Genomic DNA, 57,671 nt, shown 5'->3' on the forward strand with positions numbered 1-57,671 from the left:
GTCAAGGCCGACTCCGCCGTCACATTCCAGGTCGCCGGCGCCAACGGCGTCCCGACCGGTGCGCTGGCAGCGGTGTTCAACCTGACCGTCACCTCGCCGAAGTCCTTCGGCTTCATCACCGCCTACCCGTCCGGTTCGGCCCGGCCCAACGCGTCGAACCTGAACTTCTCCACCGGGCAGACCGTCCCCAACCTGGCCAACGTGCCGGTCGGCTCCGACGGGCGGGTGGCGCTGTTCAACCGCTCCTCCGGCTCCGCCCAGCTCATCGCCGACCTCGCCGGGTACTTCCTGCCCTAACGCTGGTCATGCCGGGTTTTCTGTTGCCCTGAGGCTTCCGGATCGGCCTATACTTTCAGCGGCGGCTTGAACAATCGGCTGCCGCCGCCCTAGGTGATTGACCCGATGAAAGGCCCGCCATGAGCATCATTCCCGAAGAACTGTCCTACACCGCGGAACACGAGTGGATTTCGGCCCCCAACGCCGACGGCGTTGTGCGCGTCGGCATTACCGATTTTGCCCAGGACGCCCTCGGGGATGTCGTCTACGCGCAGATGCCTGAGGTGGGAACCACCATCAAGGCCAACGACGTCGTCGGCGAGGTTGAATCCACCAAGAGCGTCAGCGACATCTACGCTCCGGTGTCGGGCGAGGTCGTGGCCCGCAACGAGGCACTGGACACCGACTCCGCCCTCATCAACTCGGATCCGTACGGCGAGGGCTGGCTTATTGAAATTAAGCTCGCCGAAGCCGACGCGATCGAGTCGCTTCTCAGTGCATCCGAGTATGAACAGCAGGTAGGCTAAAGAGGGAAGGTCGTTCGGTCGGGTCTCCGGGGAGTGTTGTTGGGAAAACAAGCCAAAGCCGGGCCCGCCGAATGGCTCATCCCCGGGACTGCGAGGCTTTCCCGGACAGCATGCGTTGTTTGCAGGGGGGACACCTGCAACGAATGAGGAGGACTCAATGTTTGGGCACGAACGGAACGACACCGGTGACGGTTACGGCACGGGTGGAGTGAAAGCTTCGGAGACCACGTCGATCAACCTCACCCCGGTGCGCGATGAACCCAACTTCACCCCGAAGCTCTCCGTTGAGGAACGGGCCGCAGTCGAGGCCCTTCCCTTCGGCTCAGCCCTGCTCGTGGCGCACAGCGGACCCAACGCCGGCGCGCGGTTCCTGCTGGATTCGGACGTCACGACGGCGGGCCGTCATCCGGACGCCGACATCTTCCTCGACGACGTCACCGTGTCCCGCAGGCACGTTGAGTTCCGGCGCACCCCGCGCAGCTTCGAGGTAGTGGACACCGGGAGCCTGAACGGCACCTACGTGAACCACGACCGCGTCGACGCCGTGGAACTGAAGTCGGGCAATGAGGTACAGATCGGCAAGTTCCGCCTCACCTTCTACCTGAGCCCTGCCCGCGCAGCAGGCAACGTCTGATTCCGGGGCAGCTGCCTGTGGCCACGGCACATGCGGACCGGCGCGGACCCCAGGTTCTGAACATCGGGGAAGTCCTGGCTCAATTGAGCGACGACTTCCCCAGCATGACGGCGTCAAAAATCCGGTTCCTTGAAGAAAAGGGACTCATCAACCCGCAACGGACGCCTGCCGGCTACCGGCAGTATTCCGAGAACGACGTCGAGCGCCTGCGCTTCGTCCTGGCCCTCCAACGGGACCAGTACCTGCCCTTGAAGGTGATCAAGGACTATCTCGACGCGATCGACCGCGGCGAACGGCCGGAGAACCTGCCTGCCGGCGTCACGGTCTCACCGCGGATCGTCTCCGACGAGCTCGCCACCGAGATCCAGGGCCGGGCCCGCCGGCTCAGCGAAGAGCAGCTCCGGGCTGAGTCCGGGGCGAGCGTCCCGCTCCTGGAATCGCTCCTGAGCTACGGCCTGATCGGGCACGTCAACGGGAAGTTCGACGAACACGCCCTGCAGGTTGCCCGGGCATGCGTCCAGCTGGAGAGCCATGGCCTGGAGCCGCGCCACCTGCGCCCGTTCCAGGCGGCTGCCGACCGCGAATTCGGTCTCGTCGAGCGTGCCGTGGCCACTTTGACCTCACGCAAGGACGCCGCTTCCCACGCCCGCGCCGCGGAAGCGGCGCGGGAAATCAGCGACCTCTGCCTGTCACTTCACCAGGCGCTGGTCCAGGACCGCATCTCAAGGATGGATATCTGATGATTGAGGTGGAGATTGTGGGAGTACGGATTGAGTTGCCGTCCAACCAGCCGCTCGTCCTGCTCAAGGAAATCCATGGTGAGCGCCACGTGCCGATCTGGATCGGGACGCCGGAGGCCAGCGCCATCGCCCTCGCCCAGCAGGGGGTTGTCCCGCCCCGGCCGATGACGCACGACCTCCTGGTGGACGTGGTCGAAGCCCTGGGCCACACGATCGTCAGCGTGAACATCGTGGCCGTGGAGGACAACATCTTCTATGGCCAGCTGCAGTTCGAGAACGGAACCACCGTGAGTTCCCGGGCCTCGGACGCCTTGGCGCTTGCCCTGCGCGCCAAGTGCCGCATCTGGTGCGCTGACGCCGTCATGGACGAGGCCGGCGTGCGGATAACCGAACACGACGAGGGTGAGGACACGCATCCTGGCCCCGCCGTGGATGAAGAAGGCGAAATGCGGCGCTTCCGCGAGTTCCTCGACGACGTCGAACCGGAGGATTTCGCAGGCTGAACGGCGCCCGCGGCGCGGGCCGCAACATTACAGCGCAGAGTGAAACTTTCGACACGCCCGCGGAATACCCCTAACGTCTTTGACCTTGGGCCCCGGCAGGCCTAACGTCGGAGGTACAAGTTCCCATTGCATACGGTAGCCGCGCAAGTCACACTGGAAAGTGCACCTCCGGCTGAATTACACGGATGACATCATCAGTCTGTGTCATGCAGCTATTCAAATCATTGCTGCCGATGCATCTTATTCAGGGGGAACTCACGACAAGGAGGGTCCACGTGAGTCCGAAAGGCGAAGCAGGCGAGCTCAAGCAGTCCGCAACGGCTGGCGTTGCCGTGCCCGCTAGCGGCGCCCAGGGCTTGCTGTTCACCGAGGATCTTCCCGTTCTGGACGAAGACGCGGGCTATCGCGGCCCTACCGCCTGCAAGGCTGCCGGCATCACCTACCGGCAGTTGGACTACTGGGCCCGCACCGGACTCGTCGAGCCCGCGGTCCGCGGCGCGGCCGGCTCCGGCTCCCAGCGGCTGTACGGTTTCCGCGACATCCTTGTCCTCAAGGTCGTCAAACGGCTCCTGGACACCGGAGTTTCCCTGCAGCAGATCCGCACCGCCGTCGAGCACCTCCGGGAACGCGGCGTCGAGGACCTGGCCCAGATCACGCTCATGAGTGACGGCGCCAGCGTCTACGAGTGCACCTCGGCGGACGAAGTGATTGACCTCGTCCAGGGCGGCCAGGGGGTGTTCGGCATCGCCGTCGGCCGTGTCTGGCGCGAAGTTGAGGGAAGCCTCGCCGCCCTTCCCAGCGAACACGCCGCGGACCAGTCCTTTCCCGACGACGAGCTAAGCAAACGCCGCGCTGCCCGCAAAACCGGCTAGTACAACCACATGACTAGTACAACCCCATGACTGGTACAACCCCATGACTGGATGACTGAGGCCGCCTTCCCATCGGAAGGCGGCCTCAGTCATGTGCCGTGGCGGCAGTTGCCTAGCGCAGGCTGCGGTTGCGGACGCTGCCTGCGGCGGCCAGGCCGTTGGGGTTGACGAGGTTCTGCAGCAGGGTGTCGAAGAGACCCGCCGCGTTCTTGGCCGAGTCGCCGGGCCAGTGGTGCACGGCGTGGGCGGCGCCCTGGATCTGCTGCCAGTTGGCCTGCTCCGGGATGTGCGGGCTCAGCAGCAACTGGCCGAACATGGACTCCATCTCGGAGAGCCGGAACGCGTGCTCGGCCGAGCCGCTGCGCACCCGGTTGGCCACGATGCCGGCCGGCGTCAGCTTGGGGGCAAACTCCTGGCGGAACAGCTGGATGGCGCGCAGCGTGCGCTCGGTGCCGGCCACCGAGAACAGCCCGGGTTCGGCGACGAGGGCCACCTTGTCGCTCGCGGACCACGCCATCCGGGTGAGGCCGTTCAGCGACGGCGGGCAGTCGATGAGGACCAAGTCGTAGGTCGCGGCGCCGGCCAGGACGGCGGAGAGCCGGCGGAGGTCGCGGCGGCCGAGGTCGGGCCGGTCGTAGATGCCGGTGTAGGCCGAGCCCACGGCCACGTCAAGGACAGGGGCTGCGGCGTTGGCCCGTGCCTGTTCCACCCAGCCGCTGGAAACCACGTTGTCCGCAAGGTGCGCGCGCCGCGGCGACCTCAGCATGCGGCCGATGTCCAGCTGGTCCTCCGGGCTGACGCCCAGTGCGGTGCTGGCGTCAGCGTGCGGGTCAAGGTCGACGACGAGGGTGGGGATGCCTGCGGCCAGAGCCGCCGACGCCAGTCCGGTGGTCACGGATGTCTTGCCGACACCGCCTTTGAGGCTGCTGATGCTCACTACTTGCACTTGAAAAACCAATACCTAACGCCGGTTGCCGAGACGGGGTGGTGCCGGCTCCCGCGTACTCCGGAGCCGGGGCGTGCATGCGCCACGCACCCACTCATCATATGTTGATGCTCCGCCTAAACCCGTTTCATCGGGTGCCCGGGGCGGCAGAACCTGACGGAACCCACCGGGGCCCGGTAACAAACGCCTCCGCCGGAACCCCTGCCCATCTTCGTGTCCGTGACGGATAATGCTGTGACGGTGGCCACAATGATTTGTGTTTGTCGACGCAGGTCCTAGACACTGTGAGCACTTACCGATATGCCCGCGATGATGCAGGAGAAGCATGTTTTCTAAGATTCTGGTGGCCAACCGCGGCGAAATCGCGATTCGCGCTTTCCGCGCGGGCTACGAGCTGGGTGCCAAGACTGTCGCTGTGTTCCCCAACGAGGACCGCAACTCGATCCACCGCCAGAAGGCCGACGAGGCGTATCTGATCGGCCAGGAGGGGCACCCCGTCCGGGCGTACCTCGACGTCGACGAAGTGGTGCGGGTGGCCAAGGAGGCGGGGGCGGACGCCATCTACCCCGGCTACGGCTTCCTCTCCGAGAACCCGCGCCTGGCGCGGGCCGCGAAGGAGGCAGGCATCACGTTCGTCGGCCCGCCGGCGGAAGTCCTGGAACTTGCAGGCAACAAGGTCGCCGCCCTCGAAGCCGCCCGCAAGGCCGGCGTCCCGGTGCTCAAGTCCAGTGCGCCGTCGAAAGACCTCGACGAACTGATCGCAGCCGCGGATGAGATCGGCTTCCCGGTCTTCGCCAAGGCCGTGGCAGGCGGCGGCGGGCGCGGCATGCGCCGCGTGGACACCCGCGAAGCCCTCCCGGAGGCCCTGCAGGCCGCCATGCGCGAGGCCGACGCCGCGTTCGGTGACCCCACTATGTTCCTCGAGCAGGCCGTCCTGCGCCCCCGCCACATCGAGGTCCAGATCCTGGCCGATGCCGAGGGCAACGTCATGCACCTCTTCGAGCGCGACTGTTCCATCCAGCGCCGGCACCAGAAGGTCGTGGAGATCGCCCCGGCGCCGAACCTCGACGACGGCATCCGGCAGGCCCTGTACCGGGACGCCGTAAAGTTCGCCAAGGCGCTGAACTACGTCAACGCCGGCACGGTCGAATTCCTTGTCGACACGGTGGGCGAGCGGGCCGGCCAGCACGTGTTCATTGAAATGAACCCGCGCATCCAGGTGGAGCACACGGTCACCGAGGAGGTCACCGACGTCGACCTCGTCCAGTCGCAGCTGCGCATCGCCTCCGGTGAGACCCTCGCGGACCTGGGCCTGTCCCAGGAGACCGTCCAGCTCAAGGGCGCTGCCCTGCAGTGCCGCATCACCACGGAGGACCCGGCCAACGGCTTCCGCCCCGACGTCGGCAAGATCACCGGGTACCGCTCTGCCGGCGGCGCCGGTGTCAGGCTCGACGGCGGTACCGTCTACTCCGGTGCGGAGATCAGCCCGCACTTCGACTCGATGCTGGTCAAGCTCACCTGCCGCGGCCGCGACTACCCGACGGCCGTTGCCCGGGCCCGCCGCGCCCTTGCCGAGTTCCGGATCCGCGGCGTGTCCACCAACATTTCCTTCCTGCAGGCCGTCCTGGACGACCCGGACTTCGTCGCCGGGGACGTCGCGACCTCGTTCATCGACGAACGGCCCCAGCTGCTGAAGGCCCGAGTCTCGGCGGACCGCGGCACCAAGCTGCTGACCTGGCTCGCCGACGTCACTGTCAACAAGCCCAACGGCGAGCTGACCGTCCACACCGACCCGGCGGACAAGCTCCCGGCCCTCGACGACGCCGCGGCCCGTCCCGGCTCCCGGCAGCGGCTCCTGGAGCTCGGCCCGGAAGGCTTCGCCAAGGCCCTGCGCGCGCAGGAGGCCGTCGCCGTCACGGACACCACCTTCCGCGACGCCCACCAGTCCCTGCTCGCCACCCGGGTGCGGACCCGCGACCTCGTGGCGGCCGGACCCGCCGTCTCGAAGCTCCTCCCGGAGCTGCTGTCGGTCGAGGCGTGGGGAGGCGCCACGTACGACGTCGCCCTGCGGTTCCTCGGTGAAGACCCCTGGGACCGGCTCGCCGCCCTGCGCAAGGCCCTGCCGAACCTGTGCCTGCAGATGCTGCTCCGCGGCCGCAACACGGTGGGCTACACGCCCTATCCCGAAGAAGTCACGGTGGCGTTTGTCAACGAGGCCGCGGCCACCGGCATCGACATCTTCCGGATCTTCGACGCGCTCAATGACGTGAACCAGATGGCCCCGGCCATCCGCGCGGTCCGGAACACCGGGACCGCTGTCGCCGAGGTCGCCCTCTGCTACACCGCGGACATGCTGGACCCGGACGAGACGCTCTACACCCTGGACTACTACCTGGAGCTGGCGCAGAAGATCGTCGACGCCGGGGCGCACATCCTCGCGATCAAGGACATGGCCGGCCTGCTCCGCCCCGCCGCCGCAGCCCGCCTCGTGTCGGCCCTGCGCGAGCGGTTCGACCTCCCGGTCCACCTGCACACCCACGACACCGCGGGCGGCCAGTTGGCCACCCTCCTGGCGGCAGTGGACGCCGGCGTCGACGCCGTGGATGTGGCCTCGGCCTCGCTGGCCGGAACCACGAGCCAGGTCTCGGCCTCGGCCCTCGTTGCCGCGCTGGCCCACACGCCGCGCGACACCGGGCTCAACCTGGCCAGCGTCTGCTCCCTCGAACCGTACTGGGAAGCCGTGCGACGGGTGTACGCGCCGTTCGAGTCCGGCCTGCCGGGCCCCACGGGCCGGGTCTACCAGCACGAGATCCCCGGCGGACAGCTGTCCAACCTGCGCCAGCAGGCCATGGCGCTGGGCCTCGGCGAGCGGTTCGAAGCGATCGAGGACATGTACACCGCAGCGGACCGCATCCTCGGCCGCCTGGTGAAGGTGACGCCGTCCTCCAAGGTGGTGGGCGACCTCGCCCTGCACCTCGTGGGCCTCAACGCCGATCCGGCCGACTTCAACGAGAACCCGCAGAAGTACGACGTCCCGGACTCCGTGATCGGCTTCCTTTCCGGCGAACTGGGCGACCCGCCCGGCGGCTGGCCCGAGCCCTTCCGCACCAAGGCCCTGCAGGGTCGCACCGTGAAGGTCCGGGACGTGGAGCTCAGCGCTGAGGACAGCGCCGCGCTGCAGGGGGACTCGAAGACCCGCCAGCGCACCCTGAACCGCCTGCTCTTCGCCGGTCCCACCAAGGACTACCAGAAGAGCGTCGAGGCCTACGGCAACCTTTCGGTGCTGGACACCCGCGACTACCTCTTCGGCCTGCAGCGCGGGGCGGAGCACGAGATCGAACTCGAAAAGGGCGTGCGCCTGATCGCCTCGCTTGAGGCCGTCTCCGAGCCGGACGAGAAGGGTATGCGCACCGTCATGTGCACGCTCAACGGCCAGTCCCGTCCGGTGGTGGTCCGCGACCGTTCCGTGGTGAGCAACGTCAAGGCCGCCGAACGCGCCGACGCCTCCCAGCCGGGCCAGGTGGCCGCGCCGTTCGCCGGTGCCGTCACCCTGACCGTCAAGGCCGGGGACACGGTCAAGGCCGGCGACACCGTGGCCACGATCGAGGCCATGAAGATGGAAGCCTCCATCACGACGCCGGTGGCCGGCACCGTGGCACGCCTCGCCGTCGGCGCCGTGGAGCAGGTCCAGGGCGGGGATCTGCTGCTGGTCGTCGAATAGCAGCAGCGGCTAACCCCCGCCAACAGCAACGCGGAGTCACTTCCAGCCCATCGGATGGTCTCGGATGGGCGCGAAGTGACTCCGCGTTGATGTTTAAGTGGTGCTTAGGCGAGGGTGGGACGCTTGGCGTTGTACATTTCCTCGATCACGTTCTCGAAGTCCTTGATTACCTGGGCCCGCTTGACCTTCATGGACGGGGTCAGGTGGCCTGAGGCCTCGGTGAAGTCCGCCGCGACAATCCGGAAGGACTTGATCGCCTCGGCCTGCGACACCGACTGGTTGGCCCGGTTGATGAGCTCCTGGACCGCGGCCTTGACGGCCGGGTTGCCGGCGGCCTCGGCCAGCGGCATCGTGGCCGGCAGCCCGTGGCGGCCCAGCCAGCCGGGGAGGGCCTCTTCGTCCAGCGTGACCAGGGCGCCGATGAACGGGCGGTTGTCTCCCACCACCAGGACCTGCGAGACGAGGGCGTCCGCCCTGATCTGGTCTTCCAGCAGGGCCGGAACCACGTTCTTGCCGCCGGCAGTGACGATGATCTCCTTCTTGCGCCCGGTGATGGTCAGGAAGCCCTGCTCGTCGAGCTGGCCGATGTCTCCCGTGCGGAACCAGCCGTCGACAAAGGCTTCGGCGGACAGATCATCGCGCTTGTAGTAGCCGCGCATCACGCAGACGCCCTTGGCGAGGATCTCGCCGTCGTCTGCGATCCTGACGGCGTTGCCGGGAATCGGGGCGCCGACGGTGCCGATCCTGATCAGCTCCGGTGTGTTCACGGTGACGGGCGCCGTCGTTTCGGTCAGGCCGTAGCCTTCCAGGATCTGCAGTCCGATGCCCTGGAAGAAGTGTCCCAGCCGTTCGCCCAGCGGGCCGCCGCCGGACACGGCGTGCGAGACCTCTCCGCCCATGGCGGCCCGGAGCTTGCTGTAGACGAGCTTGTCGAACAGTGAGTGCTTGAGCTTCAGGACGAGCCCCACCTTGCCGGCCTGCCGGGCGCGGGAGTATTCGATCGCGGTGTCCGCGGCGCGGTGGAAGATGGCGCCCTTGCCGCCGTCCTCGGCCTTGGTCAGGGCGGAGTTGTAGACCTTTTCGAAGACGCGCGGGACGGCGAGGATGAAGGTCGGCTTGTAGCTTTGCAGGTCCGGCAGCAGGTTCTTGATGTCCGGGGTGTGCGCCACCGTGACACCGGCGGCGACGGCCAGGACTGAGATGAACCGGGCGAACACGTGGGCCAGCGGCAGGAACATGATGGTCCTGGCCTGCTCATGGACGATCGTGCCCAGAGACGTGGCCAGGGCGTTCTCGGACAGCTCCACGAAGTTGCCGTGGGTCAGCTCGCAGCCCTTGGGCCGGCCGGTGGTGCCCGAGGTGTAGATGATCGTGGCGACGTCCGTCAGGGACGCCTGGCTGCGGCGCGCCTCGAGCTCGGCGTCACTGATTCCGGTTCCCGCGGCACGGACCTCATCCAGGCCGTCGCCCGCCAGCTGCCATACGTGCTGCAGCGCGGTCAGCCCTTCGGACGTGGCGGCCTGCCGGATGATGTCCTCGTGGTGTGCCGATTCGCCGAAGGCCGCCACGGCGCCGGAATCACCGAGGTTCCAGGCCACCTGTGAGGGCGAGGAGGTCTCGTAGATCGGGACGGAGACTGCGCCGGCGAACCAGATGGCGAAGTCGATCAATGCCCATTCGTAGCGGGTGCGGGACATGATGCCCACCCGGTCGCCGGCCGCCACGCCGCTGGCCATGAGCCCCTTGGCGAGGGCGGAGGCGTCGGCAAGGAAATCCGCGGCACGGACGTCCTGCCACTGGCCCGCTGCGTCGAGCCGCGAAAAAAGTGCCGGGTTGGAGGCCTTGGCCGCCTGGCGCACGACGAGGTCGGTGACGTTCGTGTCCGGATCGACATTCACCAGGGGCGGGACAATGATTTCTCGCACGATAGCTCCTTTGGTATCCATAGGCCGCAGCGGGTAGGCCTAAGCCTAGTATGCGGGCCCGCGAAGGTGTGTTCTGCGACACCTACTGGCGAGTAACTTTACGGACGGGCCCGCCGTTCCGCCAGTCAGGGCCGCCGTCCACGCCGCCGCCTACGCCGCAGGCAGGATGGTGCGGCCGGTTTCCCGGGGGCCGGCACGTCCCGGCGAATAGAATGGGAAATCATGCAGACACCAACACCCGGCCGGCTGCCCGGCCTGCGCCCCAGGACCGCCGTGTGGCGGAGCCGGACCCTGGCCGGAGCGGCGGCCAGTGCGGCCGGCCAGGATTTCCGTTCACACCTGAGGCTCGGCCGGAAGGGCCTTGCGATCGGCGTCGACATCGGCGGAACCAAAGTGGCTGCCGGCGTCGTCGATGCCGAAGGCCGGATCCTTAGCCAGGCCAAGCGCTCCACCCCGGGCAACGACCCGCGTGCCGTGGAGCAGGTGATCGTAGAGCTCGTCGAGGAACTGGGTGCCGGGCACAGGATCTGGTCGGTTGGCATCGGCGCGGCCGGCTGGATGGACCTCGACGGCGCTACAGTGCTGTTCAGCCCGCATCTGGCGTGGCGCAATGAACCGCTGCGCGACAACCTGCAGCGGCTGCTGCGCCGGCCCGTTTTGCTGACCAACGACGCCGACGCCGCCGCCTGGGCGGAATGGCGCTTCGGCGCCGGGCAGGGACAGAGCCGGCTGGTCTGCATCACCCTGGGCACCGGGATCGGCGGCGCCATGGTGATGGACGGCCGGCTCGAACGCGGCCGGTTCGGGGTGGCGGGGGAGTTCGGCCACCAGATCATCATGCCCGGCGGCCACCGGTGCGAGTGCGGCAACCGGGGCTGCTGGGAGCAGTACGCCTCCGGCAATGCGCTCGGCCGCGAAGCCCGGGAGCTCGCCGCCGCCAACTCCCCGGTGGCCCAGGAGCTGCTCAAGGCCGTGGACGGTGACGTGAGCCGCATTACGGGCGTGATCGTCACGGAGCTGGCCAAAGCGGGGGACCCGACCTCCCGGGAGCTCATCGAGGACGTCGGGGAATGGCTCGGCCTCGGCCTGGCGAACCTGGCCGCCGCCCTGGACCCGGGAAAGTTCGTGATCGGCGGCGGACTGTGCGACGCGGGCGAGCTCCTCGTCGCGCCGGCCCGAAAGGCGTTCGCACGCAACCTCACCGGCCGTGGCTTCCGGCCCGCGGCGGAAATCGAGCTCGCCGCCCTGGGGCCCAACGCCGGGCTTATCGGCGCAGCCGACCTTTCCCGGGTCAGCAGCCGGATGCACACCTAACCTCGCGACCCCTCCGGTGCCCGTCCTCTAACGGTCCGGCACCGGAAGACAACCGGCAGAGCTAGACGCGCGCCCCGTCGTCGTGCTCGTCCTTCTCGCCCGGCAGCTTCATGATCAGGAACACCACCGAAGCTGCGAAAATGACCACGATGCCGAGGATCGCCAGCAGCGGAGCCGACCGCCAGAACATCGCCGCAAGCACGAGCGCGATCGGACCGCCCACGGCGCCAATCCAGGCCAGGACCGTCAGGGGATCGGCGCCGGCCAGGCTCGGCGGCTCTTCCGGGACAAACGCGCCGTCGTCGTCCTCCGGCTCATAGTCGCGGGGGCCGGACGCGGCGGCCGGCTCCCCGGCGCCGCCTGCCGTCTGCCGGCCCGGGAAAAGCCGTTCCGCGGCTGAGAGTTCGATGGGCGCCGTCCCGGCGAGCCCCAGCGGATCGAAGTCGCGGAATGTCCTCGCTATACCGGCGCCGCTCCCGCTGGCGTCTGCCACGGGTTCTCCGGGTGCCGGCTTGCTGTCTGTCCCGTCGCCGCCGGCCGGACTGCCGTCGCCGGCCGCCGTGTCTTCGCCGTGGGGCCCGTCCGCGCTGTCCGTCCCGTATTCGCCGACCCCTTCAAGCCTGGCGACAAGGTCCAGCCAGACGGCGTCGTCGTCAGGGGTTCCCGGGTCCGGGACGCTGGGGTCAGGCTTAGTCATGGGAGGTGTCCTTCCGGACGGCACCGGCAGCATCCGGACGGCCCGGCAGCGCCACGGACCGGACGAACTCGGCCGTGCCCCGGAAGATCTCGGCGGCGTCGTTGTCCATCGTGGCCACGTGGTAGCTGTTGTCGAGCGGTAGCACTTCGAGCGGGGCGTTGGTCAAGCCGCGGCGCAGGGCGGCCATGCTGGTTTCGGACACCACGTGGTCCACCGCCGAACGGTAGACCCGCACGGGTGCCGTGATCCGGGGAAGGAGCCGCACGGTGTCCTTGAACATCTTGTTGAGTTCGTGCGCGGCGGCCACCGGGGTCCGCGGGTAGGCGCCCTCGTCCGTGTCGGGTTTGAGGATGTCGTTGGCGATTGCCGGGGTGCTCTTCAGGACGAACTTCAGGACGCCGGCCAGCGGGGCCCGGGGGTCATCGATCACCAGGCCGGGGTTGACCGCCACCACCCCCGCCACCGGGCGGGTCGCGGCGATCCGCAGGGCCAGGGTGCCGCCCATCGACAGCCCGGCCACGACCACGACGTCACACTCCGCCGCCAGTTCCAGGTAGGCCGCGTCCAGGGCTTCGTGCCAGTCCTGCCAGCGGGTCCGCGCCAGCTCCTGCCAGCTCGTCCCGTGCCCCGGCAGCAGCGGCAGCCGGACGGCGAACCCGGCGCCGGCCAGCGACTGCGCCCACTCCCGCACGCTGTGCGGGCTGCCGGTGAAGCCATGGGACACCACAACGCCGGTCCGGGGACCGGCGCCCGTGAACGGGCTGCTGAAGGGCGATGGGTCCGGAACAATGCTCATGGGGTCTCCGAGGGGGCTGCGGGCGGCGTTGTGGAGCGGACATGCTCAAGGAAAAAGCTGACTGATTGTTCAAAGACTAGCGGGGCGTCGGCGTCGAGGGTGGCAACATGTCCGCTGTGCGGGAGCCGCAACACCTTGAGGTTCCGCGATCCCAGGCGCCGGCGCAGCAGTACCAGGGACGACGGCGGCACGACGGCGTCGGTGTCCGACTTGAAGACCAGCACCGGTGCCTGGACAGCCGGCAGCTCCCGCAGCGTTGCGGAGAACAGCCGGCGCAACTGGTGGACGGCCGCCAGCGGCGTCAGCGAGTAGTCGCCGTCGTCGGTGACGGCGGCGGTGGAACTCTCCTCTTGTATGGGCGTGGTGGTCCGTTGGAGATACTTGAGCAGCCCGACGTACCTGACCCTGCGGTCGTAGAAGCTCAGGCCGGGATTAACCACCGCGACCCCGGCCACATTGTGGCGCGCCGCGGTGCGCAGGGCGATCGTTCCGCCCATGGACAGGCCGGCGACGTAGCAGTCCGCGGTACGGGCGGCCAGGTCCAGGTAAGCCGTTTCGAAGCCGGAGTACCAGTCCTGCCAACCCTGCCGGGCGAGGTCGCGCCAGTGGGTGCCGTGACCGGGAAGCAGCGGAACCGACACCGCGAAGCCGAGGCCGGCGAGGTGCCGGGCCCACGGCAGGACGCTGAGCGGACTGCCCGTGAAGCCATGGCAGACTGCCACACCGGTCCGCGCGTTGGCGCCGTGCCCGGGGTAGCTGAAAGCGGCGGGCGCCGGGGAAGTACTGCTTTCAGTCATGAGCCCATCGTGTCACCCTTGGCGACAAAACTCACTAGAGTAAGGTGTCCATTGAAGTCCTGGCCGGACCCGATCCGGGCGGCCGGCCAGCCGCCTTCCGGAGAGGTCACCGAGTGTTTTATTGGTTCATGAAGACGTTTGTCCTGGGACCGGTGTTGAAGTTGTTGTTCCGGCCCTGGGTCAAGGGTCTCGACAATGTCCCGGCCGAAGGCGCCGCGATCCTGGCCTCGAACCACCTCTCCTTTTCCGATTCGATCTTCATGCCGGTCATGGTGCCGCGCCCGGTGGTGTTCCTGGCGAAGTCCGAGTACTTCACCGGCACCGGCATCAAGGGCAGGCTGACGGCCGCCTTCTTCCGGCTCACCAACCAGCTCCCCATGGACCGGTCCGGGGGAGCGGCGTCCGCGCAGTCCCTGGACGCCGGCATGGACGTGCTCCGGAACGGCTCGCTCCTGGGCATCTACCCGGAGGGGACACGCAGCCCCGACGCGCGCCTCTACCGCGGCAAGGTGGGCGTGGCCCGGCTCGCATTGCAGGCCCGCGTCCCGGTGATCCCCGTGGCGATGATCGGCACGGATAAAGTCCAGCCGATCGGCAAGAGAGTGCCCAACATCCGCCGCATCGGCATGATCTTCGGCGAACCCCTCGACTTCAGCCGCTACTACGGGATGGAGGATGACCGGCTGATCCAGCGGTCGGTGACCGACGAGATCATGTACGAACTCATGCGGCTCTCCGGCCAGGAGTACGTGGACGAGTACGCCGCCGCCGTGAAACTGCGCCTGGCCGGCAAGGCGCAGGACGCGGGGGAAGACGGCCCGGCAGCGTCCGGAACCGCCTAAGCGTCCCGCTCCGGGATGCCCTCGTTCCCATATGACGGAAACCCGGCGGTCAATGACAGGCGGGAGCGCCGAAGAGGCACGGTGCAACTATCCTTAGATGGTGACCGAGCTATCTGAGAAACCAGTTTCCCCGCTGACCAGCACCGCCCAGAGCGGAGCCGCCAACTATCCCGGACTGGACAACTGGCGGGAGCTCCCGGCCTCGCAGCAGCCCACGTGGTCGGACCCCGCAGTCTTCGAAGCGTCCGTCAAGGAACTTTCCGTCCTTCCGCCGCTCGTGTTTGCCGGCGAAGTGGACATCCTGCGTGACCGCCTGGCCGACGCCGCGCAGGGCAAGGCGTTCGTGCTCCAGGGCGGCGACTGCGCCGAGACGTTCGAAGCCGCGACAGCGGACAAGATCAGTGCCCGGGTCCGGACGATCCTGCAGATGGCCGTTGTCCTGACCTACGGCGCGGCCATGCCCGTGATCAAGATGGGCCGCATGGCGGGCCAGTTCGCCAAGCCGCGTTCCTCCAACGATGAAACCCGCGACGGCGTCACCCTCCCGGCGTACCGGGGCGACATTGTCAACGGCTACGACTTCACGCCCGAGTCCCGCGCACACGACGCCAGCCGGATGTTGAAGGCTTACCACACCTCGGCATCAACCCTGAACCTGATCCGGGCCTTCACCCAGGGCGGGTTCGCCGACCTTCGCCTGGTGCACCAGTGGAACAAGGGCTTCACCGAAAACCCCGCGCACGCCCGCTACGAGTCGCTCGCCCGTGACATCGACCGCGCCATCAAGTTCATGTCCTCCTGCGGCGCCGACTTCGAAGCGCTCAAGCGCGTGGAGTTTTACGCGAGCCACGAGGCCCTGCTGCTGGACTACGAGCGTGCCCTGACCCGCATCGATTCACGCACCGGGCTGCCCTATGACACCTCGGCACACTTCCTGTGGATCGGGGAGCGCACCCGTGAGCTCGACCACGCGCACGTCGACTTCCTCTCCCGCGTCCGCAACCCCATCGGCGTGAAGCTCGGCCCCTCCACCACTGGCGACGACGCCCTGCGCCTGATCGACAAGCTGGACCCGAACCGGGAGCCCGGCCGCCTGACCTTCATCACCCGGATGGGCGCCGGCAACATTCGCGAGAAGCTGCCCGCAGTCGTTGAGCGGGTCACCGCCTCCGGCGCGCAGGTCCTCTGGGTCACCGACCCCATGCACGGCAACACCGTCACCTCGCCCAACGGCTATAAGACCCGCAACTTCGACGACGTCATCGATGAAGTCCGCGGATTCTTCGAGGTCCACCACGCGCTCGGCACCGTCCCCGGCGGCCTGCACGTGGAAATGACCGGCGACGACGTCGCCGAATGCCTCGGCGGGGCCGACCCGATCGACCAGGAGGCATTCCTGGACCGCTACGAATCCGTCTGCGATCCGCGCCTGAACCACATGCAGTCGCTCGAAATGGCGTTCCTGGTAGCGGGAGCCCTCGCCAAGCGCTGAGCTGTAGAAGCACGAAGCTCCGCCCGGCTGGACCAGCCGGGCGGAGCCTTTTTTACGTGGTGCCGGGGTGTTCCGGGCCGGAAGCTTCTTGGCTCAGACCACCGTCAGCGTGATGACGGAGCCTTCCGGGACAGCCGTGTCCACCGGGTCCTGCGCGCGGACCGTTCCGAAGAATCCGCCCAGGATGTTGTCGATCTTGACCTGGAAGCCGAGGTCCTCAAGGGCTTTCCGGGCATCCGTGGCCTGCTTGCCGATGTAGCTCGGCACCTGCACCAGCTTCGGGCCCTTGGAGATCGTCAAGGTCACGGTTCCGCCCTTGGTCAGGTTGCCGGAGGCCGGATCCTGCGCCACTACTGCACCCTTCGGGACGTTGCGGTCATTAACCGGGTCCGGGGCCACAACGGCCTTCAGCCCGGCAGCCTCGAGGGCCTTGACCGCCGCGCCCTGCTCCTGGCCGCGGACATCGGGAACCGGGATGGGCTGCGGTCCCTTCGAGACCGTCAGCCCCACCGGCGTCCCGTGCCGGACGGGATTGCCGCTTCGCGGAGCCTGGGCAAGGACGGTGCCGGCAGGCGCTGTCTCATCGTATGTCTCGGTGACCGGGCCCAAGGCCATTTCGGCGGCGTTCAAGGCGGTCTTGGCCTCGTCCAGGGTCTTGCCGGTGAGGTTCGGCAGCGGAAACAGCTGCGGGCCCTTGGAAACGGCAAGGGAAACGGGCTGGAATTTCCGGATGACTTCGCCCGCATTCGGCTCGGAGCCGACCACGAGCCCGGGGGAGACGTCGTCGTCGAACACATCCTTCACGGTGGACTGGAATCCGGCGGTGCGCAGCAGGTCCTGCGCCTCCGCGACGGTCTTGTTCGCCACCGGAGGTATGGTGCCCGGCGATCCCGGTCCCATGCCGAAGAACCAGCCGGCGACGGCGGCGAGCAGCGCCGCGAGGACCAGCAGGACGAGCCAGAGCATGCCGCGGCGGCGGGCGTTGCCTTGGTGCAGGGTCTTGGTGGGCGTGGCCGCGGCGCGCTGGCGCGCCTTTTCCTCGTCCCGGTCGAGTTTGCGCTGGGTCCGCTTGCTGGGGGCGGCGGCGTCCGCCCCGCCGTTGAACCCGCTCCCGTCGAACCCGCTCCCGTCGAACCCTGCACCTCCTTGGTACGCGAGCTCGTCCGCCGCCTCGTCCGGGGTGGACAGCGGGCCGTAGGCCGGACGCTTCGGGGCGTTCGTCATCACCGTGGTCGGGTTCCCGCTGCTGCGCGAGATCATCTCGGTGGGCTGCTGCAGGCTGCCGTACACCTCGGTCGGCGATTCGGCGGGGAGGTCGGCAGGCGGCCGGGCGTGGGCGGTGTCCTGTGCGCCGGAGGCCGCGAACACCGCCGCCGCCGCGGCGGCCGAGGCTGGCGGCCGGGCCGGCGGTGCGGCCATGGCCGGGTGGACGGCAGCCGGTGGCTGCAGGTCGAGTTCGGCGTCGCTGAGGTTGGTCCTGATGTGCCGGAGTTCGGACAGCAGGGCGTTCCCGTCGACGGGGCGCTTGTCCGGATCCCGGTCCGTGCACCACTGGACGAGTTCGTCGATTTCGGCGGCCAGCCCCGGCACGTGGACGGAAGGGGCGTCCACGGTGGAGTTCACGTGCTGGTACGCCACCTGGATGGGCACGTCGCCGTCGAAGGGCTGCCGCCCGGTGATCATCTCGTAGAGCATGATGCCCACCGAGTAGATGTCGCTGCGGGCGTCGGCCTGCTTGCCGAGGACGAGTTCGGGGGAGAGGTACGCGACGGTCCCGATCAGGGCGCCGGTGCTCGTGGACGTCGAGATAGCCCGGGCCAGGCCGAAGTCACCGAGCTTGATCCGCCCGTCATCGGCGATCAGGACGTTTTCCGGCTTGATGTCGCGGTGGATCAGACCGGCGGCGTGCGCGGCGCCGAGTCCCTCGACCACCGGATCGATCAGCGCGAGGGCAAGCCGCGGGGACAGTGCGCCCTTGTCGTTGAGGACGTCCCGCAGCGTGTGGCCTTTGATGAACTCCATGACCAGATAGGCCAGGCGGCCGTCTTCGCCCTGGTCCAGGACGCCGACCACGTGCGGGTGCGACAACCGGGCGGCGGCTTTGGCTTCGCGGCCCAGCCGGTCCAGGAACTGCGGGTCGTCGGCCAGATGGGGGTGCAGCACCTTGAGGGCGACATCACGCTCCAGACGCTGGTCCGTGGCGAGGTACACGGTGGACATCCCGCCGCGGGCAAGCCTGAATTGAACCCGGTAGCGGTTATCCACCAGGTTCCCGACGAGAGCATCCGACACGTATTCCTGCACCATACAATCGTAGTCGCTGGAGCGAAACGGGCCCGGATCAACATGCGATCCGGGCCCGTAGCGTCAGGGTCCGCGAGGCGGGAGCCCGGCGTGTGCAGCCAGTTTAGCGGAACAGCGTCCGGTTGGCGTTGATGGCGGCAACGTAAGCCTTGGTGTCCTCGTACATGCCGTTCTGACTCACCGAGTACTGGCCCTGGTAGTAACCGGCGATCGCGTTGTCCAGATCGGAACTGGTGCGGACCAGCTGGCGGATGATCGCGATTCCCGCCGTGGCGTTGTCGTACGGATCCAGCAGGTTCAGCTTGCGGCCCACGAGCTCGGAGGCCCACTGGCCCGAGGACGGGATGACCTGCATGGTGCCGATCGCGTTGGCCGGGGAGACCGCGCGCTGGTCGAAGCCGGATTCCTGTAGGGCAAACGCCAGGGCCAGGCTCGAGTCCACGCCCATGCGCCGGGCCGTGTCCGCCACGATCGATTTCATTTGTTCGCGGGTGGGGACCGGGGAGGCGTTGAGCAGTGCCTTGTTCTGGTTGGCCGAGCTGACCACGGCGGCCGGGTAGGTGAAGCCGAGGAACGAGCTGGGCACCAGCGGCGCCGTGGTGGCCGGCGTGCTCGACGCCGGTGCGATCGTCGACGCGCCCGGGATGACAAGCTTCTGGCCCGGGTAGATGATGCTGGACATCGTCAGCCGGTTGGCGGACAGGACGTCCGAGAGCCGGACGCTGTTGCGTGCCGCGATGCCGGAGAGGGTGTCGCCGGCCTTGATCGTGTAGGACGCGGAACCGGCGGGCTTCGTCGCCGGCGCTGCCGGGGCGGGCGTGGCCGCAACGGGAGCCGTCGGCGCCGGAGTGCTGGAGCCGCCGCCGACCTTGACCTTCTGGCCGGGGTAGATGATCGAGCCCATGTTGAGCCCGTTCCACTTGAAGACTTCGGAAAGCCCCACTCCGTGGCGGGCGGCGATGCCGCTGAGGGTGTCGCCTGCCTTCACGACGTAGACGCTGCCGCCGGACGAGGCGGGCTTGACGGCCGGAGCGGAGGCAGTGGCGGACGGGGCGGGGGCCGCCGTCGAGCCGGTGAGCTTAATCTTCTGCCCGGGGTAAATGATGGTGTTTGCCTGCAGGTTGTTCAGCTTGAGCACGGCGTAGGTATCCAGGCCGAACCGGCCGGCAACGGCGCTGATGGTGTCGCCGCGGGCGATCGTGTACTGGGCCGGAACAGCCTGCTTGGCCGGCTGCAGGGCCCCGGGCAGGGTTGCCGGAACGGCAGCGGCGGGGATCACAGCCGCCTTGAGGGACGTGGCTACGTCCGCCTTCGCCTGGGCGCGCATGGCGGCGGCGAGGGTCGCCGGAATGGTGCGCGCCTTCGCTTCGGCCGCGGCGGGCTGGGCGATCGCCAGTGAGGAAAGCACGACGGCGGGCAGCGCAGCCGTCGTCGCAGCAATCAGCGGCAGGCTGGGCCTCGGGTGGTGCTGTGGCGAACGTGAGGTCGTCATTGGAAAGATCCTCTTCTCAGCGGCAACGCTGCGGTCTGGCCGGTACAACTGGTGTTACCAGTGTGACAAAAGTTATTGCTGTTACAAATGTGATCTATGTGAATGTCTCATGAATTGGCAATTAGCACAAGAACTGTTTGACATTTCCCAAACGCGACCTCGACGGAGTGTCGGCCGGACGGCTTCCCCGTTGCATGCCTGCGCTCCCGCGGCATGGCCCGCAGCTGAAGCGGTCCCTGTCATTTCGCCTGCCATTTCGCTTGCCATTCCTGGGGTGCCGACTAGGCGCCGGGGCGCCGGGCGTGGCAATCTTTATCCGTGAGTAATGTAGAAAGCCTCGTGGGCGAATGGCTGCCCCTGCCCGATGTTGCTGAGCTTCTGAACGTACCTATTACTAAGGTCCATGCACTGCTGGACGAGCGTGCGCTGGCGGCCATGAGGATCGGCGACCGGCGCATCCGGTCTGTGCCGGCGGCTTTCATCCAGGACGGCCACGCCGTGGAGAGCCTGAAAGGCACCATCGTGGTCCTTTCCGACGCGGGGTTCTCGGACGAGGAACTGATCAACTGGCTGTTCACTCCGGACGAATCCCTGCGCGGCCGGCCCATCGATGCCCTCCGCGAAGGCCGCAAGACCGAAATCCGCCGCCGGGCGCAGTCCCTGGCCTGGTAGCGGCCCCCGCCGGCTCTCACGGGGCCGGCACCAATGACGTAGGCATCCATCCGCCGGGTTGAGTGAACCGGCACAGCACGTACCCTTGCGGGCCGTGTGCAGCGCGCGCCGCTGTGCACGGCCCGCGGCGTATCCGGGTATCAGGCGGCGCGGCTGACGGCAGCCTCTGCGAGTTTGCGGAGCGCGGTCTTGGGCAGGTCCTCCAGCGGCAGGAGATCCAGGGCGGCAAACGCGGACTTCCCGAACTCCTCGATCAGTACCTCCGTGGCCTGCAGCGCACCGCAGTCCACGATGATCCGACGGATCTCTTCGATGTCGGGGTCGCTGAGATCGGGGTTGCCCAGCTTCGCGTCGATGAACTCCGACTCCGCCGGTGAGGCCTGGTCCAGGGCGAACGCCACGAGGACCGTGCGCTTGCCCTCACGGAGATCGTCCCCGGCGGGCTTGCCGGTGGTGACCGGGTCGCCAAAGACGCCCAGGACATCGTCCCGCAACTGGAACGCTTCGCCGAGCGGCAGGGCGAAGGCGGAATAGCCGCGCAGGAGCTCGTCGCCGGCGCCGGCCAGGGCACCGCCCAGCGCGAGCGGGTGTTCGGTGGAGTACTTGGCGGACTTGAACCGGATGATCGACTGGGCCCGGCTGACGGCGCCGGCACGGTCCCGCCTGGGTCCGGCGACCTCTTCCAGGATGTCGAGGTACTGCCCGGCCATCACTTCGGCGCGCATGAGGTTGAAGATGAGCCGTGCCGGGCTGCCCGAGGCCGCGCGATGCCCGATTTCGGTGAAGGATTCCTCGCTGAACGACAGGCAGAGGTCGCCGGTCAGGATCGCGGCGGCATGGCCAAACCGCTCGCTGTCCAGCGCCCAGCCCTGGGTCTCATGCAGCTGGCTGAACCTGCGGTGCACGCTGGGGCCGCCGCGCCGGGTGTCCGAACGGTCAATGATGTCGTCGTGAATCAGGGCGGCGGCCTGGAACAGTTCCAGCGCCGAGCCGGCCGTCACCACTTCCGCGGCTCCCGCTTCTCCGCCGGCACCGCGCCACCCCCAGTAGCACATGAGTGCCCGGAGCCGTTTGCCGCCCGTGACCAGGTTCGAGATCGAACCCATCAGCGGGTCAATGTCCTGGGAGATCGAGGACATGACAGCCTGGCGGCTGCTGAGGAAGTCCGTCAGCTTGCCGGCGACGGCGGCCACGTAAGCCGTCTGCTCAAGCCGCAGCTGTTCAGCGAGCGTCACTTGACGGACTCGGCAGCGACGTTGGCGCCGATCGTGAACGTGGACACGCCGGACGTTTCCACCACGGCGATGTTGACGGTCTCGTTGTCCCCGCGCAGGAAGTCCTTGGACGGCACGGTGCCCACGGTTTCCCCGGGCACCGCCTTGAAGCCCTGTGCTTCCAGGCCCTTGGTGTAGAAGGCCAGGACATTGGCGGAGGGTGCGGTGATGCTGCCGACCAGGGCCACCGTTGCCGGCACGGTGGTCTTGTCAAAACTGCTCGAAACCAGCTTCGCCCCGGGCATGAGCGGCAGGAGCGCCTGCGGGAAACCGGGAACCAGCGCGCCGACGGTGGCGGAGGTGCCGGGCTGGGCCGAAGGGCTCGGGGGAGCTGTGGTGGAGGACTGCGGTGCCGGTGCCGGTGCCGGTGCCGACGTCGACGACGACTCCGGGGCCGCTGTGCCGGCCGGCGTGCATGCGGCCAAGGCCAATAGCGCGCCCGCCGCCGCGATGGCCGCCGTGGCACGTTTGCGCTGTCCAAAAACCTTCACAGGGATTTTCCTCCTGGTATTGACGCGGAATCAGCCTCCAGTTTAGTCAGTCCCCGGGCATAGGATTGAAGCCGTGGGGCCGGACGCAGACAAACACGCAGAGATACGCGCAGACAGACACCCGGAGATGCAGGCAGACAAACGCGCGGGTGGCCAGGATGCGGCCGGCGGGACGGCACCCGCCGGGGCGCCGGCTCCCGGGCGCCTGAGCGAGGAATCACTGCGCGAACTCAGGCGCAGCAGCATCATGCACGTTGACATGGACGCCTTCTTCGTCTCGGTAGAGCTGCGCAGCCGGCCCGCGCTGAAGGGCAAACCCGTCATTGTGGGCTATCCGGCGGAGCGGTCCGTCGTGCTTTCGGCTTCCTATGAGGCCAGGGCGTTCGGCGTTAGGTCGGCCATGCCCATGGCGGTTGCGGCGCGGATGTGCCCTTCGGCTGTCATCATCGAACCCCGGCATAAGCTCTACTACGAGGTCTCCGGCCAGATCATGGCCATCTTTGGTTCCATTACGGATCTCGTGGAGCCGCTCAGCGTGGACGAGGCGTTCCTGGACGTCGGGGGAGCCATCAGACGGCTGGGTCCGCCGCTGGAGATCGGCGCGCTGATCCGGGAGCGCGTTGCCCGCGAACTGGGAATCACGGCGTCGGTGGGAATTGCCCCCAGTAAGTTTGTGGCCAAGATCGCCTCCACCCGGTGCAAACCGGACGGACTGCTGCTGATCGGGCCGGAGGAAACCGTTCCGTACCTGCACAGCCTTCCCGTCAGCGCGCTCTGGGGAATCGGCAGCAAGACGGTCGAGGTCCTCGCCCGGAAGGGTATCCGGACCGTGGCGGATGTCGCCGCCTCGCCGTTGCCCTCGCTGCGGAAGCTGCTGGGTGCCACGGGAGAACACGTCTACCGGCTTTCGTGGGGCATTGATCCGCGCCCCGTGACACCGGTGCGGCCGGAAAAGAGCATCGGTGCGGAAGAGACCTTCGCCACGGACACCGCCGACGACGCCCTGCTCCACCGGGAGCTGCTGCGGCTTTCGCACCGCACCGCGGAGCGTCTCCGCAGCTCCGGAATGCATGCCCGCACAGTAGCGCTGAAGCTGCGCTACGCCGACTTCTCCACAATCACGCGCAGCCGCACCGTGGGCACTCCGATCGACAGTGCCCAGCTCCTGTACGCAGTAGCCGTGCAGCTTTTGGAGTCGGTCGGCGATCGGCCCATGACTGTGCGGCTCGTGGGCATCCGGGCCGAGCAGCTCGAAGTTGCCGCAGACGCCCCGCTGCAGCTCAGCCTGGACCGCCGGGACGACAACTGGCGGGCCGCTGAACAGGCTCTGGACGCCGTGACCCGGAAATTCGGCAACAAATCGGTGCTGCCGGCCCGGCTCCTGGACCCCGGGCGCCCCACTGAATGAGCTCCGGTTCGCAGCAGCAGAAATTGCGGGCAATTCCGGCCCCGACAGGGCCTTAAGACTGTCTTTCAGAACGGGCCCCGACAATCTATCCTTATTAATACCTAGGTTTAGGACGACTGGATCGATGGTGTGGGGACTAACTTGTTTGGGGGCCAACTTGGGCACCGACCTGGCGAGCTGAAGACCGGCACGGGACTGTAGAGTTCCCCCTGTCACCAAAGGCGGTGGCGGGGAACCACTTCACAATCCCGGGCGTTAGGGGATTAGGGCAATGGCCACGTCAAGTCAGGACGTTGGCAGACTTGAGGAGGTCGTGATGCCGCTCTCGGAGCACGAACAGAAGTTGCTGGAGCAACTTGAGAAGCAGCTACATGAAGACGATCCCAAGTTCGCGAGTTCCATGGGATCGGTCCCCGGCCGATCTTGGTCCACCCGCCACCTTGTCATCGGCGTGCTGGGGACTCTTGCAGGAGTCCTGCTGTTGCTGGTCGGGGTGTCGATGCAAAACATCTTTGTCGGGGTGCTGGGCTTCGTGGTCATGGGTGCCGGCGTGTACTACGCCACCATGCGCAGTTCGGCCGTCCGCAAGGCCAGGGCCGGCGGCCGAAAACAGGGCAAGCCGCGGAGTTCTTTCATGAGCAATCTGGAGCAGCGCTGGGATGAACGGCACAAGGGCGAATCCTGAGCCCCGCATGATCGCTGTCTAAGCCCTCCACTTTCCGCCACCGGTCCGCCGGGGGTACGGCGCGAGACCCGCTACGGCGGGTCTTTTGCCGTTTAATGTCTCTTTTTCGGCACCGGCGCGGCAAAACGACGCCGGGCCGCGGAATTCCGGGTTGCCGCACCCCGCCAGGGCCCAACCGTGCGCCGGCGGCCGCCGCAAGCAGCCAAAAGCGCTCCACTTTCCCCCACCAGACCCTTTTCCTTGCAAATACAGCCAAGAAAAGGAATAAACATCCGCAAATTCGTCCAAACATCCCGGGCGTGTCGTTGACTGTGGAGCGATGTGGAGTAATGTGGAGGGCGTAAGAGGGTAGTGGCAGCACAGGGGACGTTGGACTTCCTAGAACAGACAGGCGGTGGGCCGTGTTTCTCGGCACACATTCGCCGCGTCTGGACGAAAAAGGTCGAATTATCCTCCCCGCCAAGTTCCGCGAGGAACTTGCCGGCGGGCTGGTTCTCACAAGGGGCCAGGAACGTTGCATCTACGTCTTCAGTGAGGCGGAATTCGGCCGGGTTCACGAGCAGATGCGGGAGGCTCCAATTTCCTCCAAGCAGGCACGTGACTACATCCGTGTTTTCCTCTCTGGAGCCTCGGACGAGGTACCTGACAAGCAGGGGCGCGTGACGATTCCGCCGGCGCTCCGGGAGTACGCAGGTCTTGGCCGGGAACTCGCCGTCATCGGCGCGGGATCCCGGGCGGAGATCTGGGACGCCCAGGCCTGGAATGAGTACCTGGCCGAAAAGGAAACCGCCTTCTCGGAAACCGACGACGCAATCCCGGGGATTCTCTGAACCCCACTGACCCATCAGCACAAAAACGTTCCTTGATCGAGATCTCCAGCCGCCCATCCGGTTGTTGTCCTGGCTCACTTCCCCGGAGCCAGGCCGGCGCAGGATAGGCGCGGATGGGGATCTGGACCAAGGATTGTTGCTTAAGAGCCACAACCCGCAACGCGCCAGCAGCATTCTCGCCACGGAAAGGACGACGGCATGACGGATCCCGACCAGGCGAAGCCCACGTCCGAACGCCATGTGCCGGTCCTCAAGGACCGGTGCATCAATTTGTTGGCCCCCGGCTTCGACGCCGCCCGGAACCGCGGCGAGACCCCCGTGGTCATCGACGCCACGCTCGGCATGGGCGGGCACTCCGAGGCGCTCCTCCAGCGCTTCCCGGACCTCCACCTGATCGGCATCGACCGCGACGAGGAGGCACTGGCCCTGGCGGGGGAGCGGCTGGCGCCGTTCGCGGACCGGACCGACCTGGTCCACGCCGTTTATGACGAGATCCCGGACGTCCTCGCGGATCTCGGATTCACTGAAGTCCACGGCGTGCTCATGGACCTGGGCGTCTCCTCACTGCAGCTGGACGAGCGGGACCGCGGGTTCGCCTACTCCTTCGACGCGCCCCTGGACATGCGGATGGACACCAGCCGCGGCCAGACTGCCGCGGACGTCGTCAACACCTACAGCGAAGAAGACCTTGTCCGGATCATCCGGAAGTGGGGCGAGGAGAAATTCGCCGGCCGCATCGCGAACAGGATCGTCGCAGCGCGGGCCGAAAAGCCCTTCACCACCACCGGTGAACTCGTCGAGCAGATCCGCTCCGTGGTGCCGGCCGGCGCCGCCAAGACCGGCGGGCACCCGGCGAAGCGCACCTTCCAGGCGCTTCGGATCGAGGTCAACGAGGAACTGGACGTCCTGGAGCGCGCCATCCCCGCAGCCATCGGGGCCATCGCCCTGGGCGGCCGGGTGGTCGTCATGTCGTACCACTCGCTGGAGGACAAGATCGTCAAGGGCTTCTTCCAGGCCGGATCGAAGTCTTCGGCCCCGCTGGGCTTCCCGGTGGAACTCGAAGAGCACAAAGCCGAACTCAAGACCCTGACGAAGGGCACCGAGGTGCCCACCGCCGCTGAAATCGCCGAAAACCCCCGCGCAGCTTCCGCCCGGTTGCGCGCCGTCGAACGCATCAAAGCCAGGAGAACAGCATGAGCAACGCCGCCGTCAACAGCTACCCCGTTGTTCAGGGCGCCACCGCCCGCGCCCTGCCCGGCATCCGCCGCGATAACGACCAGTCACGCAAGTCACGGACCCCGCTGTCCCTGGTCCGTTCCGCACCGCGCAAACGCCGTGCTCCGTTCGTGGTGCTCTGCTTCGGCCTCCTGGCCATCGCCCTGATGGCCGTGCTGGTCCTGAATATCTCCGTCTCCTCGGCGCAGTATCAGCTGGTTCAGCTCCGCAGCGCGCAGACCACGCTGACCAAGCAGAACCAGGACCTCACCCAGCAGGTGCAGAGCTTCGACGCCCCGCAGAACCTCGCGGCCAAGGCCACGGAGCTGGGCATGGTGGCGTCCGTCGCCAAGGGACAGATCGACCTCTCCACGTTGAGCGTCACGGGCAAGGCCAAGCCGGCCGTCAAGGGCGATGCGCCCGGCGCCGTCATCGCCGCCCCGGACCTGGCCGGGCAGACCACCGTCATCCCGCGGGCTTCGGAGAATGAACCGCTCGCCCAGCGCCAGACGGCCGACACCAAGGCCGCCGACGCGAAGCCTGCCGACGCGAAGCCTGCTGACACCAAGCCGGCAGCTCCGGCCGTGGAACTCCACGGCGGATCCGTTCCGGCCCCCGCACAGAAGGTTCCCGGACAGTAACGAGCACTGACCACCAGCAAGGCAAGCAGCAAGGACTCACCGTGGCGCAAAACACCGGCAAGGCCAGCAAGGCGAAAGCCCCAAACGCCACCCGGCGGCTTCGCCTGGGACTGGGCATCATGCTGACCCTTCTGCTGGTGGTGGGCGGCAAGCTGTTCATGGTCCAGGGCCTGGACGTCGGGGGCATGGCCGAGGCCGCCCTCAACAACCGGCTCACGCCGATCGAGCTGCCCGCCGAACGCGGCAGCATCCTCGATTCCTCGGGCACGGTACTGGCCAGCAGCGTGATCCGCTACAACGTCGTGGTGGACCAGACTGTCAACACCAAGACCGATTCGTTCCGCCGGCTCCAGACCGTCAATGGCAAGGACGAACTGGTCAAAGTCACCCGGGACCAAGGCATCTCCGAACTCGCCGCCGTGCTCGGCATGGACCGTGACGCCCTCCGCGAGGCCCTCACGGGTACCCAGCGCTACTACATCGTGGCGAAGGATGTGAAGCCCGACATCGAGGACCGGGTGTCCAAGCTCCAGATCCCCGGCATTGTCACCGAGGGCACCAGCAAGCGGGTCTATCCCAACGGATCAGTGGCCGGCGGGATCGTCGGCTTCCTCCAGGACGGCACTACCGGCCTGGCCGGGCTCGAGCAGACCCAGGACGACATCCTTAAGGGCACCCCGGGCAAGCGCCTCTTCGAAATCGGTGCCGACGGGCTCCGCATCCCCGTCGGTGTGGACCAGCTGACTCCGGCGGTGAACGGCAAGGACATCAAGCTCACGCTTAACTCCGACCTTCAGTACTTCTCCCAGCAGGCGATCCAAAGCCAAAAGGACAAACTCGGTGCCGAGTGGGGCGTGATCGTGATCTCCGATGTCAAGACCGGCAACATCATTGCCATGGCGGACACCGACGCCCCGGATCCCAACGACCCCGGCAAGGTCCCCGCGGAGGACCGCGGCGTGCGCGCCGTCACGGCCGCCTACGAGCCCGGATCAGTGGAGAAGATGATCACCGCTGCTGCGGTCATCCAGGAGGGCAAGTCCAGCCCGCTGGACACGTTCACCATTCCGCCGACCTACACGGTGGACGGCCAGACCTTCAGCGACGCCTTCGAACACGGCACCGAAGACAGGACGCTGGCCGGGATCGTCGGCTACTCCATGAACACCGGCACGGTTATGGTGGGGCAGCGGCTGAGCAAGGAGCAGCGCTATGACTGGCTGCGGAAGTTCGGCATCGGGGAGGCGCCCGACATCGGCCTTCCGGCGGAGTCCAAAGGCATCCTGACCCCGGCCGACCAGTGGGACGGGCGCCAGCAATACACCGTCCTGTTCGGCCAGGGCGTCGCCCAATCCACCTTGCAGACCGTCCGCGCCTACCAGAGCATTGCCAACGACGGTGTGATGCTCCAACCCCGCCTGATCGACAGCTACATCAGCCCGGACGGAACCGAGGAGAAGGTCCCGGCCAAGGACCCGCGGCAGGTCGTCTCCAAGGAGACCGCCAAACAGGTGCGCGACATCCTGGAAAGCGCCGTGACCGAAGGCGAGATCAAGGAAGCCGCCATCGACGGGTACCGTGTGGGCGCCAAGACCGGCACCTCCGAATCACCCTGCGACGACGGCAAGTCCGGCTTCTGCGGCTACACCGCCTCCATGGTGGGAATGGCGCCCATGGACGATCCGCGGTTTATTGTGGAGGTGGTCCTGCAACGGCCCAAGGGAAGCATCTACGGAATCACCAACGGACCGGTGTTCCGTTCGGTGATGAGCCAGACGCTGCGCACGTTCAACGTCCAGCCCTCCACCGGCGAACCTGTCCGGCTGCCGCAGTACGCAAAGTAGCCAGTACGCCAAGCAACCAGCACACCAACCGCCCCCGTTCCACCGGCAGCCCCTGCCGCCCGGAGCACGTCCCCGTGCGCAGTGCCCGATTCACTAGCACGACAACGGAGATCGACTTGTCAGAGCCCACCGTCCCCGACGCTTCCGCGCCGTCCGGCCACGCCTCCACCCCGGGCTTCCGGCCTACTGCGGTCACCGCAGTGCCACTGGCCACCATCGGCGAGTCGATCGGCGTCGTCGTGCCCGGGGCTTCCAGCGGCGTTCCGGTCACCGGGATCTGCCTTAATTCCCGCGCCGTCCACCCCGGCGACCTCTATGTGGCGCTGCCGGGCGCCTCACGGCACGGTGCCGACTTCGTGGCCCAGGCGGTCGGCGCCGGAGCCGTGGCGGTGCTCACCGACGACGCCGGGGCACACCTGTTGGCCCTCTCCAATGACATCCCCGTCCCGGTGCTGGTCGCCGACGAGCCCCGCAGCGTGGTCGGACGGCTGTCCGCACTGATCTACCAGAGCCGGCCCGACGGTGCCGGTGCCCCCGCCCTCTTCGGGGTCACGGGGACCAACGGCAAGACGACCACCACGTACTTTATCAACGCCCTGCTGAGGGCGCTCGGCAAGCGCACCGGCCTGATCGGGACGATCGAGATCCTCGCCGGCGGCGAGCCGATCCCGAGCCTGCTGACCACCCCTGAATCCACGGACGTACACGCCCTGCTCGCCCTCATGCGCGAACGCGGCCTCGATGCCGCGTCAATGGAAGTCTCCTCGCACGCCGTGGCCTTCCACCGCGTGGACGCCGTGGTCTTCGACGTCGCCGGTTTCACCAACCTCACCCAGGACCACCTGGACCTGCACGGCACCATGGAAGAGTACTTCCAGACCAAAGCCCGCCTGTTCACCCCGGAACACGCCCGGACAGCCGTCGTCACCGTGGACGACGACTGGGGACGCAAGCTCGCCGCGGCCGCCGGCATCCCCGTCACGACCCTCGCCACCGCCGCCCCCGCCGCCCCCGCCGGGGAGGCAACCGGAGCGGATTGGAGCGTCGTGCACACGACCCCGCGCGGACTCGGCACCGATTTCGTCCTCCGGCACCGCGGCGGCACCGAACTGCGCGTCCACACCGGCCTGCCCGGAAGCTTCAACGTCGCCAACGCCGCCCTGGCCACCGTGATGGTGCTCGCGGGCGGCCACGAGCCCGCTGCCGTGCAGGCCGCCCTCGACGCCGAGGACCCGTTCACCGTCGCAGTGCCCGGCCGGATGCAGCTCGTGTCCACGGACCCCGCGGCCGTCGTGGACTTCGCCCACAACCCCGATGCCTTGGAACGCGCCCTCGAAGCCGTCCGGTCCCCGGAGCCCGGCTCCAAAGTGATTGTCGTCTTCGGCGCCACCGGGCAGCGCGACCAGGGCAAGCGCCCTGCCATGGGCGCGATTGCGGCCCGGCTGGCGGACACCGTGATTGTCAGCGACGACGACCCCCACGACGAGGACGCGGCGGCCATCCGTGCGGACGTCCTTGCCGGCGCCGTGGCTGCCAAGGAGGCCGAGGGCCTGGACTGCACGGTCCTGGAGGTCTTCCCGCGCGATGCTGCCATCCTCAAGGCCGTCGAGCTCGCCGAAACCGGGGATACCATCCTCGTGGCCGGACGGGGCCACGAGGTGTGGCAGGAAGTCAAAGGCGTCAACCTGGCTCTGGATGACCGGGTGGAGCTCCGCAACGCCTTGACAGCACGGGGATTCACCGTTCTTGAAGACCACCGGATAGAGTCCTAAACCGAGATGATTGCATTTACAGCGGCGGAAATCGCCGACATAACCAACGGCCGGCTGGCCGCGGAACCGGGTATCACCCCGCAATCCGTGGTGACCGACTCCCGCGAAGCCACGGCGGGTTCCCTCTATGTGGCCAAACCGGGAGAGACCGCCGACGGACACGACTTCGTCGGCGGCGCGTTTGACCGTGGCGCCGTCCTGGCGCTCGTGGAACGCGACGTCGCCGACGCCGCCGGAGCGGCGTACCCGGCTGTCGTCGTCGAGGACGCCGTCCTTGCCATGGGCGCACTCGCCGCCGAAGCGGTGCGCCGGATCCGTGCCCGCCGGGCCGCGGCCGGCGCCGAGTTCACCGTCATCGGCATCACCGGCTCGGCCGGCAAGACCACCACGAAGGACCTGCTGGCCGGAATCTTCGCCGCATCCGCGGCCGACGGCGCCACCGTAGCCCCGCAGGGGTCCTACAACGGAGAGGTAGGCGTCCCGCTCACCGTCTTCAAAGCCGATGCGGACACCCGCTACCTCGTGATCGAAATGGGTGCCACGGGGATCGGGCACATCGCGTACCTTGCCGACATGGTCCGGCCGGAGATCGGCGTCGTCCTCGGCGTCGGCTCGGCCCACGCCGGAGAATTCGGCGGGATCGACAACATCGCAGTCGCCAAGGGCGAACTCGTCGAGGCGCTCCCGGCGGATGGCACCGCCGTCCTGAACCTGGATGACCCCCGCGTAGCCGCGATGGCCGCCCGGACCCGGGCGCGCGTTCTCGGCTTCACGGCACGTACCGCCGGCGCCCCCGCGGACATCGTCCGCGCCGACAACGTGGAACTGAACGCCGCAGGCCATCCCGAATTTGACCTCTTCCTGCCGACCGGCAGCGGGTCTCACATCAGCGCCAAACTGATCGGCGCCCACCACGTCACCAACCTCCTCGCTGCCGCGGCTGCGGCCCACGCCGCCGGGATCCCGGCCGCGCAGATCGCCACTTCGCTGAGCGCCCAGGGCGCCGCGAGCCGCTGGCGCATGGAACGCACGGAACGCCCCGACGGCGTGACCGTCATCAACGATGCCTACAACGCCAACCCGGAGTCCATGCGCGCGGCGCTGCGGACCCTTGCCGAACTCGGCCGCGGCCGCCGCACCTGGGCGGTCCTCGGGGCCATGCTGGAGCTCGGCCCCGATTCCATCCGGGAACACATGGCCGTGGGCACCCAGGTGGTGCGGCTCAACATCTCCCGCCTTGTGGTGGTAGGCCGGGAAGCACGCTCCCTGTATGTCTCCGCCGTCAATGAAGGCTCGTGGGGAGACGAATGCGTGTTCGCCGAGACGGCGGACGAGGCCTATGAGCTCCTCCAGGCCCAGCTCCGGCCCGGAGACCTTGTCTTGTTCAAGTCCTCGAACGGTATCGGGCTCAGCCGCCTGGGGGATCGGATAGCATTACCCCCACAAGCCCCCGAGAACTCTCCCGAGCGACCTGCCGAGGGACCCGACGCCATCGCTACCGAAGGGAGTGCGCAGCTGTGATTGCACTGCTGATGGGCGCCGGCATGGCGCTGCTCCTCGCGTTCGCGGGCACCCCGCTGTTCATCCGCTTCCTGGTCCGCAGGGGCTATGGCCAGTTCATCCGGGACGACGGACCGACCTCCCACCACACCAAACGCGGTACACCCACCATGGGCGGCACGGTCGTGGTCGTGGCAGTCCTCGTCGCGTACGGGCTCACGCACCTGTTCATGTGGATGATGAACCCGAACTCCCCGGGTCCCAGCGCCTCCGGACTGCTCCTGCTGTTCCTCATGGTGGGCATGGGGCTGGTGGGATTCCTGGATGACTTCATCAAGATCACCAAGCAGCGCAGCCTGGGGCTAAACGCCAAGTGGAAACTGATCCTCCAGGCCGCTGTCGGCATCATTTTCGCCGTGCTGGCGCTGAACTTCCCCAACGCTTCCGGGCTCACCCCGGCGTCCACGCAGATCTCGCTGGTGCGCGATATCCCGTGGCTGAACCTGGCGTTCGCCGGCACCGTGCTTGGCGCCATCCTGTTTGTCGTGTGGTCCAACCTGATCGTCACCGCTGCGACCAACGGCGTGAACCTCACGGACGGGCTCGACGGCCTGGCCGCCGGCGCCTCCGTGATGGTGTTCGGGGCTTACACGCTCATGGGCATCTGGCAGAGCAACCAGGCCTGCGGCTCCCCGCGGCAGGCCGGCGGCGGCTGCTATTCGGTGCGCGACCCCATGGACCTGGCCCTCCTGGCAGCCATCCTCAGCGCGGCCATGGTCGGGTTCCTCTGGTGGAACACCTCACCCGCCAAGATCTTCATGGGGGACACCGGGTCCCTGGCGATCGGCGGTGCCGTTGCGGCCTTCGCCATCCTGTCCCGGACCGAGCTGCTGCTGGCCTTCATCGGCGGCCTCTTTGTCATCATCACGCTCTCCGTCATCATCCAGGTGGGCTACTTCAAACTCACCAAGGGCAAGCGCTTCTTCAAGATGGCGCCGCTGCAGCACCACTTTGAACTCAAGGGCTGGGCCGAAGTCACCGTGGTGGTCCGCTTCTGGATCCTGGCCGGCCTGTTTGTCGCCGCGGGCCTCGGGATCTTCTACGCCGAATGGGTGGTGCTCCTGTGACCGGTCCGATCCCCGTCCCGCTGACCACCTCGCCCCGACTGCAGGAGCTCACCACGTGGGACTCCGACTGGGCCGGACTGCGCGTGGTGGTCACCGGCATCGGCGTCTCCGGGTTCGCCGCCGCGGACACCCTGATCGAGCTCGGCGCCCGGGTGGTGGTGGTTGACGCCGCCACGAGCGACAAAGCGCTGGCCCAGGCCGACACCCTGAGGATCGTTGGCGCGGTCGACGTCCTGCTGGGTGAAGAGGCCGTGGAAACCGTTCCGAAGATCGACGGACAAAAGCCGGACCTGGTGGTCACGTCGCCGGGCTGGCGCCCGGACCAGGCCCTGCTCGCCGCGGCGGCGCGCGCGCACATTCCGGTGTGGGGCGACGTCGAACTCGCCTGGCGGCTCCGCGAACGGCAAGGCCGCAAGACCGCCGACTGGCTGACCATTACCGGCACCAACGGCAAGACGACGACGGTGGGCCTGACCGAATCCATGCTCCAGGCCGCCGGCCTCAAGGCGATCGCGGTCGGCAACGTCGGCACCCCCATCCTGGATGCCCTCCGCGACCCGGTGGACTACGACGTCTTCGCCGTCGAACTGTCCAGCTTCCAGCTCCACTGGAGCCACTCGGTGTCACCGGTGGCCAGCGTGTGCCTGAACGTCGCCGAAGACCACGTGGACTGGCACGGCTCCTACGCCTCCTACCTCGCCGACAAGGCCAAGGTCTACGAGAACACGCAGAAGGCGTGCATCTACAACGCCGAGCAGATCGAGACCGAACGCATGGTCGAGGACGCCGACGTTATTGAAGGCTGCCGGGCCGTAGGCTTCACCACGGTGACCCCGGCCATCAGCATGCTCGGCGTCGTGGAGGGACTCCTGGTGGACCGTGCGTTCATCGCCGAACGCAAGGACAGCGCCGCCGAGCTCGCGTCGATCGCTGACCTCGGGCCGGTGGCTCCCCGCCATATGGTGGCCAACGCCCTCGCCGCGGCCGCCCTGGTCCGGGCGTATGGGGTGGAGCCGCGGGCGGTCCGTGAGGGCCTGCTGAACTACCTGCCGGGAGACCACCGGATCCAGCTCGTGGCCCGGCATGAGGGAGTGCTGTGGATCAACGACTCCAAAGCCACCAACCCGCACGCGGCCGCTGCCTCGCTCTCCGCTTTCCAGCACGTCGTGTGGATCGCCGGCGGCCTGTCCAAGGGCGTCAACTACGACTCCCTGATCCAGGAACACGCCGGCCGGCTCAAGGCCGTGGTCCTGATCGGCGCCGACTCCAGCGATCTGCAGTCAGCCCTGAAGCGACACGCGCCCGATGTCCCCGTGATCGGGGCGACAAAGGGCGAGACTGAAGACGTGCAGACTGCCGGAACGGCCAAAGCCGACGCAGGCCCCTCGCCGATTTTCAGCGAGACTGTGATGGCCCGGGCCGTTGCCTCGGCGGCGCAGCTGGCCGCCTCCGGTGACACTGTGCTGCTGGCGCCGGCGGCTGCTTCCATGGATCAGTTCTCTTCCTATGCTCACCGTGGCGATGCCTTCATCGAAGCTGTCCGCGAGCTCGTGGAAGGGCAGGCTCAGACCGGCGAGGAGTAACAATGGTCAGCACGCCCACACGTACGACGGCGGCACGCACCGCCGGCGGTTCCGCCGCCGGGGGCAGCACCCGCCCGGCGCCTGCCGCGGCGCCGTCGCCGGCCGGGCGGCGGCCCGTCACTCCCGCGGCGAGGGTGCGCGGCTGGTACCGCGGATTCTGGGCAGCGCTGGAGGGTACGGGCAAGTCCCGCAACGGATCCACCTACTACCTGATCCTCGGCTCCACCCTGGCCCTGACGGCAATCGGCATCATGATGGTGCTCTCGGCCTCCAGCGTCGAGGCCATCGCGGCGGGGGAGTCGCCCTACTCGGCGGCCCTCAAGCAGGGCGGATTCGCCGCGATCGGGCTGTTCGCCATGTTTGTCCTCTCTCGCGTCAACGTCGTCTGGATGCGGCGCATCGCCTGGCCGGTGATCGCCCTTGCCATCGCGCTGCTGGGCCTGGTCCTCCTGGTCGGGCGCAGCGCGCTCGGCAACCAGAACTGGATCGACGTCGGCCCGTTCACCTTCCAGCCCTCCGAAGCCGCCAAGCTTGCCCTGGCCCTGTGGATGGCCACGGTGCTGGACCGCAAGGCCAAGCTCCTGCACGAGTGGCGCCATGCGCTGGTTCCGGTCGTGCTCCCGGGCGCGATGATCGTCCTGGGGCTCATCCTCGCCGGGAACGACCTCGGCACGGCGATGATCGTGATGATCATCGTGGCGGCCGCCCTGTTCTTCGCCGGCGTCCGGCTGTACCTCTTCGGCATCGCCGGCGCGTTCCTGGCCGTGGGCACCACGATCCTCGCCGTCACCAACCCGAACCGCATGTGCCGCATTCTGTCGTGGACCGGCCAGACCTGTGCCGACGGCTCCGACCTGAACTACCAGTCCACCAACGGCCTGTACGGGCTCGCCTCGGGCGGCTGGTTCGGCGTCGGCCTCGGGCAGAGCCGGCAGAAGTACAGCTGGATCCCCGAAGCCCACAACGACTTCATCTTCGCGATCATCGGCGAGGAGCTCGGCCTGGTCGGCACGCTCGTCGTCCTGGTCCTGTTCGCCATCCTCGGCGCCGCGATCTACCGTGTCGTCGTCGCCCAGCAGGACGTCTTCCACCGCGTCCTGGCCGGCACCATCATGGTGTGGCTCCTGGGCCAGGCCAGCGTCAACATGGCCGTGGTCACCGGGCTGGCGCCGGTGATCGGCGTCCCGCTGCCCTTCATCTCCTACGGCGGCTCGGCCCTGCTGATGTCGCTCTGCGCGATCGGCGTGGTGCTGTCCCTCGCCCGGGCCCAGATGGCCCCGGGGATGCAGCCGAAGAAGATGCTCAAGTTCGGGCCGGCCGCCTTCGCCAATTCGGTACGCAGCGCCCGCGCCGGCCGCGCCGCCACAAAGGCCGCAACCACGAGCACCAGCAGGGGCTCCACCGGGAGCCCTGCGAAGCCTGCGCCGAAGAAATCCACGCCCCGGAGTTCCGCACCCAAGAACCCTGCCCCCAAGACCCGCACGAAAGCGTAAACAGCCCTTCATGAATACCGAGTCGCCTTTGTCCGTGGTCCTTGCCGGCGGCGGAACCGCCGGCCACATCAGCCCCCTGCTGGCCATCGCCGGCGCCCTGGAGAAGTCACGCCCCGGGACCCGGCTCCTGGCCGTCGGCACGCCGGGCGGGATGGAAACCCGGCTGGTCCCCGCCGCCGGGCTGGAACTGGCCACCATCAGCCGGGTCCCGCTGCCGCGCAAGCCGTCCGCGGACCTTTTCCGGCTTCCGGGCCGGATGGCCGGCGCGGTGAAGCAGGCCGGTTCCATCCTCGATGAGGCCGGCGCCGACGTCCTGGTGGGAGTCGGCGGCTATGTCTGCACCCCGATGTATCTTGCTGCCCGGCGCCGGAAGATCCCTATCGTGGTCCACGAGGCCAACACGCGGCCCGGCCTGGCCAACCGGGTCGGCGCCGGCCTTGGCGGCCACGTGGCCGTCGCTTTCGCCGCGACCAGGCTTGGCGAGTCCCGGCACGTGGGCATGCCGATGCGCCCCGAGATCTCCGGTCTGGACCGGTCCGCCGCCCGGACCGGGGCGCGGCGGGCCTTGGGCCTGGAGCCGGACAAGCCGACCCTGATCGTCACAGGCGGGTCCTCGGGCGCCCAGAGCATCAACCGGTCGCTCGCCGCGGCGGTCGGGGACCTGGCGGCGGCCGGCGTGCAGACCCTGCACATCACCGGCCGCGGAAAAGCCGTGCACGGCGCCGACGGCAAGCCGCTCGCCGCCCCCGGGTACCGGCAGGTGGAATATGTCGACGGCATGGAGACCGTGTACGCCGCGGCGGACCTGCTGCTGGCCCGCGCCGGCGCCGCCACGGTCTGCGAGGTGGCCGCGGTTGGCGTACCCGCCGTCTTCGTGCCACTGCCCATCGGCAACGGTGAGCAGGCGCTGAACGCCGCAGGCCTCGTCGCCGCCGGCGGCGCCCTGATCGTGGCCGACAAAGCCTTCTCCGCCGACTGGATCCGCGCCAACATCATCCCCCTGCTGCAGGACAAGGACAGGCTGGCCCGGATGGCGGCGAACTCCGAACACCTCGGCATCCGGAACGCGGACCGGCGCATGGCCGATCTCATCTTCGACGTCGCGTCTTCACACCAGCAGCGCCCAACACAGCAGCGCCCAACACAGCACGGCAGGAAGCAGTAACGCCATGACCCAGCCTTCACACGACGTACCTTCCCTGGCATCCCTGGGCCGCGTCCACTTCATCGGCATCGGCGGCGTGGGCATGTCCGCCGTCGCCCGCATCATGGTGGCCCGCGGCGTCCCGGTGAGCGGTTCCGACGCGAAGTCGCTGCCCGTCATGGCGGACCTCGCGGCCGCCGGCGCGCGGATCGCCGTGGGCTATGGGCCCCGCAACCTCGGCGACGCCCAGACAGTGGTTGCAGGCTCGGCGATCCGGCCGGACAACCCCGAGCTCGCGGCAGCACGCGCCGCCGGGCTGCCGGTGCTGCACCGCTCCGAAGCCCTGGCCGCCACCATGGCGGACGACACCGTAGTGGCCGTCGCCGGAACCCACGGCAAGTCCACCACCACCTCCATGATCACCGTGCTGCTGCAGGGCGCCGGGCTGGACCCGTCCTTCGCCATCGGCGCCAACGTCCCGGCGCTCGGCGTCAACGCCGCCAACGGGGCCTCCGGGATCTTCGTGGCCGAGGCGGACGAGTCGGACGGCTCCTTCCTGAACTACCGCCCCGCGATCGCCGTGGTCACCAATGTCGAGCCGGACCACTTGGACTTCTACGGCACCGCCGACGCCGTGTACGCCTCCTTCGACAGCTTCACGGCCCTGCTCCCGGCCGACGGCGTCCTGGCGGCCTGCGGGGACGACCCCGGCGCGAGGGACCTCGCCGGGCGCACCCTGGCCCGCGGGAACACCCGGGTGGTCCTCTACGGGACGGCGCCGGACGCCGACGTCCGGCTGCAGGACGCCGGGGACGGCAGGGTCGCGTTCTCGACGGCGGCGGGCACGTTCGACGTCGAACTCCAGGTCCCGGGGCGGCACAATGCGCTCAACGCTGCCGCAGCGTTCGCGGTGGCGACCGAACTCGGGGTTGGACCGGAAACGGCCGCCGCCGCCCTGGCCCACTTCTCCGGTGCCTCCCGCCGCTTCGAATTCAAGGGCGAAGGACACGGCGTCCGGGTCTACGACGACTACGCCCACCACCCCACGGAAGTCCGGGCCGCCCTGTCCGCCGCCCGGTCCGTGGCCGGGGAGCACAAAGTGCACGTGCTCTTCCAGCCCCACCTGTTTTCCCGGACCCGCGAATTCGCCCGCGAGTTCGCCGAAGCGCTCAACACGGCCGACACCGCCCTGGTCCTGGACATCTATCCGGCCCGGGAAGATCCCATACCCGGTGTCACCAGCGGCCTGATCGCCGAACACCTGGGCGCCGGCGGCCGGCTCGTCGGCCCGGATGCGGAAGCCGTGAACGCGGTGCTGGCGGCCGCCGGACCGGGCGATATCGTGCTCACCGCCGGCGCCGGCGACGTCACCGCCTACGGGCCGCGGATCGTCGAGGCCCTGAACGCTGAGGCGCTGAACGCAGAGGCCGCCGGTGGCTAGCACCAGGCGCCCCACGTACCGGAGCGGAACAGGCGCCCCCAAACCCGCCAACGCGTCCAACAACGGCAACGCGCGCTCCGGCGGGACCGGCACGGACGTGATCTCGGCCTCCAAGAACCCCGGGGACGCGGCAGCCGGCGGGGGCCGGACCCCGCCGGGCCGGCCCGATACTCCAACCGGCAAGGTGCTGGCGTTTCCGGAGCCCAAAGGCAGGCGCCGCAAACGCATCCTGCTCGGCACGGCCGGCATTGTTGCCGTGCTCATGGCGGCGATTGTCGCAGCCGCCGTGTATTCACCCGTGCTCGCGCTGCGCACGGTCACCGTGGAGGGCACCAAGCTCGTAGGCGCGGACCAGGTCCAGGCCGCCCTCGCCCCGCTGCAAGGAAAACCCCTGCCGCAGATCAGCGAGGGCGAGGTCACCACGCTGCTCAAGCCGCTCGTCCAGATCAAGGACGCCAGCGTGAAAGCGCTGCCGCCGTCCACCCTGCAGGTGCGCGTCACCGAACGCGTCCCCGTGGCGCTGGTCAAGCAGGGCGACACGTACCAGCTGGTGGACGTCGACGGCGTCCAGCTCAGCACCACCAAGGATGCCGCCTCGGTGGCGCTGCCGGTGATCGACGGCGGCAGCGGGACTCTCCCCAAAGACCTGTTCCAGGCCATCACCGCGGTGCTCGGGGCGCTCCCGGCCGATGTGCTCGCACGGCTCTCCAACGCCTCGGCCGCCTCCGCCGACGCCGTCGAGCTCAAACTCGTCGACGGGCAGAGTATTGTGTGGGGAAACGCGGGGGAGAAGGAGCTGAAGGCGCGGGTCCTGTCGGCCCTCCTGAAGGTCCCGGCCGATCCCAAGAACCCGGTCAGGGTTTTCGATGTCAGCGTGCCGCGGCACCCCGTGACGCGCTAGCCGGGCATCAGTCGCCGCATCCTGCAGAACGACGCCCGGCAGGGCAACATGAAGCCGGTATTTCCCCGGTATTCGCGCGACACGCGGGGGATGTTATTGAATGTCCCCGGCAGAGGAAATACCGTCACAGACATGAGTTAGTTGACATAACTATAACCTTCAAGTCGAAGGTTAAGGTTCTAGGCTTCAAGCACGGCTCGATCAGATTTCGCATTAGTACACGAACAAGGGACACGTAACGTGGCAGCTCCGCAGAATTACTTGGCCGTCATCAAGGTCGTCGGCATCGGCGGCGGTGGCGTGAACGCAGTCAACCGCATGATCGAGGTCGGTCTTCGCGGCGTCGAATTCATCGCCATCAATACCGATGCGCAGGCGCTGCTGATGAGCGATGCCGACGTCAAGCTCGACGTCGGGCGTGAGCTGACCCGCGGACTCGGAGCTGGCGCGAACCCTGAGGTCGGCCGCCAGGCCGCGGAGGACCACGCCGATGAGATCGAGGAAGTCCTTCGCGGCGCCGACATGGTCTTCGTTACTGCCGGCGAAGGCGGCGGCACCGGCACCGGCGGAGCGCCCGTCGTGGCCCGGATCGCCCGCTCCCTCGGCGCCCTGACCATCGGTGTTGTCACCCGTCCGTTCACCTTCGAGGGCCGCCGCCGTGCCGGCTCCGCCGAAGCCGGCATCGATGCGTTGCGCGACGAAGTCGACACCCTGATCGTGATCCCGAACGACCGCCTGCTGTCCATCAGCGACCGCAACGTCTCGGTCCTGGACGCCTTCCGCTCCGCCGACCAGGTCCTGCTCTCCGGTGTCCAGGGCATCACGGACCTCATCACGACGCCCGGCCTGATCAACCTCGACTTCGCCGACGTCAAGTCCGTCATGCAGGGCGCAGGGTCCGCGCTCATGGGCATTGGTTCGGCCCGCGGCGAGGACCGCGCCGTCAAGGCCGCCGAGCTCGCCATCGCCTCCCCGCTGCTCGAAGCTTCGATCGACGGCGCGCACGGCGTGCTGCTCTCCATCCAGGGCGGCTCTGACCTGGGCCTCTTCGAAATCAACGAGGCCGCCCGCCTGGTCCAGGAAGTCGCCCACCCGGAGGCCAACATCATCTTCGGCGCCGTGATCGACGACGCCCTCGGCGACGAGGCCCGTGTCACCGTCATCGCCGCCGGCTTCGACGACGTCAAGGCCACCTCGCCGTCCATGGACCAGTCCCTGCCGGCCGCCCCGGCGCGCCCCGCAGCCCCCGCCCCGGCGCAGGCACCGGCCTCCGCGTCGGTCCAGCCGCTGCATGCCACGGTCGGCGCCTCCGGTTACGGCAGCTGGGGCCAGCAGCGTCCCGCCGCGGTACCGGCTGACTCAGGCTTCGACGTCGACCTGCCGGCCGTGGTGGAGCCGGACCTGTCCGGCCGCCACTCCGACGACCTGGACGTCCCCGACTTCCTCAAGTAAACCGTTCAGCTTTCAGCGTGGCACCGCCCTCCGGCGGTGCCACGCTGCTTTGTGGCGGGATACGGTGGATCGTATGAACGCAAGAATTCCGGATTCACTGATGGTGGTGTTGTGATTGTTTTCCTGGCGGGCTGAAGTCCGGCCCGGCGTGTGGGTGGCCTTCACCGACGCCGGCGCCGGAAACCTGGCACTCCATGTGGGCGACGACCCGGCGGCGGTCCGCCGCCGGCGCGCGGAGCTCGAAGCAGCCGCGGGCCTTGGCGGGCGCTCCTTCCAGTACATGAACCAGGTCCACGGCAGCGACGTCGCCATCGTCGGCCCGGCAAACCCCGGCGCGGCTTCCCCGACCGCCGATGCCATGGTTTCCCTGACCGAGCCGCTGGCCGTCATGGTGGCGGACTGCGTGCCGGTGGTGCTGGTGGGCGACGTCCCGGAGGGAGCCCCCGTCCTCGGCGTCGTCCACGCCGGACGGCCGGGCGTGGCCGCCGGTGTCGTCCCGGCCGCCGTTGCCAGCCTGCGCGGGCTCGGTGCGGACCGGGTCAGCGCCTGGATCGGGCCTTCAATCTGCGGACGCTGCTATGAAGTCCCCGAAGACCTGCGCGCCGACGTCGCCGCCGCCGTTCCCGCCACGTGGTGCAGCACCTCCGCCGGCACCCCGGGACTGGACCTGCCGGCCGGCGTCCGGAGCCAGCTGGAGGCAGAAGGGGTCGCGGTGGAACACTCCGCCGGCTGCACCCTCGAGGACGAGACGCTGTTCTCCTACCGGCGCAACAGCCGTACGGGCCGCTTCGCCGGCCTCGTATGGACGGACGCCGCCCCTGAAAAGACGGTGCACGGCCATGAATAAGCCGGTTGATGGCGGGGACGCAAACCTGGCCGACGATACGGGACAGAACCCTGGCGGCCCGCTGGACGGCCCCCGCCTGGCACAGCTTGAGGCAAACCTCACAGCCGTGCGCCGCAGGATCGACGCCGCGGCGGCCGCGGCCGGCCGGCAGGCGGCACCGCCCCACCTGATCGTCGTCACCAAATTCCACCCCGCGCAGGACGTCCGGCGGCTCGCCTCACTGGGCGTCACCGACGTCGGGGAAAACCGGGACCAGGAGGCCTCGGACAAGGCGGCGCAGCTGGCAGACCTTGCACTGCGCTGGCACTTCATCGGCCAGCTCCAAAGCAACAAGGCCAAGTCGGTGGTCAGGTACGCGGGGGCCGTGCACTCCGTGGACCGCGCCGGCCTGGCCGCAGCCCTCGCCAAGGCCATGGCCGTGGAAAGCGACCGGACCGGCCGCCCCCCGCTGGACTGCTTCATCCAGGTCAGCCTGGCCGACAACGCCGGAAGCGTGGCGGCGGCGCACCGCGGCGGAGCAGCCCCCGACGAGGTTCCCGCCCTGGCCGACCAGCTGGCCGGCGCCGTCGGGCTGCGGCTCGCGGGCGTCATGGCCGTTGCGCCCCTCGGGGTCGATCCGGCGACCGCGTTCGAGAAGCTGGCAGGCATTTCCGGGCAGCTGCGCGCACAATTTCCGGACGCCACGGGAATCTCCGCCGGCATGAGCCAGGACCTGGAACAGGCCGTCCGGTTCGGGGCGACACACCTCCGCATTGGCTCCGATATTCTCGGTCCGCGTCCGGCACTGCGGTAAGTTCGACATATTGGAAGGTAATGGCGGGGATTCCAAGGCTATCGAGTCATTAAGCGGCCCGCTTACGGACAAGATGAGGAGTCGACCATGGCTGGCGCTCTGCGCAAGACAATGATCTATCTTGGGCTCGCCGACGGCGACGAACACTATGAGTCTGAGCACCCCACACCGCACAAGGATGAGGACGAATCCATGGAGCAGGACCGCGAGGAACGACGTGCGCCGGCGCCCGTCCGCGAAGTCCCCCGGGAAGAGCCTCACGCCGCTGAAGAGGAATACCGCGCACCCGTGACACCCATCAAGCGTGCGGCATCGAGCCGCGAAGAGACCACCGGACTCCGGCAGATCACCACGATCCATCCGCGGTCCTACAACGACGCCAAGCTCATCGGCGAAAGCTTCCGCGACGGCATCCCGGTCATCATGAACGTCACCGACATGGGCGAGGCCGACGCCAAGCGCCTCGTGGACTTCTCCGCAGGCCTTGTCTTCGGCCTCCGCGGGAGCATCGAACGGGTGACGAACAAGGTGTTCCTGCTCTCGCCGTCGTACATCGAAGTCATCGGCGACGACAAGAAGGCCAGCGAGACACAGGCAAGTTTCTTCAACCAAAGCTAACAGCGAAAATTCTGCACGGATGCCAGGCGGGGACCCCCGCCTGGCATCCGTGCAGAATTATCCGTGTTGAAATAGAAGCAGCACTTTCCTTAGGACACTGCGGTATCCGGAATGAACATGGAGATATGAGTTAGCTCATGGGAATTGTTTTTGGGCTCGTCTATATCGCACTGTTGCTCTTTTTCGTGGCACTGATCATCCGCCTGGTCTTCGACTGGGTGCAGATGTTCGCCCGGAGCTGGCGGCCGCGCGGGATGGCGCTCGTGGCGGCCCACACTGTGTATTCGGTCACGGACAAGCCCCTCAAGCTGCTCCGCCGGCTCATTCCGCCGCTGCGGCTGGGCGGAGTCTCGCTCGACATCGGCTTCCTTCTCCTCTTCGTGGCCGTGAGCGTGGCGATGTGGATCGTCAAAGGCCTGGTGTACTCCCAGCCGATCAGCGCATAAGCCGCCGCAGCAACGCGTCGGGGCCCGGGGCGCCGCCCAGAGCTTTTAGAAACTCCGGTTTGACACCGCGGTGTTGAATTAGAGGAACCAGACCATATTTAGGTACCGTAGTTTTGACGGCCGGAAGGCCTACTGACTAACTAGACCAACGAGGTGACCAGATGGCTTTGACGCCAGAAGACGTTGTCAACAAGCGCTTTCAGCCGACCAAGTTCCGCGAAGGCTACGACCAGGACGAGGTAGATGACTTCCTGGACGAGATCGTGGTGGAACTGCGGCGCCTGAACCAGGAGAACGACGAGCTGCGCAAGAAGCTCGCCGAATCCGGCGCCGGCACGCCTGCCAGCTCCGCAGCCGCCGCACCCGTGGTGGAAAAGGTCCCGGCGCCCGTCAAGGCCGAGAAGGAAGACACCGCCAAGGCCGAAGCCGAGGCGAAGGCAAAGGCAGCTGCAGAAGCCGCCAAGAAGAAGGAAGCCGAGCAGGCCGCCGCGAAGGCCGCCCAGGCTGTCGAGCCGGCGCGCGCCGCCGCCACCCCGGCTTCCGAGTCCGCCGCCGGCCTGCTGGCCATGGCCCAGCAGATGCACGACAAGCACGTCGCCGACGGCGAGCAGCAGCGCGACAAGATCATCGCTGAGGCCCAGATCGAGGCCAGCAGCCTCGTCAACGATGCGCAGGAAAAGTCCCGCAAGATCCTCGGTGCCCTCGAGCAGCAGCGCTCCGTCCTGGAACGCAAGGTCGAGCAGCTCCGCGGCTTCGAGCGCGACTACCGTTCGCGCCTCAAGGCCTACATCGAAGGCCAGCTCCGCGACCTCGACGCGCGCGGTTCCGTTGCCGCCCCCGAGGTCGGCGAAGCCAGCTAGCGAATTAAGCAAGTATTCTGAAAGCCGGTGGCTGAGGATTCCTCGGCCGCCGGCTTTTCATATTCCCCGCACATGACCGGTCCCGGTGCCGGCCCCTGCGGACCGCCACCCCGGTCTCCGTACTGGCTCCCGAACGAAAGCCCTATGACTGACGCACCCTCACCAGACGCCACCCAGCCTGCCGAGCCGGCGCCGCCCGTGCAGCCCCGGCCGCGCCGGGCGTCGCTGTTCATCCTGTTCGCTGCCTTCGCGGTCTTCGCTTACGGGTTCGACCAGCTGACCAAGCTCTGGGTCACGAGCACCATGACCGAGGGCGAACGGATTCCCGTGATTCCGCCGCTGCTGCACTGGTTCTACATCCGCAACTCCGGAGCGGCCTTCTCGATCGGCGAGAACGTCACCTGGGTGTTCACGATCATCATGGCGGCGGTGTCCGTCGCGATCCTGGTCCAGTTGCGCAGGCTCGGGTCCTTCTGGTGGGCGCTGGCGCTCGGGCTGCTGCTGGGCGGCGCCCTGGGCAACCTGACGGACCGGCTGTTCCGGGAGCCGTCCTTCGCCATGGGCCACGTGGTTGACTTCATCCAGCTGCCGAACTTCGCCATCTTCAACATCGCCGACTCCGCGGTCGTCTCGGCCGTGGTGATCATCTGCCTGCTGACACTGCGCGGGATTGCGCTGGACGGCTCGCACCACACGAAGGACACGGTGGCCAAGGATGTCTGACGCCGTGGCCGCAGAGGCCGGCCAGCAGCCCGGGGGGCAGCGGCGGTTCACCGTGCCCGAAGAACTGGCCGGAGCGCGCGTGGATGCCGGCCTGGCCAGGCTGATGGACATCTCCCGCTCCCAGGCCGCCGCCCTGATCGCGGAAGGCAATGTCAGCAGCGGCGCCGGGCCGGTCGGCAAATCGCTCAAGCTGGCAGCCGGCACCGTGCTGGACGTCGTGGTGCCGGATCGCCGGGACCCCCTGGAAATCGTGGAGGAAGAAGTGGAAGGGCTCAAGATCCTGCTGGACGATGACGAGTTCGTGGTCATCGACAAACCGGTCGGCGTTGCAGCCCACCCCTCGCCCGGCTGGGTCGGACCCACGGTAGTGGGCGGCCTCGCCGGGCTCGGGTACCGGATTTCGACGTCGGGTGCCCCGGAACGTGCCGGGATCGTCCACCGGCTCGACGTCGGCACGTCCGGGGTCATGGTGGTCGCCAAGACCGAGAACGCCTACACCGTGCTGAAACGCGCCTTCAAGGAGCGCACGGTGGACAAGGTGTACCACGCCGTCGTGCAGGGTCTTCCGGATCCGCTCGCCGGCACAATCGACGCGCCCATCGGCCGGCACCCGGGCCATGACTGGCGGTTCGCCGTCGTCGAGGACGGTCGCGACTCGGTCACCCACTACGAGGTCCTGGAAGCGTTCGGCAAGGCCTCGCTGGTGGAGGTGCACCTGGAAACGGGCCGCACGCACCAGATCCGCGTGCACTTTTCCGCGCTGCGACACCCCTGCGCCGGTGACCTCACTTACGGCGCGGACCCGCGGCTGGCCGCCACCCTGGGGCTGACCCGGCAATGGCTGCACGCCCGCGAACTGTCCTTCGACCACCCGCGGACCGGGGAACGGGTCACCGTCACCAGCGAGTACCCGCAGGACCTGCAGTACGCCCTCGAGGTGCTGGAGTCCGGGAAAGCCTGAGCCTGCACTCCGTTGTCGCACCGCGGCACTAGAATGGTCCGGTGACTTCCAGCAACGACTCGTTTGTCCATCTCCACAACCACACCGAGTACTCGATGCTGGACGGCGCCGCCCGGCTCGGTGAACTGTTCGACGAAACCGAGCGGCTGGGCATGCCCGCCCTCGCCACGACGGACCACGGCTACCTGTTCGGGGCCTTCGACTTCTGGAAGCGGGCAACGGACAAGGGCATCCGGCCGATCATCGGCGTCGAGGCCTACGTGACCCCCGGGACCGCCCGCGGGGACAAGAGCCGCGTGCGGTGGGGCGAGGAACACCAGCGCAAGGACGACATCTCCGGCGGTGGCTCCTACACCCACATGACCCTGCTCAGCTACAACAACACGGGCATGCGGAACCTCTTCCGGGCCTCCTCGATCGCCTCCCTCGACTCGGTCTTCGGCAAGTGGCCCCGGCTGGACCGGGAACTGCTGAACACCTACTCGGAAGGCCTGATCGCCACCACAGGGTGCCCCTCCGGCGAAGTCCAGACCAGGCTCCGGCTCGGGCAGTACCGCGAGGCCCTGGAGGCCGCAGCCGAGTTCCGCGACATCTTCGGCGCCGAAAACTACTTCTGCGAACTCATGGACCACGGCCTGGACATCGAGCGGCGCGTCACCGGCGACCTCCTCCGCCTGGCGAAGGAACTGAACCTGCCGCTGGTGGCCACCAACGACCTCCACTACACGCACGAGCACGACGCGAAGGCCCACGAAGCCCTGCTGGCCATCCAGTCCGGCTCCACCCTCCTGGAGCCGACTTACGACAACGGCGGATCCCGCTTCGCCTTCTCCGGCAGCGGCTACTACCTGAAGTCGCCGCAGGAAATGCGGGAACTGTTCCGCGACCACCCGGACGCCTGCGACAACACGCTCCTGATCGCCGAACGCTGCGAAGTCTCGTTCAACACCGGCGCCAACTACATGCCGCGCTTCCCCTGCCCGGAGGGCGAGGACGAAACGTCCTGGCTGGTCAAGGAAGTCGACAAGGGGCTCCACTACCGCTATCCCCAGGGCATCCCGGACAAGGTCCGCAAGCAGGCCGACTACGAGCTGGAAGTCATCACCTCCATGGGCTTCCCGGGCTACTTCCTCGTGGTGGCCGACTTCATCAACTGGGCCAAGAACAACGGCATCCGCGTCGGTCCCGGCCGCGGTTCCGGCGCCGGCTCCATGGTCGCGTACGCCATGCGCATCACCGACCTCGACCCGCTGCACCACGGCCTGATCTTCGAACGCTTCCTCAACCCGGACCGCGTCTCGATGCCTGACTTCGACGTCGACTTCGATGACCGGCGCCGCTCCGAAGTGATCGACTACGTCACGCGCAAGTACGGCGACGAACGCGTGGCGATGATCGTCACCTACGGCACCATCAAGACCAAGCAGGCGCTCAAGGACTCCTCGCGCGTGCTGGGCTATCCGTTCAGCATGGGCGAGCAGCTGACCAAGGCGCTGCCGCCGGCCGTGATGGCCAAGGACATTCCGCTCGCGGACATCCAGAACCCGCAGGCCAAGCGCTACGGCGAGGCCGGGGACTTCCGGCAGCTGATCGCCACCGACCCGGAAGCGGCGAAAGTCTTCGAGACCGCGCTGGGCATCGAGGGGCTGAAGCGCCAGTGGGGCGTCCACGCCGCCGGTGTCATCATGTCCTCGGACCCCATCATCGACGTCATCCCGATCATGCGCCGCTTCCAGGACGGGCAGGTCATCACCCAGTTCGACTACCCGACGTCCGAGGGCCTTGGCCTGATCAAGATGGACTTCCTGGGCCTGCGGAACCTGACGATCATTTCCGATGCCCTGGAGAACATCAAGATGAACCGGGGCGTGGACCTCGACCTCGAAACCCTGGCACTGGACGACGCCGCCTCCTACGAACTGCTGGCCCGCGGCGACACCCTGGGCGTCTTCCAGCTCGACGGCGGGCCCATGCGGTCCCTGCTGAAGCTGATGAAGCCTGACAACTTCGAAGACATCTCCGCCGTGCTGGCCCTCTACCGGCCCGGCCCCATGGGCGCGAACGCGCACACCGACTACGCCCTGCGCAAGAACAAGATCCAGGACGTCATCCCGATCCACCCGGAGCTCGAGGAACCGCTGAAGGAGATCCTCGGCGGGACGTTCGGCCTGATCGTCTACCAGGAGCAGGTCATGGCCGTGGCGCAGAAGCTGGCCGGCTACTCGCTGGGCCAGGCGGACATCCTGCGCCGCGCGATGGGCAAAAAGAAGAAATCCGAGCTCGACAAACAGTTCGAGGGCTTCTCCCAGGGCATGCAGGACAACGGCTACTCCATGGAAGCCGTCAAGACCCTCTGGGACATTCTGCTGCCCTTCTCCGACTACGCCTTCAACAAGGCGCACTCGGCCGCCTACGGCGTCATCTCCTACTGGACGGCCTACCTGAAGGCGCACTACGCGCCGGAGTACATGGCCGCGCTGCTCACCTCCGTGGGCGACGACAAGGACAAGTCGGCCATCTACCTCAACGAATGCCGGCGCATGGGCATCACGGTGCTCCCGCCGGACGTCAATGAGTCGGCCCTGAACTTCACGCCGGTGGGCAACGATATCCGCTTCGGCATGGGGGCAATCCGCAACGTCGGGGTCAACGCCGTGGAAGCCATGGTCGCGGCGCGTGAAAAGGAAGGCGCGTACACCTCGTTCAAGGACTACCTCATGAAGGTCCCCGCGGTGGTCTGCAACAAGCGCACCATCGAATCCCTGATCAAGGCCGGCGCGTTCGACTCCCTGGGCCATCACCGCCGCGCCCTGGCCATGGTCCACGAGGAAGCGATCGACTCCGTGATCACCCTCAAACGCAACGAGGCGATCGGCCAGTTCGACCTCTTCGCCGGCTTCGAGGACCAGGAACCCGAAGCCTCGCTCAGCACCGAGATCCCGGACCTGCCCGAATGGGAGAAAAAGGACAAGCTGGCGTTCGAGCGCGACATGCTCGGCCTTTACGTCTCCGACCACCCCTTGCAGGGCCTGGAGGGGCTCCTCAGCCAGCACGCCGACCGCTCGATCACCTCGATCATCGCCGAGGACGGCCCGCAGGACGGCGCCATCGTGACCATCGCGGGCATGATCACCTCGCTCAGCCGCCGGATCGCGAAGGCCAGCGGCAACGCCTACGCCCGAGCCGAAATCGAGGACCTTGCCGGCTCAATGGAAGTCATGTTCTTCGGCCAGGTTTACGGCCCCATCGCCTCGGTGCTGGCCGAAGACCTGATCGTGGTGGTCAAGGGCCGCCTGCAACGGCGCGACGACGGTGCCGTCACCTTGAACTGCATGGAACTTTCCGTGCCGGACCTCAGCGACAGCCAGAACGGACCCGTGGTGATCACCTTGGCGACCCACAAGGCCACCGAGGCCGTGGTCACCGAGCTCGGCGACGTGCTGCGCACCCACCGCGGCAACTCCGAGGTCCGGCTGCACCTGCAAGGCGACACCCGGGTGGAGGTCATGGCCCTGCCGGTGCACCTGCGCGTCAACCCGAACCCGTCCCTGTTCGGGGACCTGAAGGTCCTGCTCGGCCCGACCTGCCTGGACAACTAGATTTCGTAGTCGAGCGGCACCGGCTGGCCGTAGGCCCCGGAGTGGTAGAGCAGGGGAGCGCCGTCGTCGCCGACCTGGCCCTCCACGACTTCGACCACGACAACCGCGTTGTTCTCGAACGAGAGCCGCATCTGGACCTTGCCGATCAGCCAGCCGGTCACGCCCTTGAGCACGGGAACATCGTGGGGCCCAAGCTCCCAGTGGTCGCCGTCGAACCGGTTGCCGGCCCGGGCGAAGCGCTCGGCGAGGTCCTGGTTCTCCAGGCCCAGCATGTGCACCCCGATGTAGCTCGTGTTGGCCACGGCCGGCCAGGATCGCGAGGTCCGGGCCATGTTGAACGTGAAGCGCGGCGGTTTGGCCGAGAGCGAGGCCACCGAGGTGGCCGTGAACCCGAAGGGCAGGCCGTCGTGGTTGGCCGTGATGATGGCCACCCCTGCTGCGTGCCGGCGGAACATTTCCTTGAACGTCCCTTCGAAGGCTCCGTCGTCTGTAGCCACTCTTACCCATCTCCCTGCGTGCGAACGTCCTGCTTCCTACCTGCCAGCGTATTCCGCCCGTGGAGGAGTGGGGCAATTTTTTCACCGCGTCCGTCATCTGCTGCCGCGCGCCGTCATGCGCCCTGCCCGCGGAATCCTTGTTACGGTTTGTTCCATGACACAGCCCGCCGTCGACGGCCCCGTCCAGCACCCCGGGGAGACCATGACACCTGAACACCCCCTGGACCCTGAAGGCTCCCGCCAGCGTGAACGGAACCGCCGACGCGGCGCCACCCCATGGGCCAAAGCCGCCGCCATCGCGGCTGCCGGCATCCCGGTGGGGCTGCTCTGGTGGCTGCTGGCACCGTCGGGCCTGAACCTGCTGACCGGGAATCCGGACCTGGCCGCCGGCACCAACACCGCGACATGGCTGCCCAGGGACCTCGTGCTGGCCGGGCTGTGCCTGCTCGCCGGCTGCATCGCCGGCTCCTTCGTCTCCGGCTCCAAACACGAACAGCCCGCACCCGGGACGGTGGTCCTGGTGGTCCTGGCCGGCGCCGCCGGCGCGCTGATCGCGTGGGGAACCGGGGTGCTCTGCGCGCGCTGGTGGGGGGCCCCGGCGGATACCTCGGCCAGTGCCAGCGTCGCCTTCTCGCTGCGGTCCTATGCTGTCCTCGCCCTCTGGCCCGGTGCGATCGCCCTGGCGATCTTCCTGAACGCACTCTTCCCGGGCTCCGGCGGCAAACGCCACTCCTGATGCCACACGACAGGCCGGACGGAAGCGTCACAGCGTCGGTCCGCTGCCGCCGGGCGCGTAAAATGATCGGGTGAGCCTAACTCCTGACAGTCCTGTGACCACGATTCCCGCCGCCCTCGACTTCCGCACGGTGGACGTGCGCGGCCGGCGTCTGTCCCTCGCCGGGCTCCGCGCCGCGGTGCCCCGGGCCCAGTCCGGCACCGTGGCCGACGCTGAGGACAAGGTCCTGGAAATCATCTCGGCCGTCCGTACCCGGGGCTTTGGCGCGCTCCGCGAGCTCGCCCTGAATTTCGACGGCGTCGAGCAGACCCACCCGCGTGTCCCGGCCGAGGCGCTGCGGGCGGCACTGGCCGAACTCGATCCTGCCGTGCGCGCGGCCTTGGAGGAGTCGATCCGCCGTGCCCGGCGTTTCGCCGACGCCCAGCGCCCGGCCAACGTCGACGTCGAACTCGGCGACGGCGCCGTCGTCAGCCAGAACTGGGTTCCGGTGGCGCGCGTGGGGCTTTACGTTCCCGGCGGCCTGGCCGTCTACCCCTCCTCGGTGATCATGAATGTGGTTCCCGCCCTGGCCGCCGGCGTCGAGTCCATCGCGCTGGCGTCCCCGCCGCAGAAGGACTTCGGCGGCCTCCCGCACCCGACGATCCTGGCCGCGGCGTGCCTGCTGGGGATCGACGAGGTCTACGCGATCGGCGGGGCACAGGCAATCGCCGCCTTCGCCTACGGCATCCCCGCCGCCGACTCCGACACCCTGCCCGGGATCGACCCCGTGGACGTCGTGACCGGCCCGGGCAACATCTTCGTGGCCACCGCCAAGCGTCTGGTCAAGGGTGTTGTGGGGATTGATTCCGAGGCCGGCACCACGGAGATCGCGATCCTCGCGGACTCCACCGCCAATCCGGCCCTGGTGGCCGCGGACCTCATCAGCCAGGCCGAGCACGACCCGAAGGCGGCGTCCGTCCTGGTCACCGACTCCGAAGCCCTCGCTGCCGGGGTCCGCGCCGAACTCGCACGCCAGGCGGCCGCCACCAAGCACTCCGCCCGCGTCCGCGAGGCCCTCTCCGGCCCGCAGTCCGGCGTCGTCCTGGTCGAGGACCTGGAGCAGGGCATCGCGGCCTGCAACGCCTACGCCGCCGAACACCTGGAGATCATGACCGCGGACGCCGCCGGGGTGGCCGGCCGGATCCGCAGCGCCGGCGCGATCTTCGTGGGGGACTACAGCCCCGTGAGCCTGGGCGACTACTGTGCCGGTTCCAACCACGTGCTGCCGACCAGCGGCACGGCCGCCTTCTCCTCCGGGCTGAATGTGACCACTTTCCTGCGCGCCATCCAGGTGGTCAACTACACCCGCTCCGCGCTGGAACAGGTCAGCGGACACATCGTCAGCCTCGCCGGCGCTGAGGACCTGCCGGCCCACGGCGAGGCCGTCACTGCCCGGTTCGCCGGGAGCTAACCGCTCCGCCGGCCGGCCTCCGCCGGCAATAATTACAAAATTGTTATTCAACCGCATCAAGTCGTAAAATGAAGGCGCAGAGCTGTCCTTGACGGCGTCTGGCCATTAGCGTCTGCCTGCTTGCGACTGGGGGAGGAAACGACATGTATTGCCCGTTCTGCCGGAACCCTGACTCGCGCGTGGTGGACAGCCGGATCGCCGACGACGGCTCGGCCATCCGCCGCCGCCGGCAGTGCCCCGAATGCGGCCGCCGGTTCACCACCGTGGAGACCACCAGCCTGACCGTCATCAAGCGTTCCGGCGTCGGCGAGCCTTTCAGCCGGAGCAAGGTCATCAACGGCGTCCGCAAGGCGTGCCAGGGACGTCCCGTCACAGAGGACGATCTCGCGATGCTGGCCCAGGAAGTCGAAGAGGCCATCCGGGGCTCCGGCGCGGCCGAAATAGAGGCCCACGAGGTCGGGCTGGCGATCCTTGAACCGCTGCAGCGCCTCGACGAGGTCGCCTACCTGCGCTTCGCCAGCGTGTACCAGGCCTTCGAATCGCTGGAGGATTTCGAATCCGCGATTTCCCTGCTGCGCCACGAGGCCGAGACCAAGGGCCGGGACGGCAAGAGCCCGAAGAAGAGCCCGCTCCAGGCGCCGTCGTAATTTCCAGACAATGAGCTATCACTCCTGCAGGGTTCCAGCGTTCGGAACCCGGCAGGAGTGATAGCTCATCCGGCTGTGCGGCTACTTGGCCAGCTTGTGCTTCAATGCGATCTCGACGGCGGCGCCCACGATCCCGGCGTCGTTCTTCAGTTCGGCCGGGACAATCGGCGTGCGCAGCTTCATGTGCGGCAGGTACTCGTCGGAGCGCTTGGAGATGCCGCCGCCGACGATGAACAGTTCGGGGGAGAACAGGAACTCGACGTGGGAGAAGTAGCGCTGCAACAGGACGCTGTACTGTTCCCAGCTGAGGCCGTCGCGTTCACGGGCGACGGCGGAGGCTTTGGTCTCGGCGTCGAAGCCGTCGATTTCGAGGTGGCCGAGTTCGGCGTTGGGGACCAGTTTGCCATCGAAGATGAAGGCCGATCCGATGCCTGTACCCAGGGTGATCACCAGCACGGTGCCCTCGACGCCCTTGCCGGCACCGAAGCGGGCTTCGGCGAGGCCGGCGGCGTCGGCGTCGTTGATGACCTCCACGGGGCGGCCAAGGCGCGCCGTGAGCATGGTGTCGATGTCGGCTTCCAGCCACGACTTGTCCACATTGGCGGCCGAGTGGACCACGCCGTGCTGGATGATGCCCGGGAAGGTGACGCCCACGGGGCTGTCGGCGGCCGGGGCGTCGGAACGGGCGGAGAGTTCTTCGACAACCTGGGCGACGACCTCGGCAACGGACTCCGGCGTGGAGGGCTGCGGGGTGGGGAAGCGCACCCGGTCACCGATCAGCTTCCCCTTTTTCAGGTCCACGATCCCGCCCTTGATACCGGTACCGCCGATGTCAATGCCGATCAGCGGGGCGTTCTTCTTCGACTTCTCGTCCTTCTTGGCCAATATGGTTCCGTTCGTGGCAGGGGCGGGCTGGGGGACCGGGCGGACCCGGCGGATGAAGACGTGGATCTTCGGGGTAACTTCCGTGGTGGAGCGGAGCTCAGGGCAGCGTGAGGACCTCAGCGCCGGACTCTGTAACGAGCAGGGTGTGCTCGAATTGTGCCGTGCGCTTGTGGTCGCGGGTCACAACGGTCCAGTCATCGGCCCACATGTCCCAGTCAACGGTGCCCAGGGTCAGCATCGGCTCGATCGTGAACACCATACCGGTTTCCATGACGGTGTTGTATGCGGGCGCGGCGTCATAATGCGGGATGATCAGCCCGGTGTGGAAGGCTTCGCCGACGCCGTGGCCGGTGAAGTCGCGGACCACGCCGTAGCCGAAGCGTTTGGCATAGGATTCGATCGTCCGGCCGATGACGTTGATTTCGCGTCCCGGCGCCACAGCCCGGATGGCGCGGTTGAGCGACTCCTGGGTGCGCTCGACAAGGAGCCGGGATTCCTCGTCGACATCGCCGACCAGGAAGGTGTAGTTGGTGTCGCCATGTACGCCGCCGATGAACGCCGTGATGTCGATGTTGAGGATGTCGCCGTCCTGGACCACAGTGCTGTCCGGGATCCCGTGGCAGATGACCTCGTTGAGCGAGGAACACAGCGACTTCGGAAAGCCCCGGTAGCCGAGGGTGGAGGGGTACGCGTGGTGGTCCAGCAGGAATTCGTGGCCCACGCGGTCCAGCTGGTCGGTGGTGACACCGGGGGCGATGTGCTTGCCGACCTCCACGATGGCCTGGGCCGCGATTTTCGCGGCGATGCGGATCTTCTCGATGGTCTCGGGTGACTTGACCTCGGATCCCGTGAACTTGGCCGGGCCCGGTTTGCCCACATATTCGGGGCGCGGGATGGACGGCGGCACGGGAAGCTGCGGGCTCACTGACCCCGGGACGAGCGTGCCGATGGGTGCAGTTGAGGCTAGAGAAGGCATAGATTGATCATATAAGCAGCGGGGCCGAGCCCCGAAGTCAGCGCCGGAAAAGTTAGCGCCCGAAAGATAGCGCCGGAAGATCAGCGAAGGAGCACCGATGCCCGAGTACTGGTACAACGTCAACACTCACGAGATCGAGGAAGACGCGATGTCCGATTGGAGCCAGCTGATCGGACCCTACAAGACCCGTGAGGAAGCCGAACACGCCCTCGAGAAGGTCAAGGCACGCAATGAAGCCTGGGAGAAGGGCGACGACGACTAACTGCACTGATTCTCACCCTGCGAGGGTGAGTGCCGGCCGGGTCCGGCCAGCCATACTGGGACAATGCCGACGAGAGTTGCCCGCAGCCGCGGCCTCCGGGTGCGCGACCTGGGGAGGCTCGCGGCTGCTTGGGCCGCCTCGACTGCGGCGCTGATTATCACCGGCGCGCTGCTCCCGGGGTTCTCGGCCGCCAGCTGGTGGGCCTACGCCGCAGTGGCGGCCGCGGCGGGCCTCGTCGGGCTGGTGCTCCGCCCGGTCCTCGTGGAGATCTCTGCCCGGGTGGGCTGGGCGGCGGTGCTGCTGACGGCCCTGCTCGGCCAGGCCCTCATCATGTACACCGCCATCCGCCTGGTGCCCGGCATCGAATCGACGCCCTGGTCCGCCGTGGCCGCAACGTGGGTCAGCGCCGCGGTAGGCACTCTCATCTCCTGGGCGACCACCGCCGGCACCGACGACGGCCTTGTCACCTCCCTCGCCGGAAGGGCGCGGCGGACTGAAACGGTGCCGGATCCGGACATTGACGGCGTCCTGTTCGTGCAGCTTGACGGGGTCCCCTTCCCGGTGCTGCAGTGGGCCGTCCAGTCCGGGGCCGTACCGAATATCCGGCGCTGGCTGACCTCCGGGGAGTACACGCTGCGCGAATGGACTCCGCAACTGCCGTGCACCACCCCTGCCAGCCAGCTGGGCATCCTGCACGGCACCGTCGACGGGATCCCGGCATTCCGATGGTACGACCGCAAACTCGGCCGGGTCCTGGTGGCCAACCGCCCGGCGGACGCCCGCGTGATCGAGGACAGGCACAGCACCGGCCGGGGCCTGCTCTGCGACGACGGCGTCTCCATCTCGAACCTGTTCACCGGTGACGCGCCCCGGTCCCTGATGACCATGAGCCGGGTGGAGGTCCGGCGCGGCTCCACCCAGACCCGCCGTGCATTCGCCTGGTTTTTCGCCTCGCCGAACGGATTCATGCGTAGCTTCACACGGACCGTAGGAGAGATCCTCAAAGAGCGGTGGCAGGCCCGGCGCCAGGTCAGGCGGGACCTTGACCCGCGCGTGCACCGGGACTGGACTTTCGCCCTGCTGCGGGCAGTCACCAACGGTCTCCTGCGGGACCTGAACACGGCGCTCGTGGCAGAGGAAATGCGCCGCGGCACGAAGAGCATCTATGCCGACTACGTCGATTACGACGAGATTGCCCACCACGCGGGCACCTTCCGGCCCGAATCCCTCGCAGCCCTGGACGGCCTGGACCGCACGCTGGGTTCCTTGGCCGGGCTCGCCGGGACCGCGCCCCGCCGCTACCGGCTGGTGGTGCTCTCGGACCACGGCCAGTCCCAGGGGACACCCTTCGCGGACCGGTACGGCCAGTCGCTCGGCGATGTGTGTGCCGGCCTCATTCGCGAACGCGTGCAGGTCGTGGACGCGTCGGTCGAGGGCCTCGGGCGTGCGGACTCCATTGCCGGGGACATCGCGGCCGGCGGGATGACCGGCCAACTCGCCGTCCGTGCCGACCGCGTCCTGACCGAGGCGCAGCAGGCACCCGATTCCGGCGGCGCCGAGGACCCGGTGGTGGTGCTGGGGTCGGGCAATCTGGGCCTGGTCTACGTGCGCGGTGACCGGCGCTGGACGCTCCAGGCCCTCGACAGCCAGTGGCCCGCCCTTGTCCCGGGGCTGGCGGCCCACCCCGGTGTCGGGTTCGTTGCCGGCGTCGATGACGACGGCCGGTCGTGGGCGATCGGCAGGGAGGGACGTGTCGATCTCACCAGCGGTGCGGCGGAGGGCAGCAATCCCCTCGCCCCGTTCGGCCCCCACGCTGCGAGGGTGCTCGGACGCGCGCTGACGCACCCGGAGGCGCCGGATCTGTATGTCAACAGCACTGTTGATCCGGTGATCGGCGACGTCTCGGCGTTCGAGGGCCTCGTCGGATCCCACGGCGGCCTGGGCGGCTGGCAGGACCGCGCCGTGCTTCTCGGCCCGGCCGATCTCATGGCCGGATTGCCGGACCGGATAGAAGGCGCCG

General features: G+C 67.9%; 51 protein-coding genes (1 of these 51 cut by a window edge). 39 read left to right on the plus strand and 12 right to left on the minus strand.

Annotated features, from left to right (window positions below; all coding sequences use genetic code 11):
• The 6 genes from CFN17_RS14660 to CFN17_RS14685 all read left to right on the plus strand — a co-directional run.
• Positions 1–297, plus strand: a 297-nt coding sequence (locus CFN17_RS14660) for a hypothetical protein (RefSeq protein ID WP_222612637.1), incomplete at its 5' end; no start/stop codon positions are given.
• A 119-nt stretch (positions 298–416) separates the two neighbouring features.
• A complete protein-coding gene (gene gcvH / locus CFN17_RS14665; protein ID WP_208748492.1) occupies positions 417–803 on the plus strand; it encodes a glycine cleavage system protein GcvH in 387 nt (128 codons plus the stop codon).
• A 157-nt stretch (positions 804–960) separates the two neighbouring features.
• Positions 961–1,437: an FHA domain-containing protein gene (locus CFN17_RS14670; protein WP_208748493.1), complete on the plus strand. Its 477-nt coding sequence runs from the start codon at positions 961–963 to the stop codon at positions 1,435–1,437.
• 17 nt (positions 1,438–1,454) lie between these two features.
• A complete protein-coding gene (locus tag CFN17_RS14675; protein WP_208748494.1) occupies positions 1,455–2,177 on the plus strand; it encodes a MerR family transcriptional regulator in 723 nt (240 codons plus the stop codon).
• Entirely contained in the window at positions 2,177–2,680 is a 504-nt protein-coding gene (locus CFN17_RS14680) for a bifunctional nuclease family protein (RefSeq protein ID WP_208748495.1), read from the plus strand. The genes CFN17_RS14675 and CFN17_RS14680 overlap by 1 nt, the downstream gene beginning before the upstream one ends.
• Positions 2,681–2,955: 275 nt before the next feature.
• Positions 2,956–3,552 (plus strand): MerR family transcriptional regulator, encoded by a 597-nt coding sequence (locus CFN17_RS14685; protein WP_208748496.1) that lies wholly within the window; start codon positions 2,956–2,958, stop codon positions 3,550–3,552.
• Between the two features lie 112 nt (positions 3,553–3,664).
• Here the strand turns inward: CFN17_RS14685 and CFN17_RS14690 are convergent, their stop codons facing one another.
• Positions 3,665–4,498 carry a ParA family protein gene (locus CFN17_RS14690; protein ID WP_208748497.1) on the minus strand — a complete coding sequence of 278 codons (834 nt, stop codon included), beginning with the start codon at positions 4,496–4,498 and terminating at the stop codon, positions 3,665–3,667.
• Positions 4,499–4,823: 325 nt separating this feature from the next.
• On the opposite strand from CFN17_RS14690, the gene CFN17_RS14695 reads away from it, so the two are divergent.
• Positions 4,824–8,219 carry a pyruvate carboxylase gene (locus CFN17_RS14695; RefSeq protein WP_208748498.1) on the plus strand — a complete coding sequence of 1,132 codons (3,396 nt, stop codon included), beginning with the start codon at positions 4,824–4,826 and terminating at the stop codon, positions 8,217–8,219.
• 104 nt (positions 8,220–8,323) lie between these two features.
• Here CFN17_RS14695 and CFN17_RS14700 read toward each other — a convergent pair whose 3' ends face one another.
• Complete coding sequence (locus tag CFN17_RS14700) at positions 8,324–10,144, minus strand: long-chain fatty acid--CoA ligase (protein ID WP_208748499.1); 1,821 nt, start codon at positions 10,142–10,144, stop codon at positions 8,324–8,326.
• Between the two features lie 222 nt (positions 10,145–10,366).
• Here CFN17_RS14700 and CFN17_RS14705 point away from each other — a divergent pair, with 222 nt between their 5' ends.
• Entirely contained in the window at positions 10,367–11,458 is a 1,092-nt protein-coding gene (locus CFN17_RS14705) for an ROK family glucokinase (protein ID WP_208748500.1), read from the plus strand.
• A gap of 61 nt (positions 11,459–11,519) precedes the next feature.
• Here CFN17_RS14705 and CFN17_RS14710 read toward each other — a convergent pair whose 3' ends face one another.
• Genes CFN17_RS14710 through CFN17_RS14720 form a run of 3 tightly spaced genes read right to left on the minus strand, consistent with a single transcriptional unit; the run spans position 11,520 to position 13,748 of the window.
• Positions 11,520–12,155, minus strand: a complete 636-nt coding sequence (locus tag CFN17_RS14710; protein WP_208748501.1) for a hypothetical protein — start codon at positions 12,153–12,155, stop codon at positions 11,520–11,522.
• Positions 12,148–12,951 carry a carboxylesterase gene (locus CFN17_RS14715; protein WP_208748502.1) on the minus strand — a complete coding sequence of 268 codons (804 nt, stop codon included), beginning with the start codon at positions 12,949–12,951 and terminating at the stop codon, positions 12,148–12,150. Before CFN17_RS14715 ends, CFN17_RS14710 begins: the two co-directional genes overlap by 8 nt.
• On the minus strand, positions 12,948–13,748 hold the full coding sequence (locus CFN17_RS14720) for a carboxylesterase (RefSeq protein ID WP_208748503.1): 801 nt from the start codon (positions 13,746–13,748) through the stop codon (positions 12,948–12,950). Before CFN17_RS14720 ends, CFN17_RS14715 begins: the two co-directional genes overlap by 4 nt.
• 113 nt (positions 13,749–13,861) lie before the next feature.
• On the opposite strand from CFN17_RS14720, the gene CFN17_RS14725 reads away from it, so the two are divergent.
• Positions 13,862–14,590 (plus strand): 1-acyl-sn-glycerol-3-phosphate acyltransferase, encoded by a 729-nt coding sequence (locus CFN17_RS14725; RefSeq protein WP_208748504.1) that lies wholly within the window; start codon positions 13,862–13,864, stop codon positions 14,588–14,590.
• A gap of 97 nt (positions 14,591–14,687) precedes the next feature.
• Complete coding sequence (locus CFN17_RS14730; RefSeq protein ID WP_208748505.1) at positions 14,688–16,082, plus strand: class II 3-deoxy-7-phosphoheptulonate synthase; 1,395 nt, start codon at positions 14,688–14,690, stop codon at positions 16,080–16,082.
• A gap of 93 nt (positions 16,083–16,175) precedes the next feature.
• Here the strand turns inward: CFN17_RS14730 and CFN17_RS14735 are convergent, their stop codons facing one another.
• Both CFN17_RS14735 and CFN17_RS14740 read right to left on the minus strand, forming a co-directional pair.
• On the minus strand, positions 16,176–18,389 hold the full coding sequence (locus CFN17_RS14735; protein WP_208748506.1) for a Stk1 family PASTA domain-containing Ser/Thr kinase: 2,214 nt from the start codon (positions 18,387–18,389) through the stop codon (positions 16,176–16,178).
• Between the two features lie 100 nt (positions 18,390–18,489).
• Positions 18,490–19,878 carry a lytic transglycosylase domain-containing protein gene (locus CFN17_RS14740; protein ID WP_208748507.1) on the minus strand — a complete coding sequence of 463 codons (1,389 nt, stop codon included), beginning with the start codon at positions 19,876–19,878 and terminating at the stop codon, positions 18,490–18,492.
• Positions 19,879–20,196: 318 nt separating this feature from the next.
• Here CFN17_RS14740 and CFN17_RS14745 point away from each other — a divergent pair, with 318 nt between their 5' ends.
• The gene (locus CFN17_RS14745; protein WP_208748508.1) at positions 20,197–20,550 is read left to right on the plus strand and encodes an Rv2175c family DNA-binding protein; all 354 of its coding nucleotides are present in this window, start codon (positions 20,197–20,199) and stop codon (positions 20,548–20,550) included.
• A 140-nt stretch (positions 20,551–20,690) separates the two neighbouring features.
• Here the strand turns inward: CFN17_RS14745 and CFN17_RS14750 are convergent, their stop codons facing one another.
• Both CFN17_RS14750 and CFN17_RS14755 read right to left on the minus strand, forming a co-directional pair.
• Positions 20,691–21,785: a polyprenyl synthetase family protein gene (locus CFN17_RS14750; protein WP_208748509.1), complete on the minus strand. Its 1,095-nt coding sequence runs from the start codon at positions 21,783–21,785 to the stop codon at positions 20,691–20,693.
• Positions 21,782–22,315: a hypothetical protein gene (locus tag CFN17_RS14755; protein WP_208748510.1), complete on the minus strand. Its 534-nt coding sequence runs from the start codon at positions 22,313–22,315 to the stop codon at positions 21,782–21,784. Before CFN17_RS14755 ends, CFN17_RS14750 begins: the two co-directional genes overlap by 4 nt.
• A 127-nt stretch (positions 22,316–22,442) precedes the next feature.
• Here CFN17_RS14755 and dinB point away from each other — a divergent pair, with 127 nt between their 5' ends.
• The 23 genes from dinB (at position 22,443) to dnaE (ending at position 50,198) form a co-directional block, all read left to right on the plus strand.
• The gene (dinB, locus tag CFN17_RS14760; RefSeq protein WP_395925227.1) at positions 22,443–23,723 is read left to right on the plus strand and encodes a DNA polymerase IV; all 1,281 of its coding nucleotides are present in this window, start codon (positions 22,443–22,445) and stop codon (positions 23,721–23,723) included.
• Positions 23,724–24,039: 316 nt separating this feature from the next.
• Positions 24,040–24,408 carry a DUF3040 domain-containing protein gene (locus tag CFN17_RS14765; protein WP_208748511.1) on the plus strand — a complete coding sequence of 123 codons (369 nt, stop codon included), beginning with the start codon at positions 24,040–24,042 and terminating at the stop codon, positions 24,406–24,408.
• Between the two features lie 401 nt (positions 24,409–24,809).
• Positions 24,810–25,238 carry a division/cell wall cluster transcriptional repressor MraZ gene (mraZ, locus tag CFN17_RS14770; protein ID WP_026266240.1) on the plus strand — a complete coding sequence of 143 codons (429 nt, stop codon included), beginning with the start codon at positions 24,810–24,812 and terminating at the stop codon, positions 25,236–25,238.
• Positions 25,239–25,436: 198 nt separating this feature from the next.
• Complete coding sequence (gene rsmH, locus CFN17_RS14775; protein WP_208748512.1) at positions 25,437–26,435, plus strand: 16S rRNA (cytosine(1402)-N(4))-methyltransferase RsmH; 999 nt, start codon at positions 25,437–25,439, stop codon at positions 26,433–26,435.
• Positions 26,432–27,094: a hypothetical protein gene (locus tag CFN17_RS14780; RefSeq protein WP_208748513.1), complete on the plus strand. Its 663-nt coding sequence runs from the start codon at positions 26,432–26,434 to the stop codon at positions 27,092–27,094. Before rsmH ends, CFN17_RS14780 begins: the two co-directional genes overlap by 4 nt.
• Before the next feature lie 41 nt (positions 27,095–27,135).
• Positions 27,136–28,938: a penicillin-binding protein 2 gene (locus CFN17_RS14785; protein ID WP_208748514.1), complete on the plus strand. Its 1,803-nt coding sequence runs from the start codon at positions 27,136–27,138 to the stop codon at positions 28,936–28,938.
• Between the two features lie 116 nt (positions 28,939–29,054).
• Complete coding sequence (locus CFN17_RS14790; RefSeq protein ID WP_208748515.1) at positions 29,055–30,710, plus strand: UDP-N-acetylmuramoyl-L-alanyl-D-glutamate--2,6-diaminopimelate ligase; 1,656 nt, start codon at positions 29,055–29,057, stop codon at positions 30,708–30,710.
• A 6-nt stretch (positions 30,711–30,716) separates the two neighbouring features.
• Complete coding sequence (murF, locus tag CFN17_RS14795) at positions 30,717–32,231, plus strand: UDP-N-acetylmuramoyl-tripeptide--D-alanyl-D-alanine ligase (protein ID WP_208748516.1); 1,515 nt, start codon at positions 30,717–30,719, stop codon at positions 32,229–32,231.
• On the plus strand, positions 32,228–33,337 hold the full coding sequence (mraY, locus tag CFN17_RS14800; protein WP_208748517.1) for a phospho-N-acetylmuramoyl-pentapeptide-transferase: 1,110 nt from the start codon (positions 32,228–32,230) through the stop codon (positions 33,335–33,337). Before murF ends, mraY begins: the two co-directional genes overlap by 4 nt.
• Positions 33,319–34,920 carry a UDP-N-acetylmuramoyl-L-alanine--D-glutamate ligase gene (gene murD / locus CFN17_RS14805; protein WP_208748518.1) on the plus strand — a complete coding sequence of 534 codons (1,602 nt, stop codon included), beginning with the start codon at positions 33,319–33,321 and terminating at the stop codon, positions 34,918–34,920. The genes mraY and murD overlap by 19 nt, the downstream gene beginning before the upstream one ends.
• 2 nt (positions 34,921–34,922) lie before the next feature.
• Positions 34,923–36,413 (plus strand): putative lipid II flippase FtsW, encoded by a 1,491-nt coding sequence (gene ftsW, locus CFN17_RS14810; RefSeq protein ID WP_261792213.1) that lies wholly within the window; start codon positions 34,923–34,925, stop codon positions 36,411–36,413.
• 10 nt (positions 36,414–36,423) lie between these two features.
• On the plus strand, positions 36,424–37,578 hold the full coding sequence (murG, locus tag CFN17_RS14815; protein ID WP_208748519.1) for an undecaprenyldiphospho-muramoylpentapeptide beta-N-acetylglucosaminyltransferase: 1,155 nt from the start codon (positions 36,424–36,426) through the stop codon (positions 37,576–37,578).
• 4 nt (positions 37,579–37,582) lie between these two features.
• Complete coding sequence (murC, locus tag CFN17_RS14820) at positions 37,583–38,998, plus strand: UDP-N-acetylmuramate--L-alanine ligase (protein ID WP_208748520.1); 1,416 nt, start codon at positions 37,583–37,585, stop codon at positions 38,996–38,998.
• On the plus strand, positions 38,991–39,899 hold the full coding sequence (locus CFN17_RS14825; RefSeq protein ID WP_208748521.1) for a cell division protein FtsQ/DivIB: 909 nt from the start codon (positions 38,991–38,993) through the stop codon (positions 39,897–39,899). The genes murC and CFN17_RS14825 overlap by 8 nt, the downstream gene beginning before the upstream one ends.
• A gap of 240 nt (positions 39,900–40,139) precedes the next feature.
• Positions 40,140–41,351 (plus strand): cell division protein FtsZ, encoded by a 1,212-nt coding sequence (gene ftsZ / locus CFN17_RS14830; protein ID WP_208748522.1) that lies wholly within the window; start codon positions 40,140–40,142, stop codon positions 41,349–41,351.
• 115 nt (positions 41,352–41,466) lie between these two features.
• Positions 41,467–42,198, plus strand: coding sequence for a polyphenol oxidase family protein (locus tag CFN17_RS14835; protein WP_208748523.1), 732 nt, complete (start codon positions 41,467–41,469; stop codon positions 42,196–42,198).
• Positions 42,191–42,991: a YggS family pyridoxal phosphate-dependent enzyme gene (locus CFN17_RS14840; RefSeq protein WP_208748524.1), complete on the plus strand. Its 801-nt coding sequence runs from the start codon at positions 42,191–42,193 to the stop codon at positions 42,989–42,991. Before CFN17_RS14835 ends, CFN17_RS14840 begins: the two co-directional genes overlap by 8 nt.
• An 87-nt stretch (positions 42,992–43,078) precedes the next feature.
• Positions 43,079–43,609 (plus strand): cell division protein SepF, encoded by a 531-nt coding sequence (locus CFN17_RS14845; protein WP_208748525.1) that lies wholly within the window; start codon positions 43,079–43,081, stop codon positions 43,607–43,609.
• Positions 43,610–43,746: 137 nt separating this feature from the next.
• Positions 43,747–44,055: a YggT family protein gene (locus CFN17_RS14850; RefSeq protein ID WP_208748526.1), complete on the plus strand. Its 309-nt coding sequence runs from the start codon at positions 43,747–43,749 to the stop codon at positions 44,053–44,055.
• Between the two features lie 161 nt (positions 44,056–44,216).
• Positions 44,217–44,915, plus strand: coding sequence for a DivIVA domain-containing protein (locus tag CFN17_RS14855; RefSeq protein ID WP_208748527.1), 699 nt, complete (start codon positions 44,217–44,219; stop codon positions 44,913–44,915).
• 144 nt (positions 44,916–45,059) lie between these two features.
• A complete protein-coding gene (lspA, locus tag CFN17_RS14860) occupies positions 45,060–45,638 on the plus strand; it encodes a signal peptidase II (protein ID WP_208748528.1) in 579 nt (192 codons plus the stop codon).
• Positions 45,639–45,741: 103 nt separating this feature from the next.
• Complete coding sequence (locus CFN17_RS14865) at positions 45,742–46,599, plus strand: RluA family pseudouridine synthase (protein WP_395926909.1); 858 nt, start codon at positions 45,742–45,744, stop codon at positions 46,597–46,599.
• Positions 46,600–46,640: 41 nt separating this feature from the next.
• Positions 46,641–50,198, plus strand: a complete 3,558-nt coding sequence (gene dnaE, locus CFN17_RS14870) for a DNA polymerase III subunit alpha (protein ID WP_208748530.1) — start codon at positions 46,641–46,643, stop codon at positions 50,196–50,198.
• Here the strand turns inward: dnaE and CFN17_RS14875 are convergent.
• A complete protein-coding gene (locus CFN17_RS14875; RefSeq protein WP_208751518.1) occupies positions 50,195–50,653 on the minus strand; it encodes a flavin reductase family protein in 459 nt (152 codons plus the stop codon). The genes dnaE and CFN17_RS14875 overlap by 4 nt on opposite strands.
• 196 nt (positions 50,654–50,849) lie before the next feature.
• On the opposite strand from CFN17_RS14875, the gene CFN17_RS14880 reads away from it, so the two are divergent.
• From CFN17_RS14880 to nrdR, 3 genes are all read left to right on the plus strand, one after another.
• A complete protein-coding gene (locus tag CFN17_RS14880; protein WP_208748531.1) occupies positions 50,850–51,431 on the plus strand; it encodes a hypothetical protein in 582 nt (193 codons plus the stop codon).
• A 70-nt stretch (positions 51,432–51,501) separates the two neighbouring features.
• Positions 51,502–52,881 carry a histidinol dehydrogenase gene (gene hisD / locus CFN17_RS14885; protein WP_208748532.1) on the plus strand — a complete coding sequence of 460 codons (1,380 nt, stop codon included), beginning with the start codon at positions 51,502–51,504 and terminating at the stop codon, positions 52,879–52,881.
• A gap of 143 nt (positions 52,882–53,024) precedes the next feature.
• The gene (gene nrdR / locus CFN17_RS14890; RefSeq protein WP_208748533.1) at positions 53,025–53,528 is read left to right on the plus strand and encodes a transcriptional regulator NrdR; all 504 of its coding nucleotides are present in this window, start codon (positions 53,025–53,027) and stop codon (positions 53,526–53,528) included.
• Between the two features lie 81 nt (positions 53,529–53,609).
• On the opposite strand, the gene ppgK is transcribed toward nrdR, so the two are convergent.
• Both ppgK and map read right to left on the minus strand, forming a co-directional pair.
• Positions 53,610–54,413: a polyphosphate--glucose phosphotransferase gene (ppgK, locus tag CFN17_RS14895; protein WP_208748534.1), complete on the minus strand. Its 804-nt coding sequence runs from the start codon at positions 54,411–54,413 to the stop codon at positions 53,610–53,612.
• 97 nt (positions 54,414–54,510) lie between these two features.
• Entirely contained in the window at positions 54,511–55,389 is an 879-nt protein-coding gene (map, locus tag CFN17_RS14900; protein ID WP_208748535.1) for a type I methionyl aminopeptidase, read from the minus strand.
• Between the two features lie 97 nt (positions 55,390–55,486).
• Here map and CFN17_RS14905 point away from each other — a divergent pair, with 97 nt between their 5' ends.
• Together CFN17_RS14905 and CFN17_RS14910 are read left to right on the plus strand one after the other, a co-directional pair.
• The gene (locus CFN17_RS14905; protein WP_208748536.1) at positions 55,487–55,651 is read left to right on the plus strand and encodes an SPOR domain-containing protein; all 165 of its coding nucleotides are present in this window, start codon (positions 55,487–55,489) and stop codon (positions 55,649–55,651) included.
• Between the two features lie 63 nt (positions 55,652–55,714).
• Positions 55,715–57,671 carry the 5' portion of an alkaline phosphatase family protein gene (locus CFN17_RS14910; RefSeq protein ID WP_208748537.1) on the plus strand. Its footprint extends 86 nt past the window's final position, so only the first 1,957 of its 2,043 coding nucleotides appear in the window; it begins with the start codon at positions 55,715–55,717; its stop codon lies off the right edge, out of view.

This window comes from Arthrobacter sp. PM3, assembly GCF_003352915.1.
In the GTDB taxonomy this organism is placed as follows: domain Bacteria; phylum Actinomycetota; class Actinomycetes; order Actinomycetales; family Micrococcaceae; genus Arthrobacter.

What these genes read in the sequence shown, in the direction of transcription:
- gcvH (WP_208748492.1), top strand. Translation starts at nt 417, where the DNA reads ATGAGCATCATTCCCGAAGAACTGTCCTACACCGCGGAACACGAGTGG.
- CFN17_RS14670 (WP_208748493.1), top strand. Translation starts at nt 961, where the DNA reads ATGTTTGGGCACGAACGGAACGACACCGGTGACGGTTACGGCACGGGT.
- CFN17_RS14680 (WP_208748495.1), top strand. Translation starts at nt 2,177, where the DNA reads ATGATTGAGGTGGAGATTGTGGGAGTACGGATTGAGTTGCCGTCCAAC.
- CFN17_RS14695 (WP_208748498.1), top strand. Translation starts at nt 4,824, where the DNA reads ATGTTTTCTAAGATTCTGGTGGCCAACCGCGGCGAAATCGCGATTCGC.
- CFN17_RS14705 (WP_208748500.1), top strand. Translation starts at nt 10,367, where the DNA reads ATGCAGACACCAACACCCGGCCGGCTGCCCGGCCTGCGCCCCAGGACC.
- CFN17_RS14710 (WP_208748501.1), bottom strand. Translation starts at nt 12,155, where the DNA reads ATGACTAAGCCTGACCCCAGCGTCCCGGACCCGGGAACCCCTGACGAC.
- CFN17_RS14715 (WP_208748502.1), bottom strand. Translation starts at nt 12,951, where the DNA reads ATGAGCATTGTTCCGGACCCATCGCCCTTCAGCAGCCCGTTCACGGGC.
- CFN17_RS14720 (WP_208748503.1), bottom strand. Translation starts at nt 13,748, where the DNA reads ATGACTGAAAGCAGTACTTCCCCGGCGCCCGCCGCTTTCAGCTACCCC.
- CFN17_RS14730 (WP_208748505.1), top strand. Translation starts at nt 14,688, where the DNA reads ATGGTGACCGAGCTATCTGAGAAACCAGTTTCCCCGCTGACCAGCACC.
- CFN17_RS14735 (WP_208748506.1), bottom strand. Translation starts at nt 18,389, where the DNA reads ATGGTGCAGGAATACGTGTCGGATGCTCTCGTCGGGAACCTGGTGGAT.
- CFN17_RS14740 (WP_208748507.1), bottom strand. Translation starts at nt 19,878, where the DNA reads ATGACGACCTCACGTTCGCCACAGCACCACCCGAGGCCCAGCCTGCCG.
- dinB (WP_395925227.1), top strand. Translation starts at nt 22,443, where the DNA reads ATGCAGGCAGACAAACGCGCGGGTGGCCAGGATGCGGCCGGCGGGACG.
- CFN17_RS14765 (WP_208748511.1), top strand. Translation starts at nt 24,040, where the DNA reads ATGCCGCTCTCGGAGCACGAACAGAAGTTGCTGGAGCAACTTGAGAAG.
- rsmH (WP_208748512.1), top strand. Translation starts at nt 25,437, where the DNA reads ATGACGGATCCCGACCAGGCGAAGCCCACGTCCGAACGCCATGTGCCG.
- CFN17_RS14780 (WP_208748513.1), top strand. Translation starts at nt 26,432, where the DNA reads ATGAGCAACGCCGCCGTCAACAGCTACCCCGTTGTTCAGGGCGCCACC.
- murF (WP_208748516.1), top strand. Translation starts at nt 30,717, where the DNA reads ATGATTGCATTTACAGCGGCGGAAATCGCCGACATAACCAACGGCCGG.
- murD (WP_208748518.1), top strand. Translation starts at nt 33,319, where the DNA reads ATGGGTGGTGCTCCTGTGACCGGTCCGATCCCCGTCCCGCTGACCACC.
- ftsW (WP_261792213.1), top strand. Translation starts at nt 34,923, where the DNA reads ATGGTCAGCACGCCCACACGTACGACGGCGGCACGCACCGCCGGCGGT.
- murG (WP_208748519.1), top strand. Translation starts at nt 36,424, where the DNA reads ATGAATACCGAGTCGCCTTTGTCCGTGGTCCTTGCCGGCGGCGGAACC.
- murC (WP_208748520.1), top strand. Translation starts at nt 37,583, where the DNA reads ATGACCCAGCCTTCACACGACGTACCTTCCCTGGCATCCCTGGGCCGC.
- CFN17_RS14840 (WP_208748524.1), top strand. Translation starts at nt 42,191, where the DNA reads ATGAATAAGCCGGTTGATGGCGGGGACGCAAACCTGGCCGACGATACG.
- CFN17_RS14845 (WP_208748525.1), top strand. Translation starts at nt 43,079, where the DNA reads ATGGCTGGCGCTCTGCGCAAGACAATGATCTATCTTGGGCTCGCCGAC.
- CFN17_RS14850 (WP_208748526.1), top strand. Translation starts at nt 43,747, where the DNA reads ATGGGAATTGTTTTTGGGCTCGTCTATATCGCACTGTTGCTCTTTTTC.
- CFN17_RS14855 (WP_208748527.1), top strand. Translation starts at nt 44,217, where the DNA reads ATGGCTTTGACGCCAGAAGACGTTGTCAACAAGCGCTTTCAGCCGACC.
- lspA (WP_208748528.1), top strand. Translation starts at nt 45,060, where the DNA reads ATGACTGACGCACCCTCACCAGACGCCACCCAGCCTGCCGAGCCGGCG.
- CFN17_RS14865 (WP_395926909.1), top strand. Translation starts at nt 45,742, where the DNA reads ATGGACATCTCCCGCTCCCAGGCCGCCGCCCTGATCGCGGAAGGCAAT.
- CFN17_RS14875 (WP_208751518.1), bottom strand. Translation starts at nt 50,653, where the DNA reads ATGTTCCGCCGGCACGCAGCAGGGGTGGCCATCATCACGGCCAACCAC.
- CFN17_RS14880 (WP_208748531.1), top strand. Translation starts at nt 50,850, where the DNA reads ATGACACAGCCCGCCGTCGACGGCCCCGTCCAGCACCCCGGGGAGACC.
- nrdR (WP_208748533.1), top strand. Translation starts at nt 53,025, where the DNA reads ATGTATTGCCCGTTCTGCCGGAACCCTGACTCGCGCGTGGTGGACAGC.
- map (WP_208748535.1), bottom strand. Translation starts at nt 55,389, where the DNA reads ATGCCTTCTCTAGCCTCAACTGCACCCATCGGCACGCTCGTCCCGGGG.
- CFN17_RS14905 (WP_208748536.1), top strand. Translation starts at nt 55,487, where the DNA reads ATGCCCGAGTACTGGTACAACGTCAACACTCACGAGATCGAGGAAGAC.